This window comes from Dactylosporangium sp. NPDC000555 (assembly GCF_040300025.1).
Taxonomy (GTDB): Bacteria; Actinomycetota; Actinomycetes; order Mycobacteriales; family Micromonosporaceae; genus Dactylosporangium.
Genome location: NZ_JBEPDB010000048.1, coordinates 1 through 57,042, shown reverse-complemented (window position 1 = coordinate 57,042; position 57,042 = coordinate 1). Strand labels below are relative to the sequence as shown.

At 72.6% G+C, this 57,042-nt stretch carries 54 protein-coding genes (1 of these 54 only partly in view); 31 read left to right on the top strand and 23 right to left on the bottom strand.

Annotated features, from left to right (window positions below):
- The 7 genes from ABT297_RS26150 to ABT297_RS26120 all read left to right on the top strand — a co-directional run.
- On the top strand, nt 1-879 hold the 3' portion of the coding sequence (locus tag ABT297_RS26150) for a helix-turn-helix domain-containing protein (RefSeq protein ID WP_350554213.1). 93 nt of this gene lie to the left of the window's left edge; the window shows 879 of its 972 coding nt (coding positions 94-972); its start codon lies off the left edge, out of view; it ends in the stop codon at nt 877-879.
- Between the two features lie 10 nt (nt 880-889).
- On the top strand, nt 890-1,471 hold the full coding sequence (locus ABT297_RS26145) for a TIGR03086 family metal-binding protein (RefSeq protein WP_350554211.1): 582 nt from the start codon (nt 890-892) through the stop codon (nt 1,469-1,471).
- A 188-nt stretch (nt 1,472-1,659) separates the two neighbouring features.
- Entirely contained in the window at nt 1,660-2,532 is an 873-nt protein-coding gene (locus tag ABT297_RS26140) for an ABC transporter ATP-binding protein (protein WP_350554209.1), read from the top strand.
- Nucleotides 2,533-2,534: 2 nt separating this feature from the next.
- Nucleotides 2,535-3,272, top strand: a complete 738-nt coding sequence (locus ABT297_RS26135; protein ID WP_350554207.1) for an ABC transporter permease — start codon at nt 2,535-2,537, stop codon at nt 3,270-3,272.
- Nucleotides 3,273-3,285: 13 nt separating this feature from the next.
- Nucleotides 3,286-4,380 carry a sensor histidine kinase gene (locus ABT297_RS26130; protein WP_350554205.1) on the top strand — a complete coding sequence of 365 codons (1,095 nt, stop codon included), beginning with the start codon at nt 3,286-3,288 and terminating at the stop codon, nt 4,378-4,380.
- Between the two features lie 477 nt (nt 4,381-4,857).
- On the top strand, nt 4,858-5,466 hold the full coding sequence (locus tag ABT297_RS26125; protein WP_350554203.1) for a response regulator transcription factor: 609 nt from the start codon (nt 4,858-4,860) through the stop codon (nt 5,464-5,466).
- 652 nt (nt 5,467-6,118) lie between these two features.
- Nucleotides 6,119-6,535, top strand: a complete 417-nt coding sequence (locus tag ABT297_RS26120; RefSeq protein WP_350554224.1) for an Hsp20/alpha crystallin family protein — start codon at nt 6,119-6,121, stop codon at nt 6,533-6,535.
- 1,635 nt (nt 6,536-8,170) lie between these two features.
- Here the strand turns inward: ABT297_RS26120 and ABT297_RS26115 are convergent.
- The 3 genes from ABT297_RS26115 to ABT297_RS26105 form a co-directional block, all read right to left on the bottom strand.
- The gene (locus ABT297_RS26115) at nt 8,171-8,527 is read right to left on the bottom strand and encodes a histone-like nucleoid-structuring protein Lsr2 (RefSeq protein ID WP_350554201.1); all 357 of its coding nucleotides are present in this window, start codon (nt 8,525-8,527) and stop codon (nt 8,171-8,173) included.
- 332 nt (nt 8,528-8,859) lie between these two features.
- Nucleotides 8,860-9,288: a PGPGW domain-containing protein gene (locus ABT297_RS26110; protein ID WP_350554199.1), complete on the bottom strand. Its 429-nt coding sequence runs from the start codon at nt 9,286-9,288 to the stop codon at nt 8,860-8,862.
- Nucleotides 9,288-9,428, bottom strand: a complete 141-nt coding sequence (locus tag ABT297_RS26105) for a hypothetical protein (protein ID WP_350554197.1) — start codon at nt 9,426-9,428, stop codon at nt 9,288-9,290. Before ABT297_RS26105 ends, ABT297_RS26110 begins: the two co-directional genes overlap by 1 nt.
- 493 nt (nt 9,429-9,921) lie before the next feature.
- On the opposite strand from ABT297_RS26105, the gene ABT297_RS26100 reads away from it, so the two are divergent.
- Nucleotides 9,922-10,353: an SsgA family sporulation/cell division regulator gene (locus ABT297_RS26100; RefSeq protein WP_033356715.1), complete on the top strand. Its 432-nt coding sequence runs from the start codon at nt 9,922-9,924 to the stop codon at nt 10,351-10,353.
- A 748-nt stretch (nt 10,354-11,101) separates the two neighbouring features.
- Here ABT297_RS26100 and ABT297_RS26095 read toward each other — a convergent pair.
- Nucleotides 11,102-11,992 carry a CAP domain-containing protein gene (locus tag ABT297_RS26095; protein WP_350554195.1) on the bottom strand — a complete coding sequence of 297 codons (891 nt, stop codon included), beginning with the start codon at nt 11,990-11,992 and terminating at the stop codon, nt 11,102-11,104.
- Between the two features lie 105 nt (nt 11,993-12,097).
- Nucleotides 12,098-12,709 (bottom strand): TetR/AcrR family transcriptional regulator, encoded by a 612-nt coding sequence (locus ABT297_RS26090; RefSeq protein ID WP_350554193.1) that lies wholly within the window; start codon nt 12,707-12,709, stop codon nt 12,098-12,100.
- 52 nt (nt 12,710-12,761) lie between these two features.
- Between ABT297_RS26090 and ABT297_RS26085 the strand changes: the two genes are divergently transcribed.
- Nucleotides 12,762-13,430: a pentapeptide repeat-containing protein gene (locus ABT297_RS26085; RefSeq protein ID WP_350554191.1), complete on the top strand. Its 669-nt coding sequence runs from the start codon at nt 12,762-12,764 to the stop codon at nt 13,428-13,430.
- On the opposite strand, the gene ABT297_RS26080 is transcribed toward ABT297_RS26085, so the two are convergent.
- Together ABT297_RS26080 and ABT297_RS26075 are read right to left on the bottom strand one after the other, a co-directional pair.
- Entirely contained in the window at nt 13,375-13,833 is a 459-nt protein-coding gene (locus tag ABT297_RS26080; RefSeq protein ID WP_350554189.1) for an STAS domain-containing protein, read from the bottom strand. The two genes, ABT297_RS26085 and ABT297_RS26080, sit on opposite strands and share 56 nt — an antisense overlap.
- Nucleotides 13,834-13,902: 69 nt before the next feature.
- Nucleotides 13,903-14,469 carry an O-methyltransferase gene (locus ABT297_RS26075; protein WP_350554187.1) on the bottom strand — a complete coding sequence of 189 codons (567 nt, stop codon included), beginning with the start codon at nt 14,467-14,469 and terminating at the stop codon, nt 13,903-13,905.
- A gap of 51 nt (nt 14,470-14,520) precedes the next feature.
- Here ABT297_RS26075 and ABT297_RS26070 point away from each other — a divergent pair, with 51 nt between their 5' ends.
- Nucleotides 14,521-15,228, top strand: a complete 708-nt coding sequence (locus tag ABT297_RS26070; RefSeq protein WP_350554185.1) for a DUF4097 family beta strand repeat-containing protein — start codon at nt 14,521-14,523, stop codon at nt 15,226-15,228.
- On the opposite strand, the gene ABT297_RS26065 is transcribed toward ABT297_RS26070, so the two are convergent.
- The 6 genes from ABT297_RS26065 to ABT297_RS26040 all read right to left on the bottom strand — a co-directional run bounded on the left by ABT297_RS26065 (nt 15,225) and on the right by ABT297_RS26040 (nt 23,360).
- Nucleotides 15,225-16,439, bottom strand: a complete 1,215-nt coding sequence (locus tag ABT297_RS26065; RefSeq protein WP_350554183.1) for a serine hydrolase domain-containing protein — start codon at nt 16,437-16,439, stop codon at nt 15,225-15,227. The two genes, ABT297_RS26070 and ABT297_RS26065, sit on opposite strands and share 4 nt — an antisense overlap.
- A gap of 29 nt (nt 16,440-16,468) precedes the next feature.
- Nucleotides 16,469-17,044: an ATP-dependent Clp protease proteolytic subunit gene (locus ABT297_RS26060; RefSeq protein WP_350554181.1), complete on the bottom strand. Its 576-nt coding sequence runs from the start codon at nt 17,042-17,044 to the stop codon at nt 16,469-16,471.
- Between the two features lie 63 nt (nt 17,045-17,107).
- Nucleotides 17,108-18,994: a propionyl-CoA synthetase gene (locus ABT297_RS26055; protein WP_350554179.1), complete on the bottom strand. Its 1,887-nt coding sequence runs from the start codon at nt 18,992-18,994 to the stop codon at nt 17,108-17,110.
- 146 nt (nt 18,995-19,140) lie between these two features.
- Nucleotides 19,141-19,419, bottom strand: coding sequence for a DUF6295 family protein (locus ABT297_RS26050; RefSeq protein WP_350554177.1), 279 nt, complete (start codon nt 19,417-19,419; stop codon nt 19,141-19,143).
- A gap of 1 nt (nt 19,420) precedes the next feature.
- Nucleotides 19,421-20,155, bottom strand: coding sequence for a dienelactone hydrolase family protein (locus ABT297_RS26045; protein WP_350554175.1), 735 nt, complete (start codon nt 20,153-20,155; stop codon nt 19,421-19,423).
- A gap of 418 nt (nt 20,156-20,573) precedes the next feature.
- Nucleotides 20,574-23,360, bottom strand: coding sequence for an ATP-binding cassette domain-containing protein (locus tag ABT297_RS26040; RefSeq protein ID WP_350554173.1), 2,787 nt, complete (start codon nt 23,358-23,360; stop codon nt 20,574-20,576).
- 115 nt (nt 23,361-23,475) lie between these two features.
- On the opposite strand from ABT297_RS26040, the gene ABT297_RS26035 reads away from it, so the two are divergent.
- From ABT297_RS26035 to ABT297_RS25985, 11 genes are all read left to right on the top strand, one after another.
- The gene (locus ABT297_RS26035) at nt 23,476-24,645 is read left to right on the top strand and encodes a S8 family peptidase (protein ID WP_350554171.1); all 1,170 of its coding nucleotides are present in this window, start codon (nt 23,476-23,478) and stop codon (nt 24,643-24,645) included.
- An 80-nt stretch (nt 24,646-24,725) separates the two neighbouring features.
- Nucleotides 24,726-25,334 carry an RNA polymerase sigma factor gene (locus ABT297_RS26030; RefSeq protein WP_502885647.1) on the top strand — a complete coding sequence of 203 codons (609 nt, stop codon included), beginning with the start codon at nt 24,726-24,728 and terminating at the stop codon, nt 25,332-25,334.
- Between the two features lie 28 nt (nt 25,335-25,362).
- Entirely contained in the window at nt 25,363-25,812 is a 450-nt protein-coding gene (locus ABT297_RS26025) for a hypothetical protein (RefSeq protein ID WP_350554167.1), read from the top strand.
- 73 nt (nt 25,813-25,885) lie between these two features.
- A complete protein-coding gene (locus ABT297_RS26020; protein WP_350554165.1) occupies nt 25,886-26,293 on the top strand; it encodes a VOC family protein in 408 nt (135 codons plus the stop codon).
- Nucleotides 26,294-26,350: 57 nt separating this feature from the next.
- Nucleotides 26,351-27,583 (top strand): SDR family NAD(P)-dependent oxidoreductase, encoded by a 1,233-nt coding sequence (locus ABT297_RS26015; protein WP_350554163.1) that lies wholly within the window; start codon nt 26,351-26,353, stop codon nt 27,581-27,583.
- Nucleotides 27,577-28,689 carry a leucine-rich repeat domain-containing protein gene (locus ABT297_RS26010; protein ID WP_350554161.1) on the top strand — a complete coding sequence of 371 codons (1,113 nt, stop codon included), beginning with the start codon at nt 27,577-27,579 and terminating at the stop codon, nt 28,687-28,689. The genes ABT297_RS26015 and ABT297_RS26010 overlap by 7 nt, the downstream gene beginning before the upstream one ends.
- Before the next feature lie 90 nt (nt 28,690-28,779).
- A complete protein-coding gene (locus ABT297_RS26005) occupies nt 28,780-29,958 on the top strand; it encodes an AAA family ATPase (RefSeq protein ID WP_350554159.1) in 1,179 nt (392 codons plus the stop codon).
- A gap of 266 nt (nt 29,959-30,224) precedes the next feature.
- Nucleotides 30,225-31,757: a vWA domain-containing protein gene (locus ABT297_RS26000; RefSeq protein WP_350554157.1), complete on the top strand. Its 1,533-nt coding sequence runs from the start codon at nt 30,225-30,227 to the stop codon at nt 31,755-31,757.
- A gap of 107 nt (nt 31,758-31,864) precedes the next feature.
- Nucleotides 31,865-32,545, top strand: coding sequence for a YqeB family protein (locus ABT297_RS25995; protein WP_350554155.1), 681 nt, complete (start codon nt 31,865-31,867; stop codon nt 32,543-32,545).
- Between the two features lie 79 nt (nt 32,546-32,624).
- Nucleotides 32,625-33,770 carry a sensor histidine kinase gene (locus tag ABT297_RS25990; RefSeq protein ID WP_350554153.1) on the top strand — a complete coding sequence of 382 codons (1,146 nt, stop codon included), beginning with the start codon at nt 32,625-32,627 and terminating at the stop codon, nt 33,768-33,770.
- Nucleotides 33,771-34,022: 252 nt separating this feature from the next.
- Nucleotides 34,023-34,667: a response regulator gene (locus ABT297_RS25985; RefSeq protein ID WP_350554151.1), complete on the top strand. Its 645-nt coding sequence runs from the start codon at nt 34,023-34,025 to the stop codon at nt 34,665-34,667.
- A gap of 5 nt (nt 34,668-34,672) precedes the next feature.
- Here the strand turns inward: ABT297_RS25985 and ABT297_RS25980 are convergent, their stop codons facing one another.
- A complete protein-coding gene (locus ABT297_RS25980; protein ID WP_350554149.1) occupies nt 34,673-35,581 on the bottom strand; it encodes an SDR family oxidoreductase in 909 nt (302 codons plus the stop codon).
- 83 nt (nt 35,582-35,664) lie between these two features.
- Between ABT297_RS25980 and ABT297_RS25975 the strand changes: the two genes are divergently transcribed.
- Together ABT297_RS25975 and ABT297_RS25970 are read left to right on the top strand one after the other, a co-directional pair.
- Nucleotides 35,665-36,312, top strand: a complete 648-nt coding sequence (locus tag ABT297_RS25975; RefSeq protein WP_350554147.1) for a TetR/AcrR family transcriptional regulator — start codon at nt 35,665-35,667, stop codon at nt 36,310-36,312.
- A gap of 22 nt (nt 36,313-36,334) precedes the next feature.
- A complete protein-coding gene (locus ABT297_RS25970; RefSeq protein ID WP_350554145.1) occupies nt 36,335-37,261 on the top strand; it encodes a proteasome assembly chaperone family protein in 927 nt (308 codons plus the stop codon).
- Nucleotides 37,262-37,277: 16 nt separating this feature from the next.
- Here ABT297_RS25970 and ABT297_RS25965 read toward each other — a convergent pair whose 3' ends face one another.
- The gene (locus ABT297_RS25965) at nt 37,278-38,108 is read right to left on the bottom strand and encodes a phosphoribosylaminoimidazolesuccinocarboxamide synthase (RefSeq protein WP_350554143.1); all 831 of its coding nucleotides are present in this window, start codon (nt 38,106-38,108) and stop codon (nt 37,278-37,280) included.
- Between the two features lie 96 nt (nt 38,109-38,204).
- Here ABT297_RS25965 and ABT297_RS25960 point away from each other — a divergent pair, with 96 nt between their 5' ends.
- Nucleotides 38,205-38,807 carry a cysteine hydrolase family protein gene (locus ABT297_RS25960; RefSeq protein ID WP_350554141.1) on the top strand — a complete coding sequence of 201 codons (603 nt, stop codon included), beginning with the start codon at nt 38,205-38,207 and terminating at the stop codon, nt 38,805-38,807.
- Between the two features lie 59 nt (nt 38,808-38,866).
- Here ABT297_RS25960 and ABT297_RS25955 read toward each other — a convergent pair whose 3' ends face one another.
- Both ABT297_RS25955 and ABT297_RS25950 read right to left on the bottom strand, forming a co-directional pair.
- Nucleotides 38,867-39,607: an ABC transporter permease gene (locus tag ABT297_RS25955; RefSeq protein WP_350554139.1), complete on the bottom strand. Its 741-nt coding sequence runs from the start codon at nt 39,605-39,607 to the stop codon at nt 38,867-38,869.
- A gap of 1 nt (nt 39,608) precedes the next feature.
- Nucleotides 39,609-40,517, bottom strand: coding sequence for an ABC transporter ATP-binding protein (locus ABT297_RS25950; RefSeq protein WP_350554137.1), 909 nt, complete (start codon nt 40,515-40,517; stop codon nt 39,609-39,611).
- 132 nt (nt 40,518-40,649) lie between these two features.
- On the opposite strand from ABT297_RS25950, the gene ABT297_RS25945 reads away from it, so the two are divergent.
- Nucleotides 40,650-42,425 (top strand): sensor histidine kinase, encoded by a 1,776-nt coding sequence (locus tag ABT297_RS25945; protein ID WP_350554136.1) that lies wholly within the window; start codon nt 40,650-40,652, stop codon nt 42,423-42,425.
- Nucleotides 42,389-43,033 carry a response regulator transcription factor gene (locus ABT297_RS25940; protein ID WP_350554134.1) on the top strand — a complete coding sequence of 215 codons (645 nt, stop codon included), beginning with the start codon at nt 42,389-42,391 and terminating at the stop codon, nt 43,031-43,033. Before ABT297_RS25945 ends, ABT297_RS25940 begins: the two co-directional genes overlap by 37 nt.
- Before the next feature lie 1,433 nt (nt 43,034-44,466).
- On the opposite strand, the gene ABT297_RS25935 is transcribed toward ABT297_RS25940, so the two are convergent.
- Nucleotides 44,467-45,372, bottom strand: coding sequence for an NADP-dependent oxidoreductase (locus ABT297_RS25935; RefSeq protein WP_350554130.1), 906 nt, complete (start codon nt 45,370-45,372; stop codon nt 44,467-44,469).
- A 91-nt stretch (nt 45,373-45,463) separates the two neighbouring features.
- On the opposite strand from ABT297_RS25935, the gene ABT297_RS25930 reads away from it, so the two are divergent.
- Nucleotides 45,464-46,489: an ROK family protein gene (locus ABT297_RS25930; RefSeq protein WP_350554128.1), complete on the top strand. Its 1,026-nt coding sequence runs from the start codon at nt 45,464-45,466 to the stop codon at nt 46,487-46,489.
- A 44-nt stretch (nt 46,490-46,533) separates the two neighbouring features.
- Here ABT297_RS25930 and ABT297_RS25925 read toward each other — a convergent pair whose 3' ends face one another.
- The gene (locus ABT297_RS25925; protein ID WP_350554126.1) at nt 46,534-47,100 is read right to left on the bottom strand and encodes a hypothetical protein; all 567 of its coding nucleotides are present in this window, start codon (nt 47,098-47,100) and stop codon (nt 46,534-46,536) included.
- A 72-nt stretch (nt 47,101-47,172) separates the two neighbouring features.
- Between ABT297_RS25925 and ABT297_RS25920 the strand changes: the two genes are divergently transcribed.
- Nucleotides 47,173-48,138, top strand: coding sequence for a pirin family protein (locus tag ABT297_RS25920; protein WP_350554124.1), 966 nt, complete (start codon nt 47,173-47,175; stop codon nt 48,136-48,138).
- 18 nt (nt 48,139-48,156) lie between these two features.
- Here ABT297_RS25920 and ABT297_RS25915 read toward each other — a convergent pair whose 3' ends face one another.
- From ABT297_RS25915 to ABT297_RS25900, 4 genes are all read right to left on the bottom strand, one after another.
- Nucleotides 48,157-48,783, bottom strand: a complete 627-nt coding sequence (locus ABT297_RS25915) for a hypothetical protein (RefSeq protein WP_350554122.1) — start codon at nt 48,781-48,783, stop codon at nt 48,157-48,159.
- 1,260 nt (nt 48,784-50,043) lie between these two features.
- On the bottom strand, nt 50,044-50,592 hold the full coding sequence (locus tag ABT297_RS25910; RefSeq protein WP_350554120.1) for a sigma-70 family RNA polymerase sigma factor: 549 nt from the start codon (nt 50,590-50,592) through the stop codon (nt 50,044-50,046).
- Between the two features lie 1,304 nt (nt 50,593-51,896).
- On the bottom strand, nt 51,897-52,433 hold the full coding sequence (locus ABT297_RS25905; RefSeq protein WP_350554118.1) for a hypothetical protein: 537 nt from the start codon (nt 52,431-52,433) through the stop codon (nt 51,897-51,899).
- 10 nt (nt 52,434-52,443) lie between these two features.
- Complete coding sequence (locus ABT297_RS25900) at nt 52,444-53,460, bottom strand: potassium channel family protein (protein ID WP_350554116.1); 1,017 nt, start codon at nt 53,458-53,460, stop codon at nt 52,444-52,446.
- A gap of 98 nt (nt 53,461-53,558) precedes the next feature.
- Between ABT297_RS25900 and ABT297_RS25895 the strand changes: the two genes are divergently transcribed.
- The 3 genes from ABT297_RS25895 to ABT297_RS25885 all read left to right on the top strand — a co-directional run bounded on the left by ABT297_RS25895 (nt 53,559) and on the right by ABT297_RS25885 (nt 56,862).
- Complete coding sequence (locus ABT297_RS25895; RefSeq protein ID WP_350554114.1) at nt 53,559-54,707, top strand: polysaccharide pyruvyl transferase family protein; 1,149 nt, start codon at nt 53,559-53,561, stop codon at nt 54,705-54,707.
- A 79-nt stretch (nt 54,708-54,786) separates the two neighbouring features.
- Nucleotides 54,787-56,199 (top strand): FAD-dependent oxidoreductase, encoded by a 1,413-nt coding sequence (locus ABT297_RS25890; protein ID WP_350554112.1) that lies wholly within the window; start codon nt 54,787-54,789, stop codon nt 56,197-56,199.
- A gap of 45 nt (nt 56,200-56,244) precedes the next feature.
- Nucleotides 56,245-56,862, top strand: coding sequence for an FMN-binding negative transcriptional regulator (locus tag ABT297_RS25885; protein WP_350554110.1), 618 nt, complete (start codon nt 56,245-56,247; stop codon nt 56,860-56,862).
- The last annotated feature ends 180 nt before the right edge of the window (nt 56,863-57,042 follow it).

The window sequence follows — 57,042 nt, the reverse complement described above, 5'->3', positions numbered from 1 at the left end:
CTGCCGCGGCCGGAGCTCGACGTCGCGTGGTACGAGCTGAGCATCTGCGCACCCGCCCCGGGCCCCGTGCCGGTGGTCGGCGGCGCCACCCTGCACCCCGGCGGCGGCCTCGCCGAGCTGGCCGCCGCGGACACGGTCATCGTGCCCGGCGTCGAGAGCGTCCACGCCGACCCCCCGCCCGCCGTCCTCGACGCGCTGCGGGCCGCGCACGAGCGGGGCGCACGGATCCTCTCCATCTGCTCGGGCGCGTTCGCGCTCGCCGCGGCGGGCCTCCTCGACGGCCGCCGCGCCACCACGCACTGGCGCTACGCCGGTGTGTTCCGCGACCGGTTCCCCCGCGTCGAGCTCGACCCCGACGTGCTGTACCTGGCCGACGGCGACGTGTGGACCAGTGCCGGTAGCGCCGCCGGCCTGGACCTGTGCCTGCACGTCGTGCGGAGCGACCACGGCGCGGCGATCGCCAACGCCGTGGCCCGCCGCCTCGTCGTTCAGCCGCACCGCGACGGCGGCCAGGCCCAGTTCATCGAGGCGCCGATGCCCGCCGACGCGTCGGACGACCGTATCGCCGCGAGCCTGACGTGGGCGCTGGCGCACCTGTCCGAGCCGCTGACCCTGCCGGCCCTGGCGCGGCAGGCCCACATGTCGCCGCGCACATACCTGCGCCACTTCACGCGCGCCACCGGCACCAGCCCGATCCGCTGGCTGCTGCGCCAGCGCGTGCAGGCCAGCCTGGCCCTGCTGGAGACGACCGACACCCCCATCGAGCAGATCGCCGCCACGGTCGGCTTCGAGACCCCGGTGACGTACCGTCACCACTTCGCCAACACCATGCGCACCTCGCCGTCGGCGTACCGGCAGGCCTTCCGCTCCCGGGCCTAGCCTGGTGTCCATGGCCTTTCCCGACTTCCGCGCGGCGGACGCGATCGCCGTCCGCACCAGCGTCAAGCTGCTCGACGGCCCGCTCGACCTCGCCCTGCCCACCCCGTGCGCCGGTTGGAACCTCGCCGACCTGCTGGCCCACATGACCGTGCAGCACCTGGGCTTCGCCGCCGCGGCCCGCGGCGAGGCGTGGCCCTTGGACCGCTGGCGGCCGGGCCGGCTCGGCGCCGACCCGGTCGCGGAGTACGCCGCCGCGGCCGAGGACGTCATCGCCGCGTTCGCCGCCGTGGACGCCCTCGACCTTCCCATGTCCCTGCCCGAGATCGCCCCGGGCCCGCTCGCCGCGTGGCGCGGCATCGGCGCCCACGCCATCGACTACGTGGCGCATGGCTGGGACGTGGCCCGGTCCGTGGGCCGCACGTTCACGCTGTCCGAGGACGTGCTGACGGCGGTCCTGCCGATCGCCGAGGGCGTCCCCGACGGCCCGAGTCGCGACCGCCCGGGCTCCGCGTTCGCCCACGCCCTGCCGGTCACCGGGGACGCATCGACGCTGGACCGCATCCTCCTGCTCCTGGGCCGCAGTCCCGCGTGACGGCACGCCATCGCGCTCGGGCGCCGATGGCGGCGCTGGGCTGCCCGTAGGCCACCCCGGGCGCTTTCCAGTGGGAGGGGCGTGCTCTTCGAAGCGGCGCAGTGCGGCCATCCGCAGGACATTTGTCACCGCGGTGTCGAGACGGACGCATCTGCACCCACCGTCAGGACCTTCGTAACGTTGCGTGCATGAACGCCGTCGATCTCCAAAAACTGTCGTACGCCTATGGCAGCGTCCACGCTGTGGAAGACATCACGCTCCGCGTCACCGCCGGGGAGGTCGTCGCGGTCCTCGGGCCCAACGGCGCCGGCAAGTCGACGATGCTGCTGATGCTGCTCGGGCTGCTGCCGCCGCGCACCGGCACCGTGCGGCTGTTCGGCGGCAGCCCGCAGAAGGCCGCGGCAGCCGGCCGGGTGGGAGCGATGCCGCAGGCCGGCGGGCTCCTGCCGCGGTCGACGGTCGGTGATCTGCTGACGTTTCTCCATCGGGTGTATGCGCACCCGATGCCCGTCGCGGAGGCGCTGGACCTCGCCGACCTGACCACGGTGGCGGGGCGGACGGTGGAGCGGCTCTCCGGCGGCCAGGCCCAGCGGCTGCGCTTCGCGATGGCCGTCATCGGCCGGCCCGATCTGCTGGTGCTCGACGAGCCCACGGCCGCGCTCGACGTCGAGTCCCGGCGCGCGTTCTGGGCGGCGATGCGCGCCTATGCGGGACAGGGTCGCACGGTGCTGTTCTCCACACACTACCTGGAGGAGGCCGACGCCAACGCCGATCGCATCGTGGTGCTCGACCGGGGCCGGGTGCTCGCCGACGGCACGGCCGCCGAGGTCAAGCGGCGGGTCGAGGTCCGCACCGTGAGTGTCACAAACCTGGAACAGGATTATTCAGTACTTCCCGGTGTCGTCGCGTTCGCCGTCAAGAACGGCCGGGCGGTTCTGACGAGCACCGACTCCGACGCCACCGTCCTGGCGCTCGCCGCGGCGGGCCTGCTGCGCGACCTCGAGGTCACCGGCGCCGGGCTCGAGGAGGCCTATCTCGCACTGACCCGGCTGGAGGCCTGACCGTGCTGCCCTACATCCGCCTGGAGCTGCGCCGGCTCGCGCGCATGCCCGGACTGCTGATCTTCGCGGTGATCATGCCGCTGCTGAGCTACCTGCTGTTCACCAACCTCAACACGATCACCGGCCAGGACAAGAGCACCGCCGCTACATACACGATGGTGTCCATGGCCGGCTACGGTGCGATCGGCGCGCTGCTCAACTACGCGTCGGGCCTCGTCGTCGACCGCTCCATCGGCTGGCTGCGCCAGCTGCGGCTGACCCCGCTGCCGCCGGTCAAGGTGGTGCTGGGCAAGGGCCTGGCCGCGATGGCGGCCGCGCTGCTGCCGGTGTTCGCGCTGTGCGGGGCGGCGGTGCTGGTCAACGGCGTGCAGCTGCGGGCCGGGCAGTGGCTGGCGATCCTGCCGCTGCTGTGGCTGGGCTCGCTGCCCTTCGCGCTGCTCGGTCTGGCGATGGGCTACCTCGCCACGAGCCAGACGGTGCAGCCGCTCAATCTCCTGGTGTACCTCGGGCTGTCCATCGTCGGCGGCCTCTGGCTGCCGCTGGACGTGCTGCCCGGCTGGGTCGCCACGGTCGGGCGGCTGTTGCCGACCCACGCCTACGCCGACATGTCGTGGCGGGTCGCGTTCGGCGGCGCCCCGACCGTCGGCGACGTGGTGACGCTGGCAGTGTGGCTGGCGGTGTTCGCCGCCCTGGCGGTGCTCGGGTTCCGCCGGTCCGTGCGCAGCGTCGCGGCGCTGTGAAAGGGTGGACGCCGTGAAGCGCACGCGGTGGCGCCCGTCGATCGGGGGGATGCTCTGGGTCGCGGTCTGGACCTTCCTGCTGGTCGAGCCGCTGAGCAATGCCCCATCCAGGCTCGCCGTCGCCGCCCTGGTCGCATTCGAGCTCCTCTACGTCTACACCACCGCGCTCGGCTTCGACGGCGGGGGCACGCCCCGGGGGCGCGCCGCGCTGTTCGCGGCGGTCGCGGCGCTGGGCCTGGCGCTGCCGATCGTCTACGGGGAACACTGGCTCATCCTGCTGCTGTTCGTCTCGTGCTGCGGCGCGGCCATATACGCGGGGGCCGAGCGTCCGGTCACCGCCGTGCTCGTGTTCCTCGGGGTGCTCGCCGCGCAGATCGGCATCGGCCTGGCGATCGGCGCGCAGTGGTGGCCGATCGGCGGCACCGTCATCGGCACGATCCTGTCCTCGCTGCTCGTCGGCGCGGTGCGGCAGATGGGCCGGGTCGTCAGCGAGCTGAAACGCACCCGGGAGGCGCTCGCCGAGGCCGCGGTCGCCGAGGAGCGGCTGCGATTCTCGCGCGACCTGCACGACCTGCTCGGCCACACGCTGTCGGTCATCGTCGTCAAGGCCGAGGTCGTACGCCGCCTCGCCGAGCGCGACCCGGCCACGGCCGCCGCGCAGGCCGCCGACATCGAGCAGGTGGGTCGGCGCGCGCTCGTGGAGATCCGCGAGGCGGTCACCGGATACCGCGAGACCGGCCTGACCGCCGAGCTCACCCGGGCCAAGGGCGCCCTGTCCGCGGCCGGCATCGCGGCCGACGTGCTGCGCACCGCCGACCCGCTGCCGGACTCCACCGATCGCCTGCTGGCATGGGTGGTGCGCGAAGCCACCACCAACGTGGTCCGCCACAGCGGCGCCCGGCACTGCGAGATCGCTGTCACCATCGACGCCGGCGCCGCGAGCCTGCAGGTCACTGACGACGGCGACTTCGCCGCCACCGCAGCGCCCCCGCCGCCGGGCAACGGCCTGCGCGGCCTGACCGAACGGCTCGGCGCCGTGGGCGGCACCCTGGAAACCGGCCCCTGCCCCGGCGGCGGCTTCGCCCTCACCGCGAGGCTCCCCTTATGACCGCCGGCCGGACTCCCCGCACCCGACCAAACACGCCCACACCGCACGCGGCAGCTCGGAAACCGGCCCCCGCCCCGTGCCGCCGTCGCCCTCTCCCTCACCGCAAGGCTCCCCCTATGACCGCCGGCCGGACTCCCCCGCACCCGACCAAACACGCCCACACCGCACGCGGCAGCTCGGAAACCGGCCCCCGCACACGTGCCGCCGCCCTCACCGCAAGGCTCCCCTCATGACCCCGCACCGCACGCCCCCACCGCCACGCGACCGGACGGTGCCCGCAACCGCGTCCGCGGCTCCCTTCCCCGGCCCGCCGATCGCCGCCGTGGCGCCGGGCACCTTCGACCGAGCGCGGCGGACCATCCCGACGATCGCCGCTTTGCCGCCCGCCTTCGTTCGAGCCCGGGACTCGGCGCGGCGATCGGTCCTGCCTACCCACGTGCTGGGGACGGCGGGCGCGGACGGGACGGGGGTCGCGGCGTGACGATCCGGGTGCTGCTGGCCGAGGACCAGGGCATGATGCGCGGCGCGCTGGCGCTGCTGCTCGACCTCGAGCCCGACCTCGAGGTGGTGGCACAGGTGGCCACCGGCGACGCCGTCGTGCCGACCGCACTCCGGGTGCGGCCCGACGTGGCGCTGCTGGACATCGAGATGCCCGGCGGCGACGGGATCACCGCGACGGCCGAGCTGCGGCGGCGGCTCCCCGGATGCCGGGTGCTGATCCTGACGACGTTCGGGCGGCCCGGCTACCTGCGGCGCGCGATGGAGGCGGGGGCGAGCGGCTTCCTGGTCAAGGACGGCCCGGTGGAGTCCCTGGCCGCGGCCGTGCGGCGGGTGCTCGCCGGCGAGCGGGTCGTCGACCCGGCCCTGGCCGCCGCCGCCCTCGCCGCGGGCCCCGACCCGCTCACCGAGCGCGAGCGCGACGTGCTCCGCGAGGCCGCCGACGGCTCGACGGTCGCCGACATCGCCGCGCGCCTGCACCTGTCGGAGAGCACCGTGCGCAATTACCTGTCGGCCGCGATCACCAAGACCGGCACCCGCAACCGCATCGAGGCTGTCGGCGTGGCCCAGTCCAACGGCTGGCTCTAAACAACGGCGTCCGCGGCAGTCCGGCCGATCCACCGGCACAACGCACAGAAAGGGAGGCCTCAGAGCCCCGGCCGCACCAGGCAGCCGGGCCGCACCGCAACGTTCGCGCGAAAATCGGCCGCCTCAAGGCCACGAGGCTCAGACGCGCCGCGCCGCGCCGCACGACCGGTCATGCCACCACGACGCACGAACGCCTGACTCAGAACCGGGGGCCGCAGACGCGCCGCGCGACGGTCACGCCACCAGACGCACGGAACGGCTGGCTCGGAGCAGGGGGCCGCAGACGCGCCGCGCCGCGCCGCGCCGCGCCGCACGACGGTCACGCCACAACGACGCACGGAACGGCTGGCTCAGAAAAATATGGGTCGCAGCCGGGCCGCACGCGCTTTGCGGGCGATCGAGCCGCCACAGCGCATGGAGGCCGCGCCTCACCAACCGCAGCGCCCGGCCGCGTCACCCCACACCGCCGGTCGGGTCGGCATCAGGCGCGAGACCGCACCGCGCGACCTTGGGTTGAGATGGCGCAACGGGGCCACGCCGCCAAAGTTGAGTCTAGGTGACTCAGGTCACGTTCGCGAACGGAAGACGGTGGGCATCCCGTCCGTTGTAGGACTTGAGTGACACGGACTCAACCCTGGAGGGACTCGCCATCATGTTGCTGCGTACCGCCCCGTTCCGGACCTTTGACGCGTTCGACCAGTTCTTCGGCGGACCGGCCGTCCGCGTCGCCGCCCCGTTGGACGCCTACCGCGACGGTGACACGTTCTACGTTGAGATCGACCTGCCCGGCGTGGACCCGGCCACGATCGACGCCACCGTCGACCGCAACGTGCTCACCGTGCGCGCCGAGCGCACCCGCGCCCAGCGCGAAGGCGTCCGCCGCGTGATCACCGAACGCGCCACCGGCACCGTCACCCGCCGCCTGGTCCTCGGCGACACCCTGGACACCGATCGCCTCAAGGCCAGCTACGACGCCGGCGTGCTCACCCTGAGCATCCCGGTCGCCGAGAAGGCCCGCCCGCGCAAGATCGAGATCAGCACCTCGCAGCGCGAGCTGGCGAACGCCTGATCCAAGCCGGCGGGCCGACTGTCTCCCGCGCCAACGTCACCCCAGACCGGCCGCGCTCCGGGCAAGCCGCCCGGACCGGCCGGACGGGCGAATCGCCCGAGCATGGCCCCACCGAACACTTCCGGGCGCCGAGCCAGCCACCCAGGCGGCAACCCGGAACGGCAACCCGGAACGGCAGCGCGGAACGCAACCCGGCACGGCACGGCACAGCAGCCCGGCCCGGCACGGCACGGCACAGCAGCCCGGCACGGCACGGCACGGCAGCCCGGCACGGCACGGCACGGCAGCCCGGCACGGCACGGCACGGCGGCCCGGCACGGCACGGCACGGCGGCCCGGCACGGCACGGCACGGCGGCCCGGCACGGCACGGCACGGCGGCCCGGCAGCCATGCCTGGGCTGCCGTCCGGCAATGCCGCCAGGCAGGCGGCCGTCCCGCGATGCCGCCCGAGCCGCGGGCCCAGCGATACCACCCGAGCAGGTCAGCCGGGCTCGCCGCGCAGAACGGCACGCAAAACCCCGGTGCATAGAGCAGGACGGAACAGATCAGCGCACGGAACAGGGCGTGCCAAACGGGTAGACCGCTCAGGCTGCCGAACAAGACGCCCGCGAGCACAACCGTGGCGGGGCATGCCACATGGTTCCGCCAACCAATGCTCGCCAACCAGGGCCGGCAGACCAGATCGGTGCATACCGACCAGAGTGTGCCGAACGGGCTTCCGCCGACGAGGCGCCCCGACCAGCGGGACCAAGCCGACCAGCGCCAGCCGCTCGGCGGGATCAGCCGCACCGGCTCCGCCCGACTCGACCACCTGCACCATGGCGAACGACCTGCACTACGGCGAACGAACCGACCAGACCGAACGGGCCGGCCAGAGCGGCGGAGCCGGCGTTCCGAGCGCCTGACGAGGTTCGATCCGCGTCCGCGAAGGGGCCGCGACCCGAGCACGGGTCGCGGCTCATCGCGTTTACGTACGCATTCCTAATCGATCGCCGTCGCCACCGTCGGTTATTCTCACCGCGCCCGCGGTGAGCATCCGGCGTTATTGGCCCCCTGGCGAAATGCCTCGCAACACGGACCGGGAGTCCGGAGCTGGCGCGATGCTAACGACGCCGCGCGGTCAGCAAAGGCGATCAAAGCCACCCCGGCCGCCGGGCAAAGCGCACCCGCGCGGTCCCGCCGCCAATGGGGGCGGGTGGGGCGGACGGGCGAAGTACACCGGATCGATCGGCAATGCACACCCGCCGCCGGCGGCAAACCAAGCGGACCCGCGTGGCCGAAGGCAAGCATGCAATGCTGGCGGTGACGCGCAAATCCGGGCCGCATAACGGCAGCAAATCGGACGTATGGCCTCAGGAATGGGGCCGAACATGCACATGAAAAAACGGGCGGGCCGGGTGCTTGAATCACGCACCCGGCCCGCCCACGTACCGTTCACGCCGCCCCGGTGGCGGACCGGGAGGCACCGCGAGTGCGGGCCCGCGAGCCGCCCGGCCGACACCGGGAAAAGCCCGCCGTCTCGACGGGTTGTCGTGCCGGCGAGGCCGCCACGACGGCCGTTCCGAGCCGCCGGAGCGACCCGGAAGGCACCGTCACGGCCTCACGAAGCCCGCGCGGACGGCCGCGAAGCACCGGTCAGCGACCGGCCTCCGCGTGATACCGGTCGACGATGTCCTGCTTGATGCGCCCTCGATCGGACACGTCGATGCCCTTGGCCTGCGCCCATTCGCGGATGGCGCGGTTCTGGTCGCGATCGCCGCGGGTCACGCTGCGGCCGCGGGCCTCGCGTCCCCGCGAGGTCGCGACCACACCGCCCCGGCCGACCTTCGTCGCGGCAGCGACGAAGGGGGACACCGCGTCGCGCAGCTTCGCTGCGTTGGCCGCGGACAGGTCGATCTCGTACTGCACGCCGTCGAGCGCGAACACGATGCTCTCGGCGGCGGGCTTGCCGTCGATGTCATCGATCAGCTCGTGGATGACGCGTTTTGCCATGAGTGGCCTTTCCTCGGTGGTACCCAGATGTACAGAACCGATGTGTACGGAACCGATCCGGACCTCGGCACTGAGCGCACCGGCCGTATCATTCGGACACAAACAAGTTACTTGACGACATACTACGCGGGACTCAGAGAGATTACCTCCACCGTAGCCCTTTCGCGCGCCCGCCACCTAAATCAGCGTGTCACGAAACGCATACAACACGAAACGCACACGATCGGTATAGGCAACGTGGCGATATTGGGGCAACGATCACGCCGGAGAGAGCCACCCCGGCAGGATGGGGGGAACTCACCCTCTCGATCCAGAAGATCGCGGATGTGGAGTCAGGCGAGCATCCGCAGCGACAGCAGCAACGCCCCACCGACCACCAGGAGCAGGCCGCCGACGGATACGATCCGCACCAGCCACGAACCCTCCCGTACGAGTCGGGTCCAGCGCAGCAACTGCTCGCGCGTGAAGTGCAGCAACCGACGCGCCCAGCGGAATTCCATCGCCAGCAGGGCCAGGCCGCTCAGGATGATCAGCCAGCCGGGGCCGGGCAACGGCAGCAGCACCACACCCACGGCGATGATCAGCGTGCCCAGCGCGGCGACCGCGATCTTCGCGACCAGCCGGCCCAGCGGGGTCGCATGGGCGCGCGCACGCAGCCGCAGCATCACGGCCCCCGCGCGGGCGGCCCGCTCCCGCCAGCGGCTCGTCGCCGCAGTTCGCACCCCGGGCTCGGTCTCGGGCTCGCTCTCCCGCTCGGGCACTACGCCGGGGAGACGAACGCCGTCACCGCTACGGCGACGGCCGGCACCATCGCGAGGACCATTACGAGGGCCACCGCGACGAGAACCGTCGGTACCACGAAAAGGAGCAGCGCCACCAGCCTCGGAGGCCGCCGGACCATCTCCCGCAAGGTCGGCGGAACGCCCCGAATACGCCCCAGAAACGGACGAATGACCCAAATCATGTTCAGATGGGGCAAGATCGGGCGAACCAGTTGGGTCTACGACCGGAACCGCGCCATCATCGGATGCGGCAGCGACACGCCGGAAGTCACCCTCGCGAGCGGCCGGGCGCCCGGAATCAGGCGTAACGCCCGACCCGTTCGCCTCACTACCGCGCAATTCTCGTTCCGCTCACTCGATAACCCGTCACTCCCATGGACCACTGGACGTTACCGGAATGAATTGGCGTACGGCCCGAACGTCACGTCAAGGACCCCGACCGCGCCCAGAAAACTGGACATCAGACGCAAGATGTTCGGTTGACGGCAAATCGGGCCCAGAAACACTACAGAGTGAGATCGTAGAATCACTACGCGTAACACTGGGAATCGCCTCAACATAGGAGAGGCGGGGCACGGCATGCTCCGCAAGCGGTGCCGGGGGGAGTACGACATGAGCGCTATCCGACCATCGACCGTCGAGGTCGAGACATCCCTACGACTCGTCGCGCCCGACGCGACCGCGCTGCCGGTGCGAGCCAGCCTGCGCTACGACCCGAACGACCCGTACGCGGTGCACGTCCTCTTCCACGCCGAGTCGGCGGGGGGCGAGCCGGTGAGCTGGTCGTTCGCTCGTGAGCTGCTGTTCACCGGGCTGGACGAGCCGGCGGGCATCGGCGACGTGCGGGTCTGGCCGTGGAACGGGCCGCGCGGCGATTTCGTCGCCCTGGCGCTGTCATCGCCGGACGGCAATGCACTGTTCGAGGTGCCGCGCAGCGTGCTGGTGCGATTCCTGCGCCGCACGTACAGCGTCGTCCCACGCGGGCACGAGACGGACCACCTCGACGTTGACAATGCGGTGAACCGGCTACTCGCCGGCCGCTGAGCCCCGTCGCGCGATCTCGCCGGTACCACCGCGGCACCACCCGCCCCGCCGGCGAGCGAGCGCGAAGCGGCACCGCCACCGGGAGCCGGCACGCGGAGACAAGTTCCCGCGACGAGCACGCGCACCACGGGCGGTACACCCCGCGGCACCGGCAAGGTGCGCATCACCAGGACAGGCGACACCGGGCGCCACGCCGGCCCACCCTCCCCCAGCATCCGCCAGCCGCGGGGAGTGAAGGCCGGACGTGGTGCCCGGCGCCGTATCCGGGCTTCCTGTGATTTGCGGCATGCCTGGATCGCGGGACACTCGCCCCGGAGGCGCGCTACTGTTCATGGAGTCGGTGTGCTGTGTGTCCCCGGGCCTCACCACACTGCCTTCACGGAATACCGTTCGGCTGGAGCCGTGTCGCGCCTATCGCCGCGAGGCGACCTGGCACACCGACCCCAAATCCTTCCAGCCGGCTCGGCATCGCGCACCGCCAGGTCGAGCGAGTGCGGCACGATGGCCAGGGCCGGCACCCACTCGATGAACGCGAGCATGCGCCGGTGCGGCGTTGCCGGCGACTCGCACGCGCGGCGGGCTGTGCCGCCGCCGCGCGGACCCTGGATCGGCGCCAGAACAGGACGCCGGCCACCGCGAGCAGCACCAGCGCCACGCCGCCGCCGGTCGGCAGCAGCGGGCTCATCCCGCCCTCGCCGCCATGCCGCCGACGCTGCCATCGGGCTGGATGCCGATCAATGTCAGGCGGCTACATCTGGGTGCCGAAGTCCTGGGTCCAGATCGGGCTCTTGCCCTGGTAGGCCAGGCCCACGCCCAGGTCCTTGAGCTTGCAGTTGAGGATGTTGGCGCGGTGTCCGGGGCTGTTCATCCACGCGTTCATGACGTCCTCGGGCGTGCGCTGCCCCTTGGCGATGTTCTCGGCCGCGTTCGACCAGCGGTATCCCTCGTTCGTGATCCGGGTCGCGAACGAGACCCCCTCCGGGGTGTCGTGCGAGAAGTAGTTGCGCGTCGCCATGTCGGCCGAGTGCTTGTACGCCGCGGCGCGCAGCTTCGCGTTGTCGGCGAGGGGCTGGCAGCCGGCCTTCGCCCGCTCGACGTTCACGATCGCGAGGACCTGCGCCTCGTACGCCGAGTTGCCGGCCGGGGCGGTGGCCGTGGTGCTCTTGGGCTTCGCCGGCGGTGTGGTCTGCTTCGTCGGCGAAGGGCTGGTGGCGCGGGTCGTCGGCGTCGGCGACGGCGACGGGGCCGGCGAGGCGGTCGCGTGCTCGGCGGGGTCGCTGGATCCGCCGGCCGACGGCCCGACGCTGGCGCCGCCGAACTGGTCGCCGGGCTCGGCCGAGGCGGCATCGGCCACGTGGGACTTCGGCGCGTGGCTGGATGTACGCGACATCACCAGGGAGCCGGCGAAGGCGACCGCGCCGACCACGATCAGGGCGATCGTGCCGATCACGGCGGCCACGAGCATGCGCGAGCCGGTCCGGTGCCGCGGCACGTGCTCCTCGACGCCGCCGTCGAAGGCGCCGCCCGGGAAGCCATCGTTCTGGAAGCCGCCACCCCGGGAGGCGTTGTGCTCGAAGCCGCCGGCGTGCCCGGCGTATGGGTCGTAACGGTCCGGGTCGCCTTCACCGAACGCTGACACCAGGGCCTCCATGATCACGCAGCGACGTAGCCGCCACAGACACTAGAAGGCCGCGGACACGAAAGACGACCGTGGACGTCGATTTAACGGCGGTCTAAGCCAAACTTATGCCGCGGCCGATGCCGGCAGCAGCGCGCTCACGACCCGGCGAAACACGGCCGTGGCGGCGGGCACGTCCAGGTGCAGGTCATCGCGCCACATCGACCAGCCGGCGAAGGTCGCGGCGGCCATGAGCGCGTCGAGCACCTCGCCGCGGACCGGGCCGGCGGTGGCCAGTTCGAGGGCGAAGAGCGTCTCGATCTCGTCGCGGGCGACCTGGAGGTACCAGGCCCGGCTCTTGCGCAGTTGCGCGGAGAACGGCTCGCGGATGCGGGCGGCGCGGGCGGCCGGGGCGATGAGCTCCAGCATGCGGGCGCGCTGGGCGCAGTACCGCTCGATGCGCTCCGGCAGTGGCAGCTCCGGCGGGATCGGGCGGAACTCCGCGCGCTGCCGCTGCATCAGCCGTTCGCCGGCCGCCGCGAACAGGCCCTCCATGTCCTTGAAGTTGGTCCACAGCGCGCGCAGGGACACCCCGGCGCGCTCGGCGATCCGCTCGGCTGTGGGGCGCAGGTCGCCCTCCTCCAGCAGCGCGAGGTGGGCATCCGTGATGGCCTGCCGGGTCCGCTCCGCCCGCATGGTCCGTCCGTCCACCCGCTGCCGAACCCCAGCATTATTCATGACCCGTCAGCCTACGTGCCGGACCGTCGGCGAAACCTCTACGGTGAGGTACGTGGCATTGCGCACCGTGCACGACATCGATATCGAGCTGCCGATCTTCGATCCGGGCGAGCTCGAGCCGGTCAGCGCGCCCTGGGGCGGCAACCTCAACGAGGCCCATGTGCAGACCGGCCGCGCCATCCGCACGACCCTCATCGACGCCCGCCTGCGCCGGTCCCACCTGGAAAACCTCGACCTCAACGGGGTCGTGTGGGAGGACGTGGCGATCAGCGGGTGCCGGTTCGAGAAGGTCGACTTCACCGCCGCGCGGCTGACCGGCCTCACCCTCGAACGGGTGCATTTCGTCAACTGCAAGCTGACGTGGGCCAATCTCGCCGAGACGCGCCTGTCGGACGTGCTGTTCGAGGGTTGCCGGCTCGACGGCGCCTCCCTCGACGACGTCAGCACCGCCGGCCCGACCGGCTTCGTTGGCTGCGTGCTGGTCAACACCAACCTGCGCGACTGTGTGCTGCCCTATGCGGCGATGCAGGGCTGCCGGCTGCGGCAGATGTCGTTCGAGAGCTGCGACCTGCGCGGCGCCGACCTGCGCGGCAACCAGCTGTCCGAGGTCAGCGGGATGAGCAGCCTGCGCGGCGTGACGATCGAGCCGGCCCAGCTGCCCGGGCTCACCGACGCGGTGATGCGGGACCTCGGGGTGGTCGTGCGCGGCCTGAAGGGTTGACCCGCCAGCGCGGGCGACGGTGCGGGAAGGCGCGCGCCGGCGGGTCGTCGACGCAGGCGGCCAGCGGCTGCGCGGCCGTGCCCAGCAGGTCGCGCGGGTCGGCGTCCAGGGCACCCTCGACCGAGGCGAACGCGGCGATCCCGCTCATGCCGGCGGCGACGTGCAGCCACGAACGGATCGCCGGCGAGGGGGCGGCCAGGCGCAGCTCGCCGCCGCGGTCACGGGCCATGCCGGCGACGTTGACCAGCAGCGCCGCTCCGGTCGTATCGCACACCGTCACCTGCGACACATCGAGTACGAGCCGGGGCTCGTCGGCGACGAGGAGCCCGGCGAGCACCGGCTCGATCGTCGCCGTCGTCCCGTCCACCAGCAGCCCGTGCAGGGCCAGCACGACCGCACTCATCGTTGCTGACGGTACCCACCCCGCCCGCCGCGCGTCAGCGGCCGGGCGGCCGACCCCCTGCGGGGCCGTTCAGCCTGTCGGGGGTCGACGGACGCCGATGATCACGCCGGTGCCGTGCTCAAGCTCCACGCAGACCAGCCCGGGGTCGTCGAGCAGGGTCCTGCGGACCAGGTCCTGCCGGACCTTGAAGGCGTCGGGCCAGTCGTCGACCGCCCGCATGTCGTCCACGACGAGCGTCCCGCGCGGGTTGAGCCGCGCCAGGGTGTGCTCGATCCCCTCGGACTTTCCGGCCATCGCGTCGGCGAAGATGAGGTCGAAGCCGCCCTCCGCCGCGGCCAGGAACTCCAGGGCGTCGCCCACCCGCAGCTCGACGAACGCGGGCCACTCCCCCTGCGCGGCGATCGCGGAGATGGCCGGGTCGAGCTCGACCGAGACGACGCTGACGTCGGTGCGTGGCAGCAGGCCGCTGGCCAGCCAGGCGGTGCCGGCACCGGCGCCTGTGCCGATCTCCAGAACCCTCGCGCCGGGCGGCAGGGCGGCCGCGAGCGTGGCGAGGAGCCGCCCGACTGGCGGCTCGCAGGACTGCCCGAACCCGTTGGCCTCGGCCCGGGCGTAGGCGGAATCGATGAGGTTCACGGCGGCGACCCTACCGAAGATCGTCGTGCTCCGCGTGCGAAGCTGGCCCCCGTGAAGTCACTGCCTCTGCTGGTCCTCACCCCCGCTGCCCTCGCCCTGCTGACCCTCGGCGCCTGCGCGGGCCCCAATCCCGCGCCGACGACGCCCGGCAAGGACGCGCCGGAGCAGACCGCCAACAGCTCGTTCGAGGTGAAGGACGACGTGAGCGTCGTCGAGGTGGGCAGCGAGGGCGGCGCGATCACGATCAAGGCCGGCACCGGGCCCACGATCAAGGTGACGGAGATCCAGCGGTACAAGACCGACAAGCCGGGGCGCAAGCAGACGCTCGACGGCGGCGAGCTCATCCTCACCTCGACCGGCTGCCCGAAGAACGACTGCTCGATCTCGTACGAGATCGAGATGCCCTCGACGCTCAGCGTGCGACTGGACAGCTCCGGCGGGCGGATCGCCATGACCGGCCTCACCGGCCTCATCGACGTGCAGTCCGACGGCGGCGCGCTGTCCGGCGAGGCCCTGGCCCCGCCGGAGCTCACCGCGCGCACCGGCGGCGGACCGGTCGACCTGAAGATCACCCAGGCGCCGGACCGCATCGAGCTCGACAGCGGCGGCGGCAACGTCAACCTGCGGCTGACCTCGGACGGGTACGCGCTGGACGCCCAGCTCGACGGCGGCAAGCAGAGCGGCACGGTCAAGAGCGACGCCGGCTCGGTGCACAAGCTGAAGGTGGCCACCGGGGGCGGCAACCTGTCCTTCGTCTAGTCGGTAAGAGCGCTGTAGATCAGTTGGCGCAGCTGGGAGCGCAGCGGGTACGTGCTGGACGGCACGAGCTGGGTGTAGAAGCCGACGGTGAGCCGTTCGACGGGGTCCACCCAGAAGGCCGTGCTCGCCGCGCCGCCCCAGTAGAACGTGCCCGGGGAGCTCCACACCCGGGCCGGCACCGGGTCGCGGACCACGGCGAAGCCCAGGCCGAAGCCGATGCCCTCGAACGTGGTCTCGGCGAAGCCGCCGGTCTGCAGCGTGTCCAGGTCGGCGCCACCGGGCAGGTGGTTGCGGGTCATGAAGCCGACCGTGCGCGGGCCGAGCAGGCCCGCGCCCCGGTTGAGCAGCATGTTCATGAACCGCTGGTAGTCGGCGGCGGTCGAGATCAGGCCGCCGCCGCCCGACGGGGCCTCCGGCTCCTCGTACGCGAGCCTGCCCATCGGGTCGAAGCGCACCCGGCGGCCGTCCGGGGTCGGGACGTACAGCGCGGCCATCCTCGGCTCGCCCGGCCGCACCGACCAGGTGGTGTCGCCCATGCCGAGCGGCTCGAGGATCCGCGTGCGCACGAACTCGGGCAGCGACACCCCGGAGATCACCTCGATGAGCCGGCCGAGCACGTCGGTGCTCACCCCGTAGCCCCAGGCGGTGCCGGGCTGGAACAGCAGCGGCAGGGCGGCGTAGTCGCGGCACGTCTCGGCCAGGTCGGCGCCGGGCTTGCCGGCCGTGTCGTAGCCGGCCTTGCGGTACAGGGCGTCGACGACGGAGGTGTTCAGGAAGCCGTACGTCAGGCCGGAGGTGTGGGTGAGCAGGTGCCACACCCGGATCGGCTCGGTCGCCGGGACGGTGAACGGCTGGCTCACCGAACCCTTCTGATATACGCGCATGTCGCGGAACTCGGGCAGCCACCCGGCGATCGGGTCGGTGAGCTCGAAGCGGCCTTCCTCCCACAGCATCATCGCCGCGACCGAGGTGATCGGCTTGGTCATCGAGTACAGCCGCCAGAGGGTGTCCGGCTCGACCGGCAGCCCGGCCTCGGTGTCGCGATGGCCGTAGACGCTGCTGTGCACCACCCGGCCGTCGCGCGCGACGGTGAGCTGCCAGCCGGCCAGGCGGCCGTCGTCGACGTACCGCGCGAAGTGGGCGTCCAGGCGGGCCAGCCGCCGCGCGTCGAATCCGGCCTGCTCTGGCGCCACTTCGGGTTGGATGCTCACACCGGGGACTGTAGATCTCCCCGCGCGGCCTAGGAAAGGGCGAGCTGCTCGGCGGCCGCGACGACCCGGTCCACGAACCCGTAGTCGAGCGCCTCGGACGCGGTGAACCAGCGGTCCCGGTCGGAGTCCTCCTCGATCTGCTCGGCGGTCTGCCCGGTGTGCTCGGCGATGAGCCGCTGGATCGTCTTCTTCGTGAACAGCATCTGCTCCGCCTGGATGGCGATGTCCGCGGCCGTACCGCCGATGCCGCCCGACGGCTGGTGCATCATCACCCGCGAGTGGGGCAGGGCGTAGCGCTTGCCGGGCGTGCCGGCGCTGAGCAGGAACTGCCCCATCGAGGCGGCCATGCCCATGACGACCGTCGACACGTCGTTGCGGATGAACCTCATCGTGTCGTAGATCGCCAGCCCGGCGTGCACGGCCCCACCGGGTGAGTTGATCCAGAAGCTGATGTCCTTGTCGGGGTCTTCCGCGGCGAGCAGGATGAGCTGCCCGCAGATGCGGTTGGCGCTCTCGTCGTTGACCTCGGTGCCGAGGACGATGATGCGCTTGGCGAGCAGCCGGTCGAACACGGCGCTGTCGAACGGGATGTCAAGGTCGGCCATGTCTTGACGGTAGGGCCGGACGCCCCGCTCGGGACCCCCCGTTCGCCGTGAGCGTGTTCGCTCTCAGCTTGGCCGCAGCACCTGGCGCAGGGCGTCCAGCACCGCCGGGTCCTCGATCGTCGACGGGACCGGCTCCTCGCGCCCGTCGGCGATGCCGCGCATGGTACGGCGCAGGATCTTGCCGGAGCGGGTCTTCGGCAGCGCGGCGACGACCTGGACGCTGCGCAGGCTCGCCACCGCCCCGATGCGCTCGCGCACGAGCTGGACCAGCTCGGCCGTCACCGCGTCGGGTGCGGCTTCGTGGTGCTCAAAGCCGGACTTGAGCACCACGAAGCCGCGCGGCACCTGGCCCTTGAGCTCGTCCTCGACGCCGATGACCACGCACTCGGCGACCGCCGGGTGGGCGGCCAGCACCTCCTCCATCGCGCCCGTGGAAAGCCGGTGGCCCGCGACGTTGATGACGTCGTCGGTGCGGCCCATGACGAAGAGGTACCCGTCCTCGTCGAACCGGCCGCCGTCGCCGGTCAGGTAGTTGCCAGGGAAGGCGCTGAGGTACGACCCGACGAACCGCTCGTCGTCGCCCCAAAGCGTCGGCAGGCAGCCCGGCGGCAGCGGCAGCCGGATGACGATCGACCCGTCGGTGCCGGCCGGCGCGTCCGAGCCGTCCGGCAGGACCACGCGCACGTCGAAGCCGGGCACGGGTACCGACGGCGAACCCGGCTTGGTCGGCATCGCCTCCAGGCCGCGCGGGCTCGCCGCGATCGGCCACCCGGTCTCGGTCTGCCACCAGTTGTCGACGACCGGCACGCCGAGGCGCTCGCCGGCCCACTCGTACGTCTGCGGGTCGAGGCGCTCGCCGGCCATGAACAGCGCGCGCAGCGACTTCGTGCGGGCGCGGTCGATGCGCGCGCCGTCCGGGTCCTCCTTGCGGATCGCCCGGATCGCGGTCGGCGCGGCGAACAGCACGTTGACCCCGTGATCCTGCACCACCCGCCAGAACGCGCCGGCGTCCGGGGTGCCGACCGGCTTGCCCTCATAGAGCACGGTCGTCGCGCCGGCCAGCAGCGGCGCGTACACGATGTAGGAGTGCCCGACGACCCAGCCGACGTCGGACGCGGCCCAGAACACGTCGCCGGCGCCGCAGCCGAAGATGTTCGCCATCGACCAGGTCAGCGCCACGGCGTGGCCGCCGTTGTCACGCACGATCCCCTTCGGGCGCCCGGTGGTGCCGGAGGTGTAGAGGACGTACAGCGGGTCGGTCGCCGCCACCGGCACGCACTCGGCCGCCTTGGCGCCCGCCACCGCGTCCGCCCAGGTCACGTCGCGGTCGCGCAGTTCGCCCGGGGCCTGCTCGCGCTGCAGGATCACGCAGCGCCCGGGCCGGTGCTCCGCCTCGTCGAGGGCGGCGTCCAGCAGCGGCTTGTACCGCACGATCCGGCTCCCCTCGATCCCGCACGAGGTGGCCACGACGACCTTCGGGCGCGCGTCGTCGATGCGGGCGGCGAGCTCCTTCGGCCCGAAGCCTCCGAACACCACCGAGTGCACCGCGCCGAGCCGCGCGCACGCGAGCATCGCGATGACGGCCTCGGGAACCATCGCCATGTAGATGACGACCCGGTCGCCCCGGCCCACGCCCAGCCGGCGCAGGGCGCCCGCGAAGACGGCGACCTCGTCACGCAGTTCCCGGAAGGTGTACCGCCGGACGGTCTGCGTCACCGGGCTGTCGTACACCAGCGCGGTCGCGTCCCCGCGCCCGGCGTGCGCGTGCCGGTCGAGGGCGTTGTGGCAGGTGTTGAGCTCGGCGTCGGGGAACCACCGGAAGAACGGCGGCCGGTCGGCGTCCAGGATCCGCATCGGCATGCGCGTCCAGTCCACGCCCGCGGCGGCGTCACGCCAGAACCACTCGGGGTCGGTGAGGCTGCGCTGGTACGTGTCGTGGTAGGCGCCCATCCTACGATCCTGCTCGGCCCCGCCCGCGTTTGGGTAGGGCTCGTGGTCCCTCGCCTCCGTGCGGGCCGTTTGCTCCGCGTGGGCTCACGTCGCCGCTCGCCGGACGGACCGGCACCGCAGCCGCGGCCACGGTGCCGGCGCCGGCGTCAGACCGGGGTGTTCGCGCTGGCCAGGCCGGCCGGGGCGTGGGCGATGGCGCGCTGGATCGCCGCCACGAGCGCCAGCGCCGCCTCCTCCGTCAGCTCGACCGCGACCCGCGCCGAGGGTCCCGCGGCCGGGTTCGCGAAGTCGATGTTCACGGTGTGGCCGAACGGCGCTCGCTGCGGGTGGTCGACGTACACCGCGGCCCGCGTCAGGTCGAACCAGCCCGCCGCGCCCTTGCCGGCGCCCTCGATGTCGACGGTCTCCGTCTCGTACGTGCACATGTCAGGCCTCCAGGTGCTGACCGAAGAACGCGAAGACGCGCTGCCAGCCGTCGACGGCGGCCTGCGGGCGGTACGACGGGCGGTCGACCGCGAAGAACGCGTGGCCGGCGCCCTCGTAGCTGTGGTGCTCGAAGCTCTTGCCGTGCTGGGCCATCAGCTCGGCGAGGCGGGCGACCTCCGCCGGTGCGGGAAACTGGTCGTCGGCGCCGAACAGGCCCAGCACCGGGCAGCGCACGTCCTGCAGGCGGTCCTTGATCGGCTGCGTCTTCAGCCCCGCGCCGGCCGGGGGCGCCTCGAGCGCGAACGCGCCGTAGCAGTCGACGGCGGCATCCAGGTCGACCGCCGTGGAGACCAGCAGCGCCTGGCGCCCGCCCGAGCAGTACCCGATCGCGCCGACCTTGCCGTTGGCGTTGTCCAGCGCGCGCAGCGCCGCGGCCGCGGTCGCCACGTCGCGGATGATCTGCTCGTCGGGGATGCCGCCCTGGCCGCGCACGAAGGCCGACGCGTCGTCGGGTGCGGCGTTGGGCGCCTCGCGCCAGAACAGGTTGGGGCAGATCGCCGAGTATCCGTGCGCGGCGAACTTGCGCACGATCTCCTTGGTTGCCTCGTCGAACCCGGGCAGGTGGTGGATCACCACGACGCCGGGAACCGTCCCGGCGTCGAGCGGCCGGGCCTGGTACGCCTGGATCTGCTCCTCACCGATGAACACCGTCTCGGCACGGATCGCGTCTGACATCGTCTTCTCTCCGTCGTTCTCGCCCGCCTGTGCGGCAGTTTTACTTAGCCAAGCGAACAATATCCCCAGCCGCGCCACGGTTCACGCGACGCCCATCACACCCGGCCACCGTGATTCGCGCGATTTGTCCGGCCAGGTGAACGACGCGGCTCACGGCTTCGCACGCACCGCGGCGCGGTCAGCGTCCCGCCCTCGCCGCCGCCCTCGCCGCCGGCCTCGCCGCGGCCGGTGAGCCGAGGCACGCCCTGTCCCACGGTGCGCGCTGCGGCGCTGGCCGGCGCCGGTTTCCGCACATTTCGCCCAGCCACCACTCAGCGCGAGCCGCGGGCAGCCCGCACGGCGACCACCCGGCGGGGCCGCCGTGCGGGTGAGATGCTCCGCGCCGAGCCCGCGGGAGGCGGGCGCCGGCGCGAAGGTGTCAGTGACGGCCGGGCTCGGAGCGGCGCAGGGCCAGCCGAGCCAGGCCGATGAGCAGGACGATCTGGACGAGCAGGATGAACACCGAGCGCCACCAGGCGCCCGTCGTGTGCTCCCACAGCGAGTCCTTGATCTGCCAGACCATGGCCTGCAGGTCGACCGTCGACGCGCCGGCGGCCAGGCCCCAGCGGGTCGGGAAGAGCCAGGAGATCTGCTCCAGGACCTTCTGGCCGTCGAGCTCGAACAGGCCGCCGGAGAGCACGAGCTGAGCCATCACCACGACGACGAGCACCGGGGTGGTCTGCTCGGTGGTCTTCACCAGGGCGCCGACCAGCAGGCCGAACGCCATCGACGCGAGCGCGACCAGGGCGACCGGGATGATGATCTCGAGGAGCCAGTGCTCGGGGAGGATCAGCGGGTCCAGCGGCCGCTTCTTGCCCAGCAGCGCCAGCCAGGTGAACAGCGCCGTCTGCACGATGATGATCACGGAGAAGACGAAGACCTTGGAGGCGAGATACGCCCCGGCGGACAGGCCGACGGCGCGCTCGCGCTTGTAGATCGTCGACTCGTTGACGATCTCGCGGATGGCGGCGGCCGTGCCCAGGAACGCCGCGCCGACGGCGAGCACGACGAGCAGCCGCTGGGCCTCCAGGCTGAACCCTGTCGGGCCCGGCCCCGGCGCCAGCCCGTTGTCCCCCGGCACGGTGCGGGTGAGCAGCGCGAGGGCGAGCGGCAGCCCGACCATGAAGACGCTGAAACCGCGGTCGGCGGCGGTCACCCAGAGCATGCGCAGGCAGAGGGTGAGGAACTGCCGGATCGGCGCCGCGGGGTGCAGCGCCCGGCTGCGCAGCGACGCCCCGCCGAGCCTGACCCGGGCCCGGCCGATCGCCGCGCCGGACCGCCCGCCAGCCTCCGCACCGCCCACGTCGGCACCGCCCGAGGTGTGGCCACCCGGCTTCGCGCCGCCGGCATCGGCACCGGGAAGGTCCGCGGTCGCCGGGCCGGGGCGGCGCGGAGGCTGCTGCGCGACCGTCCGCGACTCACCCGGCGCGAGGCGGGACGCAGGCTGCTGCGCGACCGTCCGCGACTCACCCGGCGCAGGGCGGGCCGGAGGCTGCTGCGCAACCGTCCGCGACTCACCCGGCGCGTGGCGGGACGCAGGCTGCTGCGCAACCGTCCGCGACTCTGCCGGCGCGTCCGGCCCGGCGGGCATCGCCCGCACGGCGGTCGGCTCACCGGCGACGGCGGACGCGGCGTGCGCGGAAGGCGCGGCGGTGCGCTGGGCCGGGACGGAGCCCCTCACCTGCTCGACCGCCTCCGGCTTCGGCGGCGGCGCCTCCGCGATCTGATCGGTGACGTAGCGCTCGTAGAGATCGGAGGAGCGATATCTGCGCACCCAGTGCTCGGCATTGCCGGTGACCTCGCGGAACACCTCCGCATAGTCCTCGGCGCCGAAGAAGTCCAGCAGCTCGCCGGGCGGCCCGAAATATCCCATCCGGCCGCCGACCGTGAGCACCAGGACGCGGTCGGCCAGGTCGAGGTGCATGACGTTGTGCGTGACGACGGCGACCGTGCGGCCCCGGTCGGCCAGCTGGCGCAGCTCCTCCATGACCTCCTTGTCCAGCGCCGGGTCGAGGCCGGAGGTGGGCTCGTCCAGGAAGAGCAGGGAGGGCTCGGTGAGCAGCTCCAGCGCGACGGAGACGCGCTTGCGCTGGCCGCCGGAGAGGCTGTCGATGCGCTGCTTCGCCCGCTCGGTGAGGTTGAGGGTCTTGAGCACCTCGGCGACCCGGGCGCTGCGATCCTCGCGCGGCACGTCGTCGGCGAAGCGCAGGGCGGCGGCGAAGCGCAGCGCACGGCGCACGGTGAGCTGGCGGTGCAGCACGTCGTCCTGCGGGACCATGCCGATGCGATAACGCAGCTCCGCGTAGTCGGCGTAGAGGTCACGGCCGTCGTAGCGCACCGTGCCCTGGGTGGCGGGGCGCAGCCCGGCGACCGCCTTGACCAGGGTGGACTTGCCGCAGCCGGAGGGGCCGATGACGGCGAGCACGCTGCCCTCGGCCAGCGCGAAACTGACGTCGTCGAGCAGGACCGCGTCCTTGATCCGCACCGTGAGGTCGTCGGCGATGAGCGAGGATGGGCCCCTGTCCACGAACTCGTGCAGCCGGGCGCCGTCGAAGATGAACTCGTGCCGGCCGATCGAGATCAGGTCGCCGGCGCTCACGTCCTGCCGGGTGACCTGCTGGCCGTTGTGGAACGTGCCGTTGCGGCTGCCCAGGTCGACGACCTCGAAGCCGGTCGGAGTGCGGCGCAGCTCGGCGTGGTTGCGCGAGCTGCGCAGGTCGCTCAGGACGATGTCGTTGCCGGCGCCACGCCCGATGCGGATGCGGCCGGCCTCGAACTCGTGCGGCGTCCCCTCGCGCGGCTGGGGCGGCGAGGGCTGGACCGGCACCTGCTCGGTGATCGTGACCACCTTGAATCGCACCGGCGGCCCGTCGGCCGAGCCGAGGTGCACCTCACCGCCGTCGGTGGCGGCGACATACGCGGCCTTCTCCCCCGCCACGAAGGTGCCGTTGCTGCTCTCGAGATCGTGCAGGAACCAGCCGTCGTCGTTCCAGATCACCTCCGCGTGCCGGCGGGAGATCAGGTCGCCCTCGACCACGAGGTCGTTGGCGGCGTCGCGGCCGATGGTCACGGTGTCGTCCGGCCGGACCACGGCCGACTTGTCCCCGCTGCTCACCTCGAGCACGGTGAGCTCTCGGGTCACCGTCCGCTGATCGATACTCGCCACGGCGCTCATCATGCCGTGGGGGTACGACAAGAAACAGCGGGGGTGGATGTATCAGGAACTCGATGGCTCTCCTCTTGTGTGTCGAGACCGACGACGAGACGGTGAGGAGGAGCCAATGGCGGCGGACGCCGGTTCGGACGAGTGGCGCTCCCGGCGGGCCCGGCGGCTGGGTGGCCTGTCCTGGGTGCGCCGCGAGGACCGGGCGGACGGAACGCCGGTGCGCTTCGTCGCCGATGAGCTGCTGGTGCTCGACGACCACTTCGCCACCGCGCGGCAGGCGTTCGCCGAGCAGGGCTTCTCCGGTCGGGACATCGTGGAGGAGGGGGATGTCCCGAACGGATTCCGGCGGGTGCGGCTGGCCGGCCTGGACGTCGCGCGGGCCGCTCGGCGCGTGCGGGTACAGGCCGAGGCGGCCGGCGACATACGGGTGGCCGCCGGGCCCAACCACGTCTTCGTGTCGACGGCGTTGGAGCACGCCGGGCCATACGGGCCGCCGCGCCCGGCGCCGCCCGGGGTGCTCACCGCGCCGGACGGCACCGACGGGGTACGCGTGCTGGTGCTGGACGCCGGCGTGTGGTTGAACAGCCCGTTGCCGAAGGACCGGTACGTCACGGAGGACTACGAGTCCGACGCGGACATCGGCGACGACGGGATTATGGACGGCGACGCGGGGCATGCGAACTTCGTCGCCGGGGTCATGCTGGGCCGGTCGCGGCGGGTACAGCCGAGGTTGATGCGGATCGTCGACACGTTCGGGGTCTGCCGGGAGAGCGACCTCGTCGCGGCGTTCCGGCAGGCGGGCGACGATCCGATCATCAACCTCTCGCTGGGGGGATACTCGCTCGACGACCGGCCTCCGGTCCTGCTAACGGCGGCCCTAGCGGGCCTGCTGACCAGCGGCGACCGGGTGGTCGTGGCGGCGGCCGGCAACGACGGCCAGCGCGACCGGCCCTTCTGGCCGGCCGCGTACGCCGGGACGAGCGCGCCGTGGCGGCGGCGCGTGGTCGCGGTCGCCGCCCACGACGGCCGGCGCATCTGTGAGTGGAGCAACACCGGGACGTGGGTCACGCTCGCGGCCCCGGGCGCGGACGTGGTCAGCACGTTCGTGCACCACGAGAGCTTTCCGGACGGCTGGGCGAGATGGAGCGGGACGTCGTTCGCCGCGCCGTTCGTCGCCGCGGCGATCGCCGACGCGCTGCTGGCGGCCGGATCCGCCCGGCTCGCCGCGGAGGCCGTCACCGCCGGGGCGGGCCTGCGGTTCGGCCGCTGTGCCGGGGTGGCGTGACGGCCATGCGTCGCACCGGGGGGAGGCGGGTGACGGGATGCGGGACGCTGGTCGCCGCGCCCCGTCGCCCGGGGGTCACGATGCTACCCTTCGGAGCCATGGCCGACCCCGAAAGTACAGGTGAGCACGCAAACGCCGCACTTCTGCGGGCGGCCGCGGCCGGCGACCAACGTGCGTGGTCGTCCATTGTGGATCGATATGCCAACCTCGTCTGGTCGGTGGCGCGCAGCTACCAGCTCGGCCGGTCCGACGCCGCCGACGTGAGCCAGGCGACCTGGCTTCGCCTGGTCGAACACGTCGACGACGTTCGCGAGGCCGACAAGCTCGGCTCCTGGCTCGCCACCACCGCCCGGCGCGAGGCGATCGCCCTGCTGCGCAAGGGCGGCCGCGACGTCCCCGCGGGCTCGGCCGGTGACTTCGTCGGCCACCTCGGGGTCCAGATCGGCCTCGACCAGGTCGAGGACGAGCCCGATGCGGGCGTGCTGCGCGACGAGCGCGACGCCGCGCTCTGGCAGGAGTTCCGCGCGTTGTCCGGCCAGTGCCAGCAGCTGTTGCGGGTGCTCATCGCCGATCCGCCGCCGAGCTACGCCGAGGTTTCGGCCGCGCTCAACGTGCCGATCGGCAGTATCGGTCCGACTCGCAAGCGCTGCCTGGGCACGCTGCGCCGACGATTGGCGGCTTCGACATGAGCCACTGCTGCTGGGCAGGGCCTACCCGATGATCGGGGAGGAAGAGGTGCTGAGCTCATTGCGTGAGATCGCCGGCCGGCACGACCCGGTGCCACCCGCCGTCCTGGCCGCCGCGCGGGCGAGCCTCGCGTGGCGCGACCCCGACGCGGCCCTCGCCGAGCTGGTCCGCGACTCCCTCGATCGGCTGATCGCCGTCCGCGGCGGCACGCCGCGGGTGCTGACGTTTCTCGGCGGCGCACTGACCATCGACGTGCAGGTGACCTCGCGCGCGGGCGCCGTCGACGTGGTCGGCGAGCTCGCGCCGGTCGTCGCGGCGCGGGTGGTGGTCGAGTCGCCGGGCGGGTCGCACGAGACGTCGGCCGACGCCGAGGGGCGCTTCCGGTTCGAGGGCATCGCGACGGGCCCGGTGCGGCTGCGCTGCGAACCCGAGGTCGACGGGGCATTCGTGCCGGTCCGCACAGAATGGGTGCAACTGTAGGAATCGCCGTAAAGCTCCTGGCCGGAGGCGGTACCGTGCGGGAAAGGTGCCGCGACGTCGCGAGGAGCCGGCCATGCCCATCGACCACGTGCAGATCGTGTCCATCCCCGTGACCGACCAGGACCGCGCCCGCGACTTCTACGTCAACGCGCTGGAATGGGAGCTGGTCAGCGACGTCGATGAGGGCGACCGCCGCTGGGTCGAGGTCGCGCCGAAGCACGGGCAGACCTCCTTCACGCTCGTCACCTGGTTCGAGTCCATGCCGGCCGGGTCGCTGCGCGGCGTCGTCCTCGACACCGACGACATCGAGCGGACGTACGAGGAACTGGCCGAGCGCGGCATCATCTTCGACTCGCCGATCGAGGAGGGGCCGTTCTCGCGGGTCACGAGCTTCTCCGACCCGGACGGCAACACCTTCGTGCTCCACCAGCTCTACCAGCCACGGGTGCGCCCGGTGAGCTTCGCGCCGGCGGGGTCGTAGCGCAGAGGTCGATTCCGGCCGGTCCGCCCCCTTCCACCGGCTGGTTACCATACTGCGGTGCCGCTGGACCCCGCCGACGTCGAGGCGTGCCTTCGCGTGCTCGCCGCCATCGGCGACGCCGACCCCGCCGACGAGCGGGTGCGGGCGGTGTGGGCGGCCGCCGACCAGGCGTACAACTCCCGGAAGAAACGGCAGCGGGGCGCTCGGCGCGCGGCGGCCCGCGAGCATGACCGCCGGCTGCTGATCGCGCCTTCCCCCGATGATCCCGATCTGGTACGGCCGAGGCGCTGCTACGTCTGCAAGTCCCTGTATCGCACGGTGCCCCAGGACTACCCGCGGATGTGCGCGGAGTGCGCGGCCGGCAACGGCGCCCGGCGTACCGCCCGCTGCGACCTCACCGGGCGCCGCGCGCTGGTCACCGGCGGCCGGATCAAGATCGGCTTCGAGACGGCGCTGAAGCTGCTGCGCGACGGCGCCGAGGTCGTCGTCACCACGCGGTTCCCGCGCGACGCGGAGCGTCGCTTCGGGCTCGTACCCGACGCCGGGCAGTGGCTGCCGCGCCTGCACATCCACGGCGTGGACTTCCTCGACCTGCCCGCCGTCGTCGGCCTCGTCGACGCCGTCACGAAGCGCTGGGACCACCTCGACATCCTGGTCAACAACGCCGCCCAGACGATCCAGCGGCCGCCGTGGTACTACCGCGAGCTCGCTGCCGCCGAGGGCCGCCCCGCGCTGCCGTCGTCCGCGGCCGAGCTGTTCTTCCCGGCCGGCGCCCTCGACGAGACCGGCGAGCCGCTCGACCTGCGCCCCGTCAACAGCTGGATGCTCAAGCTGCACGAGGTGACCCCGCGCGAGTGGATGGAGGTGCAGGTCATCAACGCCTTCGTGCCGTTCCTGCTGATCGCGCGCCTGCGGCCGCTGCTGCGCGCCTCGCCGTTTCCCGACCGGTACGTGGTGAACGTCTCGGCGATGGAGGGCAGCTTCAGCCGCGAGCACAAGACCGCCAACCATCCGCACACCAACATGGCCAAGGCCGGGCTGAACATGATCACCCGGACCATCGCGGGCGAGTACGCGGCCGAGGGCATCCACGTGACCAGCGTCGACACCGGCTGGGTCACCAACGAGTGGCCGCAGCCGGTGCGGGAGGCGTCGCACCGCAGGGGTTTCCGGGTGCCGCTGGACGTCGTCGACGGCGCCGCGCGTGTCTACGACCCGATCGTGCGCGGTGTGCACGGCGACCGGGTACACGGCGTGTTCCTCAAGGATTACCGGGTGGTGCCGTGGTAGAGATCGCGTGTCCGATACTGGCGGCTCCTGCGGTACCGCAGGCGGATCTAACGCTCCTCGAGCCGCTCCTGTCGCGGCTGGCCGACCCCGCCGACGTCGCCGGCACCGAGCGGTTTCCGCTGGGCACGCTGCAGCCTGACGGGCGGCTGGACCTGTGCAAACAGGGGCTCGGCGCCGACGGCGTGACCCGGGTGCTGGACCGTGTGGTGGGCTCGCCACACGCGGTACACCTGCTGCTTGGGACCAACGGCCTCGGCGCGCCCGGCGCGGCGGCCCTGGCGGCGGCCCTCGCCCCCGGCCACGGCGTCCAGACGCTGTACCTCGGCTGCAACGCCATCGACGCCGGCGGCGCGGAACCGCTGTTCGAGCGCCTCGCCGACGACTCGTCGGTGACCGCGCTGTGGCTCAAGCGCAACCCCCTCGGCGACGCGGGGATCGCGTCGCTGGCGGCCATGCTGCGCGGCAACTCGTCGATCTCGACCCTCGACCTCGTCAACACCGGGCTGACCGAGGCCGGCCTGGCGCGGCTGGTCGACGCGCTCGCGGCCCGGTCGCGGCCGGTGACCCGCGTCTTCCTCGGCGGCAACGGCCTCGGACCGTCCGCCGCGCCCCTGCTCGGCCGGCTGCTGTCGGAGTGCGGGGTGACGGGCCTCTTCCTCGCCGCGAACCGCCTCGGCGACGACGGCGTCGCCCGGCTGCTGCCGGAGCTTTCATCCGGCGGTACCACGCTGGGCCTGGGCGGCAACGGCCTGACCGACGCCGGGCCGGTCGCCGCGCGCCTGCCGCTGCTGGACGGCCTGGACCTCAGCCGGCCGCAGTCGCTGCGCGTGCTCGGCGCCGTCGACAACACGATCGGCGACCCCGGCGCGGCGGTGCTCGCCGAGGCGCTGCCCGGCAGCCCGCTGCGCCGCCTCGACCTGCGGCATACCGGCGTGCGCGGCCGCGGCGCCAAGCTCCTGCTCGCCGCCGTCCAGAGCGGCCGCACCGCGCTGCGCCGGCTCACGCTCGGCCCCGGCGTACCGCGCCGCGTCAAGCGTGCGATCGCCGAGTTGCTGCCCGGCCATGAGCCCCCGCTGGCGAGCGAGATCGTGAGCGTGTACCGGTGAGCGCCCTCGTCGCCCGCGCCGAGCTCGGCGTGCGGTGCCGCGTCCTATTGCCGCGATTTTGTGTCGTACCCCCTCGCTAATCTCTGCCACATGACGGAGGCATCGACCTTGCTGGCGGCGGCGGACGAGCTGTTGGCGGCGACGCGCGCGACCCGGGTGGAGCGGCGGGACAACGTCCAACTGGAGGCACTGGCGCTTGCGGTGTCGGCCAACCTGCCGGTGCTGCTGTGGGGCGAGCCCGGCATCGGCAAGTCGGCCGCGCTGCAGCAGCTCGCCGACCGGCTCGAGGTGCCGATGGAGACCGTCATCGCGAGCATCCACGAGCCGTCGGACTTCGCCGGCCTGCCGGTCGTCGGCGACGACCCGGCGACCCAGGGCGTGCCGATGGCCCCGCCGGACTGGGCGGTCCGGCTCACCCGCCGCGGCGTCGGCCTGGTCTTCTTCGACGAGCTGTCCTCAGCGCCGCCGGCCGTGCAGGCCGCGCTGCTGCGCGTGGTGCTCGAGCGGCGGGTCGGCAGCCTGGAGCTCCCGCCCGGGGTCCGGGTGGTCGCCGCGGCCAACCCGCCCGCCAGCGCCGCCGACGGCTGGCACCTGAGCCCGCCGCTGGCCAACCGGTTCGTGCACCTGCACTGGACGCACGACCCCGCGGTTGTCGCCCGCGGCCTGGCCGGCACCTGGCCTACCGCCGACATCCCGCGCATCGACCCGCGCCGGGCCGGCTCCGCGCTGGCCCGCGCCCGCGGCACGCTGTCGGGCTTCCTCACCGCCCGCCCCGGCCTCAGCCACCACCTGCCGGCCGACGCCGAGGCCCGCGGCGGCGCCTGGCCGTCCCCGCGCACCTGGGAGATGGCCCTGCGCCTGATCACCTTCGCCCTGGCCAGCGACGCCTCGCGGGAGGCCCTGTCGACCGCGCTCATCGGCGCCATCGGCGACGGCGCCGGTCTCGAGCTCATCAACTACCTCGACGAGCTCGACCTGCCCGACCCCAACCGGGTCCTGGCCAACCCGGACGCGTTCACCCTGCCCGACCGCGGCGACCGCCAGCTGGCGTTCCTCACCGCGGTCGTCTCCGCGGTCCAGTCCGACACCAGCCGCCCCCGCTGGGAGGCCGCGTGGACGGTGCTGGCCAAGGCCGTCGACGCCGGCGTGCCGGACGTGGCCGCCCGCGCCGCCACCGACCTGGCCACGATGCGCGAACGGTCCTGGCCGGTCCCGCCGACGATCGACGCGTTCGTCGACATCCTCCGCCTGTCGGGCGCACTGCGATGACCGCTGCCGCGCCCGCGTCTGGCGACTCCCCGCTCCCGGCCGCGGCCCCGCCCACCGCCGCATCCTCGTCCGGCTCCTCGCCCACCGCCACCGCCGCGTCCCCGTCCGGGCCCTTACCTTTGCCCACGCCCGCGACCGTCGCCCCCACCTCGCCCGCCGTCGCCTCTTCATCCAGCTCCTCGCCCACGACCACGCCCGGCCCCGCCTCGTCCGGCTCCCCGCCCACCGCCACCGCCGCGCCTCCGCCCGGGCCCTTACCTTTGCCCATGCCCGCGACCGCGACCGTCGTCCCGACCTCGCCCGCCGTCGCCTCGCCCAGCGCCCCGCCCACCGCCACCACCGCGCCTCCGCCCGCCGCCGCCTCCTCGTCCGGGCCCATGCCCATACCCGCGCCCGTCGCCGCCCCTTCATTCAGCTCCTCGCCCACGGCCACGCTCGGCGCCGCCTCGTCCGGGTCGTGGCCCACGGGCGCGTCCGTGGCTGGCTCCTCGGCCGGCGGCTCCGTGGCCGGTTTGCCGGCCGCCGTGGCGATGCCGAGCAGCGCGGCGGAGGAGCAGGTCGTGCTCGACGTGGAGCCGCCGGAGCTTGAGCAGCGGCCCGCGGCGGGGAGCGTGCTCGACCGGACCAGGCTGCTCGCGGCGCGGTACCGGGCCGCGACGCACCGGCCCTACCTGGCGTCGGCGCTCTACGCGTTGTCCGTCGTGCCGGCCTGGCACCTCGTGACGATGGGCGTCGACCGGCACTGGCGCCTTTACGTCAACCCGGACTTCGTCGCGGCCTACTCAGTCGAAGAACTCGCCGGGGTGTGGATCCATGAGGTGGCACACCTCCTGCGCGACCACCACGGGCGGGCGGACCGGCTGGTGACCGCCGATCGCGAGGACCATCACCGGGTCAACCTCGCCCAGGACTGCGAGATCAACGACGACCTGCTCGACGACGGGCTGGCGCTGCCGGTCGACCGGGTGGAGCCCAAGACGTTCGGGCTGGCGACGGGGCGGCTCTTCGAGGAATACCTGGCGGGCATTCCGCGCTCGCCCATGCCGCGCGTGCAGTGCGGCTCGGGCGCGCACAACGGCCCGGTGGCGGGCGAGATCGGCGCCGACGGGGCGCCTGCCGTGCGCGTGGTCGAGGCGGACGCGATCCGGCGACAGACCGCGGACGCGATCCGCGCGCACGTGCGCACGCGCGGCAACGTCCCGGCGGGCTGGCGGCGGTGGGCGGACGAGATCGCCGAGCCGGTGATCGACTGGCGGCGGCTGCTGACCGGGGCGCTGCGGGAGGCGGTGGTGTGGGCCAGCGGGGCGGTCGACTACACGTATGCGCGCCCGGGTCGCCGCAGCGGCGCCCTCCCCGGCGTGGTGCTGCCCAGCCTGCGCCGCCCGCTCCCGCGCGTGGCGATCGTGATCGACACGTCGGGCTCGATGAGCGCCGGAGACCTGGGCGCCGCGCTCGGCGAGGTGACCGGCGTGCTGCGCGCCGTCGGCATCCGCGGCAACCGTGTGACGGTGCTGGCGTGCGACGCTGACGTACATGCCGTGACCCGCGTGACAAAGGCCGACCAGGTCCGGCTCGGCGGTGGCGGCGGCACCGACATGCGGGTCGGCATCGAACGGGCCCGCGCGGCCCCGGACCCGCCGAACATCATCGTCGTCCTCACCGACGGCGCGACCCCCTGGCCCGCCGAACCGACCGGCTGCCGCCTGATCGCCGGCCTGATCGGCGAGCGCCCGCCGCCGCCACCGTCGTGGATCCAGGCCATCCACATCACCGACCACCCAACCCGCGCCCAGACATGACACGGGTCGAGCGCGGTGCGGTGCCGCGGGTCGAGGTGGGCTTGGGGCGTGCACGGGCGACTTTTGGCGACTGTGCCGTGGGCGGGGCGGTGCCTACCGTGAGGGGCATGGCGAATCACGTGCTGGGGCTGTCGCGCGGCGACCGGGTGGTCGTCGGGGTCGGGTTTCCCGTGGTGGGGGGCGTGGTCGGGTATCTGCTGCCCGTCGTCGCGCGGTGGCTGCTCGGGCTGCCATGGGTGCCGTTCGCGGGGCCGTTGCGGCTCGTGGGGCACCTCGACGGCGGGTGGGGGCTGCTCGCCGCCGTGGCGGGTGGTGCGCTGCTCGGGGCCGTGGTCGGGTTCAGCGCGGTGCACGAGTCGCTCAAGGTGACGGTGGGCGACGAGGGGCTGACGGTGGTGAGCGGGGACTCCCGGCGTACCGTGGCGAAACCCGACGTCGATGCCGTCTTCGTGGACGGGCGCCAGCTGGTCGTGCTCGACCGGGACTCGCGGCAGGTGGTGCGGGACCGGCTCGAGAACGCGGCGAATCCGAAGGTGGAGCGGGCGTTCCGGGCGCACGGGTATCCGTGGGTGGACGGCGACCCGTATGCGGGGCTGTTCCGCCGCTGGGTGCCCGACCTGCCCGACCTGCCGGCGGCGGTCAACGCCGTGCTGGCCGCGCGGGCGAAGGCGCTGGAGAGCCGCAGCGCGGCCGACGCGGCGGAGCTGCGCGACGAGGTGCAGAAGCTCGGGTACACCGTGCGTGAGATCGGCAGCGTGCAGCACTGGCGACCGCTGGTGAAGCCGTGAGTGGTACGCAGCGATGCGGCGCCCGGTCCGGGTCGGTCATCGCGGAGCGCGGCTGCCGGAGCGAAGCGGAGGACGCGGCGTGAGCCGGGCGCGCAACGTCACGGTCGACGTCGCCTGCACGGTCATCGCCCTGCTGGTGGCGCTGACCGCGGCGACCTCCGGGCTGGACAACGGGGTGCTGTCCGACGGACGGCTGGTGGTGTCCGGGCTGGTCACCGTGCCGGCGGTGGCGCTGCTGTGGTGGCGGCGGGCGCATCCGGTCGGGGTGGCGCTGCTGCTGCTCGCACCGGCGGCGATCACCGACATGGCCGGCGGGGCGGCGGCGATCGCCGTGTTCACCGTCGCGGTGCACCGGCCACTGCGCACCGCGCTGTGGGTGGGGGCCGCGCACTTCGTGGCGCCGATCCCGCTCAGCATCCTCTACCGGGACCCCGACCTGCAGATCATCGGCGCGAACACGGCCGGGCTGGCGATCATCGCGATCGTGGTGGCGTGGGGCACCGCGGTACGCACCCGGCGCGAGCTGATCGCCACACTGCGCGAGCGCGCGACGCGGGCCGAGGCGGAGGCGGAGCAACGGGCCGAGATGCTGCGCGGGCTGGAGCGGGAGCGGATCGCGCGGGAGATGCACGACGTGCTCGCGCATCGGATCTCGCTGATCAGCCTGCACGCGGGGGCGCTGGAGATCCGCGCGGACCTGACCCGGGTGCAGGTCGCCGAGGCCGGTGGGACGATCCGGGCCAGCGCGCACCAGGCGATGGAGGAACTGCGGGAGATCCTGGGCGTACTGCGCACGAGCTCCAGCGACGACCTGCGCCCCCGCCAGGATCTCGGCGACCTCGACGAACTGGTCGGCGAGGCGCGACGGGCCGGCATGGCGGTCGCGCTGGACAATCGCGTGGACGACCCGGCCTCGCTGCCGCCGGCGGTGAACCGCACCGCGTTCCGGCTGGTGCAGGAGGGGCTGACGAACGCACGCAAGCACGCTCCCGGCGAGGAGGTGTCCGTGCTGCTGGACCGAAACGGGGAGGACGAGCTGCGGGTCCGGCTGCGCAACCGGCTGCCGGCCGCGCCGGTAACGCCCGCGCTGCCCGGCGCGCGGTCGGGGCTCGTGGGCCTGGCCGAGCGGGTCGCCCTGGCCGGCGGCAGGCTCGAACACGGCCCGCGCCGGGCGGCCACCGGGCCAGAGTTCAAGCTGGAGGCACGGCTGCCGTGGAAGAAATAAGAGTGACCGTCAATTGGGCGCTTGGCATCGCGAGAAGCCGAGTTCGGGCGACGCGGGCCGCGCCTGCGATCTGCGTCGACCGATTATCATGTTCGCCGTGATCACGGAGTAAAAATGCACAAGGAGCAGCACGTTCGCTCCGTGATCATGGAGGACACGGTCGCTCTAAGCCGAGCCGAAGTTCGCACTGGAGGCACGGCCGCCGTGGAAGAAATGAGCCGAGCCGGAGATCGCACTGGAGGCGTGGCTGCCGTGGGAGAAGTGATCCGGGTCGTCGTGGTCGACGACGACGCGCTGGTGCGGGCGGGGCTGGTGATGGTGCTGGGCGGCGACCCCGGCGTCGAGGTGGTCGGCGAGGCCGCGGACGGCGCTCAGGCGGTGCGTACCGTCCGGGCCGTGCGCCCCGACGTGGTACTGATGGACATCCGCATGCCGCGCATGGACGGCCTGGCCGCGCTGGAGGCGCTGCAGCCCGACGGGGCCCGGGTGATCGTGCTGACCACGTTCGACACCGACGAGCACGTGCTGCGGGCGCTGCGCCTGGGCGCGCACGGATTCCTGCTCAAGGACACCCCGCCCCTGGCGATCCTCGACGCGGTACGCCGGGTCGCCGCCGGCGAACAGACGCTCTCGCCGTCGGTGGTGCAGCAGCTCATCGCGCACGTCGCGGCCGACGACCGCGGCGCGGAGGCGCGGCGCGGCCTGGCGGTGCTCACCCCGAGGGAGCGCGACGTGGCCGAGGCGGTCGCCGAGGGGCACTCCAACGCGGAGATCAGCGCCGCGGTGCACATGAGCGTGGCGACGGTGAAGACGTACGTGTCGCGGATCCTAGCCAAACTGGGCTGCACCAACCGGGTCCAGGTGGCGATCCTGGTCCACGAGTCACGCCTGAGCTAAACGCGTCAGTGGGGCCGGCGACGTTGCGCATCGAGACCGTGACGCACCCGGGCCGCGGCGGCGGTGTTCGCGCCGAAGCCGCGGCCCAGCGAGCGCACCTGCTCCTCCATGACCGGCACGCTGCGCCGGGCCTGCGACTCGATGAGCTTCTCCGACAGGCGGCTGCCGAGGAAGGTGCGCAGCCAGTACACGAACATCACGCTGCGCGGCACGAACACCTTGCGGCGTCGGCGCTCCAGGGCGTCGGCGAACGCGGCCGCGCAGCGCTCGACCGAGGTGGTGGAGCCCAGCGGGGCCGGGAGCCGGCGCAGCGTGTCCTTGAAGGCCGGCAGGTCGTCCTGGGCGTCGCGGACCAGGTCGGTGTCGACCCACGAGGGGTGCGCGGTGCCGACCGCGACGCCGTGGTGAGCGACCTCGAGGCGCAGGGCGTTGCCGAAGTGCTCGACGCCGGCCTTCGACGCGCAGTACGGCGCCATCCCGGGCAGCGCGGCGAACGAGGCCGCCGAGGAGACGATGAGCAGGTACCCGCGCGCGGCGATGAGGTGCGGCAGGCACGCCGTGGCCGTGCGCATGACGCCGATCAGGTTCACCTCGACGGTACGCACAAGGGCCTCGACGTCGCCGGTGGCCACCGTGCCGCGGCTGGCCACGCCCGCGTTGGCCACGACGGCGTCGATGCGCCCGTGGACGGCGAGCACCCCCTCGACAGCGGCCGTCATACTGGCCTGGTCTGTCACGTCCGCGGCGAACCAGACCGCGTCGAACTCTGCGGCCAGCGCCTCGAGCCGCTCCGGTTCGAGGCCGACCAGCGCGAGCCGGGCGCCGCGGGCGGCGGCCTCGCGAGCGGTGTGTTCGCCGATGCCGCGCGCGGCACCGGTGACGAGCACCACCTGGCCGGACAAGCTGCGCCTCACGCGGGTCCCCCAATCGGCGGTACCGTTCAGTACCAGGCAAACTAACACCCATAGACATTGTCGCGAAAGGGCGAGGCAGCCGCATGACGAGCACCAGAACCGCCGAGGAGCTGCGGCAGGACCTCACGGGCGGGCTGGCTGAGGCGATCGCCGGGAAGGGCTACGCGGCCACGACGATCGCGGACATCGTCATGCACGCCCGGGTCTCGAAGCGCACGTTCTACGAGCACTTCGCGGACAAGGAGGCCTGTCTGATGGCCCTGTACGAGCAGGGCTGCGAGCGGTTGCTGGCCGTCGTGCGCAGCGCCGCGGGTGAGGGCGGCCGGCCGTGGAAGGAAATGATCAACAACTGGGTGACCGCGTATCTCACCGCGCTGGAGAGCATGCCCGCGGTGACCCGCACCCTGCTGGTGGAGATCCAGGCGGCCGGCCCGAAGGCGTTCCGGCTGCGCCAGCAGATGCTGCGGCGCTTCGCCGACGCGCTGGTCGAAATGGTGGACGAGGCCCGCGCGGCCGACCCGGCCATCCCGCGGCTGTCCCCGCTGCTGGCGATCGCGCTGGTGGGCGGCGTCCACGAGATGATGCTGCAGGTGTCCGACCCGTACACCGGCGCCGGCCCGTCGTTCACGTCGCTGACGTCGGCCGTGGACGAACTCGTGTATGCGATCCTCACGAATCCCTGGGCCGTGTCGGATGGAATGATCGGGCCCAAGGACGGGTTGCACGACTAAACCGAGGAAGGGACTCGTTGCGGTGCTGAACCCCAGCGAACTTTACGAGCTCACTGACGACCTGCCGGCCGTCGATCGGCCGGTGCTCGTGCACGCGCTGACGGGCTTCGTCGACGCCGGCAACGCCAGCCGCCTCGCCCGGGAGCACCTGCTCACCGTGGGCTCGCCGCGCACGATCGCCACGTTCGACCTCGACCAGCTCTACGACTACCGCAGCCGGCGCCCGGCGATGCTGTTCGTCGAGGACCACTGGGAGCACTACGAGCAGCCGCAGTTGCTGCTGCGGCTGCTGCGCGACGCGACGGGCAGCGAGTTCCTGCTGCTCGACGGACCCGAGCCCGACCTGCAGTGGGAGCGGTTCACCGCGGCGGTGCTCGAGCTCATCGAGCGCTTCGACGTGCGCGCCACCGTCGGGCTCAACGCGATCCCGATGGCCGTGCCGCACACCCGCCCGACCGGCGTGACCGCGCACGGCACCAGCCGCGACCTGATCGCGGGCTTCGAGCCGTGGCTGCAGCGGGTCCAGGTCCCCGGCAGCGTCGGCAGCCTGCTCGAGTTCCGCATCGGCCAGCAGGACCGCGACGCGTTCGGCTTCGCGGTACACGTGCCGCACTATGTCGCGCAGGCGGAGTTCCCGGCGGCGGCCGAGAAGCTGCTGGCCTGCCTGGCCGACGCGACCGGCCTGCGGGTGCCGATGGACGACCTGCACGCCGCGGCCAACTCGGTGCGCACGGAGATCGACGTGCAGATCGCCCAGGCCGACGAGGCTGCCTCGCTGGTGCGGGCGCTGGAGGAGCAGTACGACGCCTACACCCGTGGCCGCACCGGCAACAACAACCTGCTGGCCGAGTCGCCGGCGCCGCTGCCGACCGCGGACGAGATCGGCGCCGAGCTGGAGCGCTTCCTCGCCGAGCACACCCGCGGGGACGAGCCTCCCCTGGGGGGATGAGCCGGATGGGCCCGGTCTACCAGGCGGTGCCGGTGAGCCGCTCGTAGACCTCCACGTAGCGGGCCCGGGTCAGGGCGACCACGTCGTCCGGGACCTCGGGCCCGGGCGCGGTCTTGTCCCAGCCGCCGCGCAGCGACCAGTCGCGCACGAGCTGCTTGTCGAAGGAGAACTGGGTGCGGCCGGGCTCCCACTGGTCCAGCGGCCAGAAGCGCGACGAGTCCGGGGTGAGCACCTCGTCGCCGAGCACCAGCGTGCCGTCGGGGGCGTGGCCGAACTCGAGCTTCGTGTCGGCGACCACGATCCCGCGCTCGGCGGCGAGGGCCGCGCCGCGGGAATACACCCGCAGGGTGAGGTCGCGCAGCTCGTCCGCGAGGTCCTTGCCGATCCGCTCGCGCACCTCGTCGAGCGTGATGAACTCGTCGTGCTCGCCGGCCGGCGCCTTGGTCGTCGGGGTGAAGACCGGCTCGGGCAGGCGCGAGCCCTCCACGAGCCCGGCGGGCAGCGGCACCCCCGCCACCTCGCCGTGGGAGTTGTACTCCGAAAGTCCTTGACCGGCGAGGTACCCGCGCACGATGCACTCGACCGGCAGTATCGCGAGCCGGCGGCACCGGATGGCCCGGCCGGCGAACTCCGCGGGCACGTCCGTCGCCGAGATCACGTGGTTGGGCACGATGTCGGCGAGCTGCTCGAACCACCACAGCGACAGCCGGGTGAGCACGGCGCCCTTGTCCGGGATCGGCGTCGGCAGCACCACGTCGTAGACGGAGATGCGGTCCGAGGCGACCAGGATCAGGTCGTCGCCGTCGGCATAGATGTCACGGACCTTGCCGGAGTGCAGGAGTTCCACGCCGGTCAGCCTATCGGCTCCACCTCGGCGAACGGACCGGGCCGCCGCTCGCGCGGCGTAGGGTGAGGCTCATCACGATCCCCGTGGGAGGGCCGCATGACCATCGATCCCGCTACGACCGCCATCGTCCTCATCGAGTACCAGAACGACTTCGTCTCGGAGGGCGGTGCGTTCCACGGCGCCGTCCAGGCCGTCATGGACAAGACCGACATGATCGCCAACACCCACCGGGTCGTCGCCGCCGCCCGCGAGGCCGGAGTGACCATCGTCCACGCCCCCATCACCTTCGCGCCGGGCTACAACGAGATCACCTCCCACCCGTACGGCATCCTCAAGGGCGTCGTGGACGGCAACGCGTTCGTCAAGGGCGGGTGGGGCGCGCAGATCGTCGACGAGCTCGCCCCGCAGCCCGGTGACATCGTCGTGGAGGGCAAGCGCGGCCTGGACACGTTCGCCAGCACCAACCTCGACTTCATCCTGCGCAGCAAGGGCATCACCACGATCGCCCTGGGCGGCTTCCTGACCAACTGCTGCGTCGAGTCGACCATGCGCACCGGCTACGAGCACGGCTACCGGGTGATCACGCTGCAGGACTGCGTCGCGGCGGCGTCGCAGGAGGAGCACGACAACGCCCTGAAGTACGACTACCCGATGTTCTCCACCCCGATGTCGGCCGCGGACTTCACGGCCCAGCTCTGACGCGAACCGCCGCCCGGGCCGCGGTCTCGCGGTCCGGGCGGCAGGCCGGCGGCGCCGCATCACGCCGGGCGGTAGTAACGAACCGCCAGGCCGCCGGCGACCAGGAAGCTCGCGGCCAGCACCGCCAGGTGCAGCGGGCGCGGCACGTCGCCGGCCCAGGCGGCCTGGATCGCCTGGCGGAAGGCGCCAAGCGGGGTGAAGTCGCCGATGCGGCGCAGGACCGAGGGCAGGTACTCCACCGGGATGTACAGCCCGGCGAAGAACGCCGACGGGAACCACAGCCCCAGGGCGCACCCGGTCGCGGCCTTCGCGGTGCCCGCCAGCGACGCCACCAGCAGCCCGATCGGGAACAGGCCGAGCAGGCCCAGCAGGAACGTCGGCACCACGAGGAGCAGATTCGGCAGGCGCATGTCCAGCGCCGCCAAGCCGACGGCCAGGGTCAGCACCATCGAGACCAGCACGACGCCGGCGTTCATGACGAGCTGGGCGCCGAGCAGGACGGCGGGCCTCACCGGGGTGGTCGCGAAGCGGCGCAGGATGCCCTTCTCGCGGTAGGTGGCCAGCACCACCGGCAGCATGAAGAACGCCACCATCGCCATCGACACCATGATGGACATCGACGGGATCAGCGTGTCGATGCCACGGTGGCCGCCGAGGACCGGGTCGGGCTTGCGGGTGCCGGCGGGCAGGCCGAAGACGACCAGCAGCACCACCGGCAGCAGCACGGTGAACATCGGCGGGGAGATCTCGCGGAGCATCAGCCGGGTCTCGATCAGGGTGAGGCGGGTCAGGGCGCGCATATCAGGACTCCTTGCCGGTGGGGCTGCCGGTGAGGGCGACGAAGGCGGACTCGAGGTCGGCCTGGACGATGTTCAGGGAGAGCGGCACCACCGAGCGGGCGGCGAGCGCCGAGGACACCTCGTGGGCGAGATTGCCGCTGCCGGTGACGGTGACGAGCCCATCGTCGACGCCGACCGAGCCCACCCCCGGTACCGTGGCGAGATCCTCGGCGGCGATCGGCGCCGAGGGCCGGAAGGTCACGGTCACGCCGGACGACACCCTCCGGATCAGCGCCTCCGGCGTGTCCACCGCGACCGTGCGACCCCGGTCGACGACCGCGATCCGGTCGCACAGCCGCTCGGCCTCGTCCATGAAGTGCGTGACGAGCAGGACGGTCACGCCCCGGTCGCGGATGTTCCAGATGAGCTCCCAGGTGTCCCGGCGGGCCTGCGGGTCCAGCCCGGTGGTCAGCTCGTCGAGCACCGCGACCTCCGGCGATCCGACCAGCGACAGCGCGATCGACAGGCGCTGCTTCTGGCCGCCGGAAAGCCTCCTGTACTGCTGCTTCGCGTGCTCCGCCAGCCCCAGCTGGTCCAGCAGCCGTGCCGGCGAACCGGGGTTGTCGTAGAAGGACGCGAAGAGCTCCAGGGCCTCGCCGACCCGGATGCGGTCCGGCAGCTGCGACTCCTGCAGCTGCACGCCGAGGCGCTGGCGCACCGCGGGGTCGCGCGGGTCCAGGCCGAGCACCCGCACAGTGCCCCCGTCGGCCTCGCGCAGGCCCTCGACGCACTCGACCGTGGTGGTCTTGCCGGCGCCGTTGCGCCCGATGATGCCGAAGATCTCGCCGCGCCGCACCGAGAAGGACACGTCCTGCACGGCCACGCGGTCGCCGTACCGCTTGTGCAACTGCTGAACGTCGATGACTGTCATGCCGAGAACTCTCCCGATTTCCGCGGCACGGCAGAATGACGCTGGGCACCGAGCGGGGGTGGGGATAACTACACCCCGCTCCGGTAGCCAGGGTCGATGTCCGCTGGGCGCGCGGGAAGGATGCTGGTGGCCATGACCTACATGAGGGCGCTGGCCCGCAGCGCGCAGTTGCTCGGACTGGCGGTGCTCGTCCTCGTCCAGTTCGTCGGCTCGGTGCTGCCGCTCGCGGCCGGCGTCATCACCGGCCTGCGGCTCGCCCGGGTGAGCACCAACCGCCGGCGGGCACAGTTCGGCGCCTGGCTCGGCCGCGAGATCCCCGAGCCCTACCAGGCGCCCCCGCCGCCGCCCGAGCCGGACGAGGAGGGGCTGTACCGGCACGACCGGACCCTGTACCGCAGCCCGTGGTTCCCGAACTACATGCACCGGCTGGAGTGGATGGTCAACGACCCGGCGACGTGCCGCGACCTGACCTGGCAGCTGTGGTTCCCGCTCGTCGTGCTGCTCGTCGTGCCCATCGGGCTGCCGGTCGCGCCGTGGGCCGTGCGCGGCGTCGCCGCGTGGAGCGCCTGCCTGCTGCGCCCGGCGACGCGGGTGAAGCGGCCTCGGCGCACCGACCGCATCCTGCTCGCCTGGGCCCGCTGCGGCCTGCTCTTCCTCAGCGCGGTGCTGCAGGTGGCGCAGCTCGCGGTCACCCTCGTCTGCTTCACGCTCGGCTTCGGCCTGGGCATCATCTTCCTGATCCCGGTCGGGTTCACGCACTTCCGCTGGCTGGCCAATCTCCGCCGGCAGTACGCCGGGTGGGCCGGCGAGCCCGTCGAGCGCCCGTACACCCCTCGGCTGCGCCCCGAGCTGCGCGCGGACGGGCTCTACCGGGTCCACAAGTCGCTGTACAAGACCGAGGGCATGGCGGAGTTCAACGCGCGCTGGCAGTGGGTCTGGCACGACCCGGCCACCTGGCGGGACCTCGCGTGGCTGGGCGCCGACGCGGTCGTCACCGGGGTGCTGGCCGGCATACCGACGCTGGCCGGCGTGTACGGCGCCTTCGGCCTGGCGCTGCCATGGGTGTGGACGCAGGCGTTCGACGCCGAGTGGAACACCTGGTACGGCGCCGTCGCCGGCAACCGCACCGCCGGGCTCGTCGCCGGCGTGCTGCTGACGGCCGGGGCGCTCGCGGTGGCGCCGGCGGTGCTGCGGCTGGTGTCGCGCTGGACCCCGCTGCTGCTGCGGCCGACGGCCAAGGAGCAGCTGCGGCGGCGCGTGGAGCGGCTCACCCAGTCCCGCGCCGACGCCGTGGACGCCCAGGCCGCCGAGGTCCGCCGCATCGAGCGCGACCTGCACGACGGCGCCCAGGCGCGGCTCATCTCGGTCGGCCTGACCCTCGGCGCGATCGAGCGGCTCATGGACACCGACCCGGCCGCCGCCCGGCGCCTCGTGGCGCAGGCGCGGGAGACGTCGCAGGCGGCGCTGACCGAGCTGCGCGACCTCGTCCGCGGCATCCACCCGCCGGTGCTGTCGGAGCGCGGCCTGCCCGACGCGGTACGCGCCCTCGCCCTGGACACCGCGGCCGAGGTCACCGTCGCCGGCCGCCTCACGGGCCGGCTCCCCGCGCCGGTGGAGTCGGCGGCGTACTTCGCGGTCAGCGAGCTGCTGGCCAACGCCGTCCGGCACGGCCACGCCGAGCACGTCACGGTCGACATCCGCCACCGCGAGGGCCGGCTGCGCGTCACCGTCACCGACGACGGCGAGGGCGGCGCCGACCCGTCGCGGGGCACGGGGCTGCGCGGGATCGAGCGGCGGTTGGGTACCTTCGACGGAACGCTCGCCGTCAACAGCCCCGGCGGCGGGCCGACCGTCGCCACGCTGGAGGTGCCTTGCGCGTTGTCCTCGCCGAAGACCTCTACCTCCTGAGGGACGGCATGGTCCTGCTGCTGCAGAGCCACGGCTTCGAGATCGTGGCGGCCGTCGACACCGGCCCGGCCCTGCTCGAGGCCCTGCTCTCGCACCGCCCCGACGTGGCCGTCGTCGACGTGCGGCTGCCGCCGAGCTTCACCGACGAGGGCCTGCAGGCCGCCCTGGCCGCCCGCCGCGAGGTCCCGGGCCTGCCGGTGCTCGTGCTCTCGCAGCACGTCGAGCAGCTGTACGCCCGGGAGCTGCTCGCCGACGGCACGGGCGCGGTCGGGTACCTGCTCAAGGACCGGGTGTTCAACGCGGACCAGTTCATCGACGCCGTACGCCGCGTGGCCTCCGGCGGTACGGTCATGGACCCGTCGGTGATCGCCAAGCTGGTCTCCCGCCCGACCCCGCAGTCGGGCACCCTGACGCCGCGCGAGCGCGAGGTCCTGACGCTGATGGCGGAGGGCCGCTCGAACGCCGCGATCGCGAAGCAGCTGTTCCTGAGCGAGAGCGCGGTGGGCAAACACATCGCGAGCATCTTTGGCAAACTGAACCTGCCGATCTCGGACGACGACAACCGTCGAGTCCTGGCCGTGCTGGCTCACCTACAGCGCAGCTTTTAGCTTGGCGGCGCCTTCGGCGCGGCGCGGCAGGGGGTTCCCACCCCGCACCCGCTGTCAGCTGCCTGGCGGCGCCTTCGGCGCGGCGCGGCAGGGGGTTCCCACCCCGCACCCCCCATGCCTCACTGCGCATCGGCACTGGCGGCGCTTCGCTGGCCAGGGCACCTGCTCCCTCGGCGGCATCGCTGCGCTCTGTGGCTTTGCTGGACGGGACACGGGGCCGGGATCCGTGCTTGGTCGCGTGGCGTTCGTCCGGCTCGGCCTCGCCGCCGCGGGGTACCCGCCGTGGGCACCCGCCGTGGGGCACCGCTGCGGAGAGACGCCCGCGGGACCACACCCGCCGCCGGGCCGCACCGCCGTAGGCACCACACCATCGCGGGGACCACACCGCCACCACCGCCGCGCCGGGGCCACACCGCCGCAGCGGCTACGCCATCGCGGGGGAAACACCCACCACCGGACCACACAGTCGCCGCGCGGGCATACCGCTGCTGGACCACGCAGCAACCGCTCGGGCACACCGCCGCTACGGGACCACAGCGCCGCAGCCGGGCCACGCCGCCGGGGGTCATCCATCGCGGCGGCCACACCGGAGCCGAGCCACACCACGCCGCGCAGGTACAGCGCCACTGCGGGGGTCACACCACTGCAGGAGCCATGCCATCGCGGGGGCCGCACCCGCCGTCGGACCGCACCGCGCCCGCGCGGGCACAGCCCCGCTGCGGGGGCCACAACGCCGCCGGCCACGCCGCCACCGGGGTAATCCATCGCGGCGCCCACACCGGCTCCGAGCCAAACCACGCCGCGCGGGCACAGCGCCACTGCGGGGCCACACCGCTGCAGGAGCCATGCCATCGCGCGGGTGTGGGGCACACGCGCCCGCGCGGGCACAGCGCCACTGCGGGGCCACAGCGCCGCCGGGCTACGCCGCCGCAGGGGTCATCCATCGCGGCGCCCACACCGGCGCCGGGCCACACCACAGCCGCGCGGGCACGGCGCCGCTGCAGCGGGCATCCATCGCGGGGCCACACCGCCGCCGGGCCACACCGCGCCCCTGCGGGCACGGCGCCGCTGCGGGAGCTGTGCCATCGCGCCGGCTACACCACCGCAGAGCCGCACCGGCGACGCGCGGGCATACCGTCCGTAGCGGCTACGCCTTCGCGGGGGCCACACCGCCGTGGGGCATGACAGCTGATATGCAAGGGCCCGTGGCCAGGCAGGCCCGGTTGGACGGACATGTCGGCTCCAGACAGGCGGACCGCGCCTTACCGAGCTGGTGGTTCGTGCCTATGGATCAGTTCGAGCAGGGCGGGTACCCAGTACGTGCCGTAGCGGCAGTCTCTGCCGGATCGGGATGAAGCCAGCAGGCAAGTTCAGGCAGCCCACTTGTCGGCACGCCGCCGCGAAGATCCGGACGCCCGGCGACATCCGCGGTTCTAGTCCGGTATGGATAGGACGATCTTGCCGCGGCCGTGGCCGGTCTCGATCTCGCGGTGGGCCTCGGCGGCCTCGGAGAGCGGGTACACGCGGCGGACGTGCCATGTCGTTTCGCCGGCCGCGTACAGGGCGATGAGCTCGGACAGGGCCTCGGCGCTGCGGCGGCCCTGGATGCTGCCGAGGCCGAGCTCCTCGATTCGGTCGTGCGCCACCAGGGTGATGATCCGCTTGCGGTCCGCGACGAGTTCCAGGGACGTCTCGAGGGCCTCGCCCCCGGCGCCGTCGATCGCGGCCGTCACGCCTTGCGGTGCCAGGGCGCGGACGCGGGCGGCCAGGCCCTTGCCGTACACCACGGGAATCGCGCCGAGAGAGCGCACATAGTCCTGGTTGGATTCGCTCGCGGTACCGATGACGGAGGCTCCGAGGAGGCGGGCGAACTGGACGCCGGCCGTGCCGGTCGAGCCCGCGGCCGCGTTGATGAGCACGGTGTCGCCGGGGCCGACGCCGATCGCGGACAGGGCGAGGCGGGCGGTCTGCCAGCCGGCCGTGAAGCCGCCGGCCACCTCCCACGACACGCCCGGCGGCTTCAGCGCGACCTGGTCGGCGGCGACGACGATGTACTCCGCGTAGGCGTTGAACACGCTGAAGCCCAGCACCTCGCTGCCGACGGGGATCTCCGGTGTGCCCTGGTCGACGACGCCCGCGAACTCGTTGCCGGGGATCTGGGGCAGGGTCACGGGCGCGTACGGCGGGACCCAGCCCCGGCGCAGACTCGCGTCGAACGGCTGGACGCCGGCCGCCATGACCCGCACCCGCACCTGGCCCGGGCCGGCCTGGGGTTTGGGCAGGTCGAGGGTGCGAAGGACGTCCGGCGGGCCCGGCTCTGCAAACGCTGCGGCTCTCATGGGTACCCACTGTGCGAGCTCAAGCCCGGTTGAGGTCAACAGAAAATGCGGTAGCGTGCATGCCGCGCGGATGTTCTCAGGGAGTCGGACGATGGTGAACGCGAAGGACTGGGTCGTTGTCGGGCTTGACAACGGCGGCACCGCGAACAATGCCACGGTGCTCGATCACGAGGGCTCGTTCCTGGTTGACGGGCTGGTGGAGGTGCCGAGCCGGGTGCTCGACGGCCCCGAGGCCGCCGTGGACTCGCTCGCCGGGGCGTTCGAGAACATCCTGGTCGTGACCAAGGTGGACCGCTCCCGCGTCGTCGCCGTCGGCCTCGACACGCCCGGCCCAGCCAGCGCCAACGGCGTCATCTCCTCCAAGGGCGCGACCAACTTCTCGCAGCCCGCCTGGTGGGGCTTCGACTTCCGCGGCGCGCTGGAGGAGCGGCTCGGCCTCCCGGTCGTGTACAACAACGACGGCAACGCGGCCGCGCTCTACGCCCACCATGTGTACTTCGGCGCCAACGCCCACATCAAGTCCTCGGTCTCCGCGATCGTCGGCACCGGCCTGGGCGGTGGCGTCATCGAGCAGGGCAAGGTCGTCAAGGGCGCGGCCGGCATGGCGGGTGAGCTCGGCCACGTACACATTCCGATGCACGGCCTGCTCGAGGAGGGCCAGCCCCTGCCCAGCTGCGGGTGTGGCTTCCTCGGCGACGTCGAGAGCGTCTCGTCCCTGACCGGCATCGTGCGCAACCTGCTGCCGTATTGGCTCACCCGGTACCCGGACCACCCGCTCCACCAGGCCGACTCCGTCAAGGCCGCCGCGAAGCAGGTCCGCTCGTACGGCGAACAGGGCGACGAGCTGGCCCTGAAAATCTTCGAACAGCAGGCCATGAGCCTCGGCCGCCTCTTCACCATCGCGGCCAACTTCACCGACCCCGACTGCTACTTCGTCGGCGGCGGCGTGGTCGAGGCGGCGCCGCATTTCCGCGACTGGTTCCTGTCCCGCGTACGCGAGCACTCCCTGCTCCGCGAGGAGCAGGCCGCGGTGGCGCACTTCGCCCTGGTCCCGGAGCGCGACATGGCCGGCGCGAGGGGCGCCGCGATCGCCGCCGCAGGCACGGTAGTGGTCTAGACCGTCACGCCCTGGGCCGCTTCCACGCTGCCGCCGTTGGTGCGTCAGACCGTCTCGACCGGCGCCGGGGCCCGGGCCACGTTCTCGGCCAGGAGGTTCAGCCGGCCCTTGTCGTCGCGCTGCCATCGCCGGCCGCGCGCGTCGGTGAAGCGCAGCTCGACGTGCATGTCCGCGGAGGGCGCGAGCCGGATCGTACCGTCGTCGTTGATCCGGTCCCGGTCGACGGGGCCGTTGGTCTCCTCCTGGTCGAACCCGGCGTACACCTCCGGCTGCTCGGCGGGCGGCACGATGCGCACCCGCCGGATCGCGGTCCAGGCGGCCGGCGGATCGCGGAAGACTATCTCCAGGTCGTACACGGGCGTCTGCGACGCATTGCGCACCGCGGCGCCCACCACACCGCGCGTGATGATCCGCTCGAAGGTCTCCCGTTCGCTCACCGCCCAGGCACACACCCGCTCCGCGTCGGCCCGGTCGCCGGCGAGCCGGTGCGCCGCGACCAGGTCCGTCACGGCTTCGGCGCCCCGCCGGGCCGCCTGCAGCGCCCGCCACGCCACGTACGCCCCCGCCCCGGCGACCAGCACGGCGAGCAGCGCGGCGACAAGTCCCACCACATCGGACAAATTACCCCGGTGTACCGTCTACGCGACGCAAGATCCGCATAGAGTGCTGGGAGAATCGACGGGGTGAGCAACCTGGAAGGCCGGCCGGCCGAGGTGGACCTGCCCGTCGAGACCGAGACCGAGCCGTGCGCCGAGCTGCTCGAAGGGCGTGACGTACCCCTCGGGCGGTACACCGTCGTCCGGCGCAGCCTGCCCAACAAGGCCCGGCGCACCGTCGGGGCGTGGTGCTTCCTCGACCACTTCGGGCCCGAGGACGTGACCGGGCGGCCCGGCATGCGCGTACCGCCGCATCCGCACATCGGGCTGCAGACCGTGAGCTGGTTGCTCGGCGGCGAGGTACGCCACCGCGACAGCCTCGGCTCCGACCAGGTCATCTACCCTGGCCAGCTCAACATCATGACGTCCGGGCGCGGCATCGCCCACTCGGAGAACTCGCCGACCGACAAGCCGCCGGTGCTGCACGGCCTGCAGCTGTGGGTCGCGCTGCCACAGGAGAGCCGCCACCGCGTCCCGGCATTTCAGCACCTCGCCGATCTACCCGAGATTTCGGATGGATCGGCGAGAATCCGGATCGCTGTCGGTGAGCTCGAGGGCGTCGCGTCCCCCGCCGAGGTCCACAGCGAGCTCCTCGGCGCCGACATCGAGCTGAGTGAGCACGCCCGCACCGACATCCGCGTGCGGGCCGACTTCGAGCACGCCGTCGTCGTCACCGAAGGCACCGCGCGCGTCGAGGGGGTCGACGTGGCTCCCGGTTCGCTGCTGTACCTCGGCGCCCACCGCGACACCCTCCGCCTCGAGACCGGGGAGCGCTCGCGCCTGTTCCTGCTCGGCGGCGTCCCGTTCGAGGAGGAGCTCGTCATGTGGTGGAACTTCGTCGGCCGCTCCCACGAGGAGATCGTCGAGGCGCGCGAGGAGTGGATGCGGGGCTCGGACCGCTTCGGCACGGTACCGGGCGGCGAGGAGCCGCTGCCCGCCCCGCCACTACCGACCACCCGGCTGCTGCCGCGCCCCCGCTACAGAGAGCACTGAACGACTCCTGGATCCGCTTCAGCCCTCACCGGGCGCCGCTCCCGCCTCGGCGCTCACCGGGCGCTCCGCTCCTTCGACGTCCGCCGGTTCGCCGGTCGCCTGGTACCACCGCACTCCCCCGGCCACGGCCAGCCCCATCCCCGCGGCGAGCGCAACGACGACGGCCCATCTCCCCCAGGACGGCCCGGCGAGCGTCCCGTACCGGAACACGGCCGAGTTCCCGAACCCGACCATCACCGCAAGACAGGCCCCCGCGATACCCACGACGATGTCGACCCGCTTGCGCAGCAACAGGATTCCGGCCGCGACCACCCCGACCCCGGTCACCAGCGGCCACAGTCGCGCCAGCAGCTGCACCCCGACCCCGTCGGCCGGCGAGGCGGCGAGCCACGCGGACGCCACGATCCACCCGGCCACGATCCCGCCACCGACGACCGCAACCGCCGCCAGCGCGCCGCGCCACCGCCACAGCAGCCCGACGCCCACGCCGGCGAGCAGCGCGCCCGCCCACCACCAGCCCGTTTGGGGTGTTTCGGCCTCCGCGACGGTACCGCGCACAATCCCCGCCTCCCGCTGGTCCACGAGCAGCGGAACGCTCCAGACCCGCGCCGGAAGATCGCGCGCCCGCTCGTCATGCCACCGCACCCGGGGCTCAGACGCGACCCGATGCCACTCGGGCGCCGCCGAGGTATCCCCGCCGGTGCCGCCCCCACGCAACGCCCGGCTGGCAAACCAGGTAGGCGCCTTACGATTCTCGTCCACCCCATCGGCAGTGACGCGAAGAAACTGCTCCCCTTGCAGCCCGAGCACGACAACTTCCCGCCCAGAATGATTCGCTAGCTCAAGCCGCGCGCCCCCGTCGACGGCCCGAACAGAAACCCCAGCAACGGAAACCGACTCGACCCGCACGACGTATCCAACCGCAACGGGCGCATCGGCCCCATGCGCCGCGGCGGGAGTCCCGTACACGAGAACCGCCCCGACCCCGACACCAACGGCGACCACCCACCGCCAGAGACCCCGCAACCACAAGTCACGAATCACGAGCCCTCCCACCCGACAATCTGGCCATCGAGATCCCACCGCCAACGCGCACCCGCCCCGATGCCTATAAACGGCAACGACCGGCAAGGCCACCCGGGCCTCCGCCCAACCCCCGACGACGCCTGGCCGCCCCAAAGCCACCGCACCGCCCAGACGACAATCCCTGCGGCGCCACCGCCACCGGTCCCTCGCCCCCAAGGCCGCCCCACCACGATCAACGAGCAGCACGACGCACCCGAGGATCTGCCGCCGCATGACCACGTCCAGCGCGGTCGTGGACTCATCCATGACCAAGGACGCACGAACACCAGCGCCCACGGCACAACCAACCAACGACAAGCGCGAGCACCGAGCGGCACGACATGAGCAGCAATCAGCGCGATACGAGCACCGAGCAGCGCGACACCGCCGACGGCTAACACGGCACACCCAACCAACGGCGCCACACAAACACCAACCCCCCCGGCGCAACCAACCAACGACCGGCGCGAGCACCGAGCAGCACGACATGAGCCCCGAGTCGCGTGACACAAGCACCGAGCAGCGCGACACCACCGACGACTAACACGACACACCCAACCAACGACGCCACACAAACACCAGCGCTCACGGCGCAACCGACCAACGACCAGCGCAACCAACGAGCCGCGCCACTGACGGACGCCGCGCCACTGACGGACGCCGCGTGACTGACGGACGCCGCGTGACTGACGGACGCCGCGTGACTGGACAGCGCGCGGCGTGACCGGCGGATGGCGCGATGGGGCGGGGGCGGCAAGAGGCGCGCAGTGCGGCGACGCGGCGGCGAAAGCCGCGGACCTGACGGCGGTCGCGGTGGGGGGTCGCTCGGGCGGTACCGGCTCATCCGGCCCGGGCGGCCGCAATCGCGGCGACGAGGTCGGCTCGGGCCCGCGCGACGCGGGAGCGGATCGTGCCGACCGGGACGTCCTCGATCTCAGCGGCCTCCGCGTACGAGACGCCGAGCACCTGCGTCAGGACGAACGCCACGCGGCGCTCGGCGGGAAGGGCACCGACCAGGGCGTTCGTGGCGTGCAGGCCAGCGTGGTCGCCTTCGGCCAGCGTCGTCGGCTCGGCCACGACCCGGGCCTCCAACCTGCGCGCACGGACCGCCGCACGCACCTGGTCAGCGCACGCCCGGCGCGCTATGGCCAACACCCAGGTCCTCGCCGAGGAGCGGCCCGCGAACTCGGGCATGGCTCGGAACGCGCGCAGGTAGGTGTCCTGCGTCACGTCATCGGCATGCGCCACCCCGACCAGCGCGGCGACGAACCGCCACACCTCTGTCTGCGTCGCCCGCACGAAGGCGGCCGCAGCCCGCTCGTCGCCGGTCCGCGCGGCCAGCAGTGCCGCGGTTGCCGCATCCGCCTCGCCGTCGGCCTCACCAGTCACGGCAGCGAGCCTAGCGCCCCAGGCTGACAATCCTCCTTCCGCCTCACCTGGTCGTAGCGCGCGAGGCCACCGCAGAACCGGTTGAAATCCGAACCGGAACCCCGTCCGGCCCGGCGACGTCACGACGATCAGGCCGGCGGCCCTCGCCCAAGGGGCGAACTGCAGGAACGCGGCCGGCCGGACACCCTCCGCACTGCCGCCAAGCAAGACGCCGCACCCTCAGGCACGACGGCGAGGCCGGGGACTCCGCAGCGAGAGCCGGCCCGGCCAAGAGTCCAGCTGGACGCGGGAGGACGCCCCCACGCCGACCGAGACGCAGGACCCGCCGACCGAGGCACACGAGCAGAGGCAGTAGCCGAGGAAGCAGAAGAGGAGGAACGAAGAGAAGCAGGAACAGGAGCAGACAACGGGACAGCGCCAGAATCGGGAGCATCGCCCGACGCGGCAACAGCGGTCGGCGCACAGGCACAGGTCGACGCAGGAGCATAGGCCGGCGTGCAAACAGAGTGCGGCACGGGAGCACGGGCGGACACAGAAGATGCACAGGCGAGCACAGCAGCGTGAGCCGGCGCCGGAGCACGGGCCGACAAAGAAGATGCACAGGCGGGCGGCCTAGCACCGGCGGGCACGAGAGCAGCAGCAGAAACAGCAGGAACCGACAGAGACACCGGGGCGGCATCGGCCGTGGAAACCGGAGCGGCAGCGGAAGCAACGGCGAAAGGGGCCGAAGGATCAGCGAGAGCAGCAGCAGCCGGAGGTGACTGAAGCTCGGCGGGAGCAGGAGCAGCGGCCAGAACAGAAACACCGGGCAAAGACATTGGAGCGGCACCGGCACCGGCAGCGGAAGCGGGAGTGGGAGTGGGAGTGGGAGTGGAAGGGGCCGAACGATCAGCGAGAGCAGGGGCAACGGACGGAGGTGACTGAAGATCGGCAGGAGCAGAGGCAGCGGCGGGAACAGGAGCGACGCACCGAGGCGCCGGAACAAAAGCAGGAGCAGTGGGCGGTGACGTCCGAGCGCCGGTGGGAGTGCGGGGGCGGGCCGTACGAGCATCCTGCTCGGCCCAGTGGGCGGTGACTTCCGCGGTGCGCGCCTCGCGGTCCAGGCGGGCCAGTCGCTCCGCGTGGCGCTGCTCCAGGCCGCGGCGACGCGCCTCGGCGAACTCCGACCTGATCGCGGCACGGCGGGCGTGGCGGCGACGATGCTCGTCCAGCATCGAGTCCAGCCGGTTGCGCCACTCCGCCGGATCGATCGCTGTCAGCACCTCGGTCATGCTAACAACTTAGAACAGGGGTACGACAAAAAATCAGGACCGGCGGCGGACCAGGACCGCGGCGGTCACTGCGGCCGCCACGGCCAGGCCGCCCAGGGTGAACCAGAGCGGGGTCAGGCTGCCGCCGGCCGGCGACGCCGGCGGGGCGGCCGCGGCGGAGGGAACGCTGGCCGGGATCAGGCAGGCGACCTCGGTGGGCTGCGGCGTGGCGGCGGCCGATGCCACCTGGATCAGGGCCTGGCAGTGGCCGTTGACCGGGGCGGCAAGGTCGATCGCGACGCGCCAGGCGCCCGGGTCCAGGGTGCCACTGTACGTCTGAGTGCCCCGCCCGTCGCCCGTCTGCCGCAGCACGGACGGGGCGAGCGAGGCGGCACCGTCGGCGGAGGCGGTCATGGTGACCGCGGTGGGTTCGGTGATGGGGTGGCCGTCCTGCCATTGGGCGGTGATCCAGACCGAGCCGTGGCCGTCGGAGTGGATGGTCACCGATGCCCCGCCGTGCGCCTCCGCCGGCGTCCCCACCAGCAACAACAGCACGACGGTCGCGATGAGTGCCCCGATGCGCGCCGCCATCCGTGGAACCCTACGGCATGGCGGGGATCGACTCCGGACGGTCGTCGCGGACGTAGACGATCATGTCGCCGGTCTGGATCTCGGTGCCCCCCGGCTCGGCGAGGGAGAGCACCTTGCCGCGGCGGAACAGCGCGATGACCAGCTCGCTGAGCTCGCGCGGTGAGGAGCCCACCTCGTCGCGGCGGGCCGAGCGCATCGCCAGCGCCATGCCCTGACCCGGCGTGAGCAGGTCCTCGACGACCTCGATGAGCGGCGGCGCGGTGGTGGACAGGCCGAGCAGCCGGCCGGCCGTCGCGGAGGAGACGATGACGTGGTGCGCGCCGGACTGGCGCAGCAGGGGAGCGTTCTCGGCCTCGCGCGCCGCGGCGATGATCGACACCTTGCCCGAGGTCAGCTGGCGGACAGTGAGCGTGACCAGCACCGATGCGTCGTCGCTGTCGGTGGCGATGATGACGGCCTTGGCGTCCTGCACGCGCGCCTCCATCAGCACACCCGAGCGGGTCGCGGAGCCCTCGATGGCGACCAGGCCTTCGGACGTCGCCTGGCGCAGCGCGGCGCGGTCGCTCTCCACGACCACGACGTGTGACTTGTCGAACCCGTTCTCCAGCAGGGTGCCGACGGCCGCACGGCCCTTGGTGCCGTAGCCGCAGACGATGACGTGGTTCTTCACGCGCTTCCTCCACCGCTGCAATCTGAGGTTGGTGCGGTACTGGTCGGTCAGGACTTCCAGGGTGGTGCCGACGAGAATGATCAGGAACAGCACACGCGCCGGGGTGATGACCACGATGTTGACGAGCCGGGCCGTCTCCGACACCGGGGTGATGTCGCCGTACCCGGTCGTCGACAGCGTCACGACCGCGTAGTAGAAGCAGTCGAGCAGCGACAGCCCGTCGTCGTTGACATCGCGATACCCGCTGCGGTCGACGAAGATGATGAATACGATCGCGAAGACCAGCGCGACGGCGAGGCCGAGGCGGGCGCTGATGGCACGTAACGGTCCTCGCCGTACGGCCGGAAGGTGGATCACGAAATCCACCATAAGCGTCGGGTGTGACAACTTCGCCCGTGGGTATTGGCTTGCGGCGAACCGGGTCTCGGGGCACCGGCGAAGGGGGGAGGCGTGTTATGTCGGATCATGGCCCGAGAGTGGGCATCCTCGGCTCCTACGGTGGCTACAACCTCGGCGACGAGGCGATCCTGGCCAGCCTGCTGTCGGACCTGCGGGCCAGGCGCCCCGACGCCGACCTGCTGGTCTTCTCCCGCGACCCCCAGCACACCGCACGGGAGCACCCCGGCGTCACCGTGGCGCCGTGGGAGGGCGTTGGCCGCGACCGTACCGCGGCGGCTCTTTCCCGCCTTGACCTGCTCGTCCTCGGCGGCGGCGGGATCCTCTACGACACCGAGGCGCGCCGCTATCTGCGGGTCGTTCGTGCCGCGCAGGAGCAGCGCGTGCCGGTCTTCACATATGCGGTGGGCGCCGGACCGCTCACCGAGGAGCTCGACTGCACGATGGCGCGTGACGTTCTCGGCGCGGCAACGGAGGTGACCGTCCGCGACGACGAGTCGAAGGTGGCACTGGAGGAGGCGGGCGTGACCGCGCCCGTCTTTGTGACCGCCGACCCCGCCCTGTTGCTGCAGCCGGAAGAGTTCGACGCAGGCGCATTGCGCGACTCGCTGCCGCCGGGGCGGCGGGTGGTCGGGATGAGCGTACGCGAACCGGGCCGCGCCGCGCAGCACCTGGCCGCCGACGAGTACCATCAGCTGCTCGCCCACGTCGGGGACTTCATCGTGCACCGGCTCGACGCGTCGCTGGTCTTCGTGCCGATGGAGCGCTCCGACATCCGTCATTCACACGCCGTGCTCTCGCGCATGACCGCGGCCGAGCACTGCCGGGTGCTCAACGGTGAGTACCGCCCGGGCCAGGTGCTGGACCTGATGCGCCACCTGGACCTGGCCGTCGGCATGCGACTGCACTTCCTGATTTTCGCGGCCCTTTCAGGTGTACCGCTGCTGGCACTGCCGTACGCCGGGAAGGTCTTCGACTTCGCGCAGCGCATCGGCGCGCCGGTTCCGATGGGGGTCGTGCGGGAGGCGGCCGGGCCGCTGATCGCGCAGGTCGACCGCCTGTGGGACGAGCGGCCGCAGCGCCAGGAGGAGATGGCAGCGCGGGTCGCGGGGCTGCGCCAGCGCGCGACCGAGACGGGGCGACGCCTGGGCGCGCAGCTGGACCGTATCGCGCCGGTCGCCGACCGGGAGCCGGTGGTGAGCGCGTGACCGGCCCTGAGCGCACCGGATGGGCCGGCCGTCCGGAGACTCGAACCCCGGTGCGGGCCGCGCCGCGCCGGGACCGGGCGTGACCGCGCTGGAGCGGCCGAGCGGGCTCGCACCGGTGTGGTTGCCGCCACGAACGGCCATCCACGGCGGGCACACCGAGGTCCTCGTGGTCGGCGGCGGCCCGGCCGGGTTCGGCGCCGCGATGGGTGCGGCCGCGGCGGGGGCCGAGGTCGTCCTCGTCGAGCGGTACGGCTTCCTCGGCGGCAACGCCACAGCCGCGCTCGTCATGCCGCTGATGAGCTTCCACAACGAGATCAAACAGGCCGTGGGCGGCAACGAGAACCGCCTGTTACCGACCGATCACGGCGAAGGCGAGCCCGTCGTCGCGGGTGTACTATGGACCCTGCTCGATCGCCTGGTCCGCGCAGGGGGCGCCACCCCGCCGGATCCGAGCACCGGCTACACCGTGCCTTTTGATCCCGAGCTCTTCAAGCTCGTCACGTACGACATGCTGCACGGCTGCGGCGTTCGACTCCTGCTGCATGCCTTCGCCTCGGATCTCATGCCGCTGCCCGAGGGCAGTTCGCGCTGCGTGTTCGAGACGAAATCCGGCCCGGTCGTGCTGGACGCCGACGTCGTCGTCGATTGCACCGGCGACGGCGATCTCGCCGCGGCGGCCGGCGCGCCCTATGAGATCGGCCGTCCCGAGGACGGCCTGACCCAGCCGATGACGCTGATGTTCCGCGTCGGCAACTTCGATCGGCAGGGCTTCCTCGACTACGCACACCAGCACCCCGACCAGTGGAGAGGAGTACACGGACTGTGGGACCTGATCCGCCAGGCGCGCGACGCGGGCGAGCTCGAACTGCCGCGCGAGGACATCCTGTTCTTCGCGACGCCGCACCCGGACGAGGTGTCGGTCAACTCCACGCGCTTCGGCGGCCTCGGCATCAGCGTGTGGGACCTGACCCGGGCCGAGCTGACCACGCACCGCCAGCTCGCGCAGATCGCGCGGTTCCTGCACAACCGGGTGCCGGGCTTCGCCGAGTCGTATGTCATCCAGAGCGGCGTGCAGGTCGGTGTCCGCGAGACGCGCCGGGTGCTCGGCGACTACCAGCTGACCGGCGAGGACGTGCTGAGCGCGCGCTCGTTCGACGATGTCATCGCGCGGGGCGCCTACCCGGTGGACATCCACAACCCCAACGGCCCCGGCACGATCCTGCGCCGCGTGCCGCAGGGACGCTCCTACGACATCCCGCTGCGCACGCTGCTCCCCCGCAACACCGACGGCCTCCTGGTGGCCGGCCGCTGCATCTCCGGCGATCATGTGGCGCACAGTTCGTACCGGATCATGCCGATCTCCATGGCCACCGGTCAGGCGGCGGGCGTCTGCGCGGCGCTGGCGTCACGCATCGGCAAGGCACCACGCGAGGTCCCGGCCGAACAAGTCCAGCGCGTACTACGGGCCCAAGGCGCAAGCCTCCCGACGTAGATTGGCCGTTTCAATGTGCGGCGCAGGTTCCGCATCCTGGTGTACATGCTGGTACACCCGTGGGATGCTCCGATCGACGAGTCCGAATGGCGGCAATGGCTGGCCGCCCACGACTTCGGCCAGCTCATCGCCCCAGGCCGCGACCGCGACCTGCCCGTCGTGGTTCCGACCCACTTCTCCTTCGACGGCGACGCCCGCGTGTGGCTCCACCTGGCGCGACCCAACCCGGTGTGGCCGGCCCTGGAGGAGCACCCGAGGGCCCTGCTCACGGTGATCGGCGACTACGTCTTCGTCCCGTCGGACTGGAACGCGAAGCCCGGCATCGACCCCCGCGAGGGCGTGCCGACCTCGTACTACGCCTCGGTCCAGCTCTCGTGCGACGTCCGCGTCGTCGACGACCCGGCGGAGAAGGCGGCGATCCTGCGCCGCCAGCTGTCCCAGTTCCAGCCCACGACAGACCGCGTTCCGGTGCTCGCCGACGACCGCCAGCTGCCCGGCATCCGCGGCATCGAGCTGACGATCACGTCGGTGGCGGGCAAGTTCAAGTACGCCGGCAACCGCACCCCCGAGCACCGCCACGAACTCGCCGCGCGCTTGGCCGCCCGCAACGGCCCGATGGACGCCGAGGCCCGGACCCACCTGCTGCGCCGCGTGCCGACCTGACCCGCCCGCACGCTGCCTGCCCCGGCCCGCACGCTGCCCGACCCGCCGGCCCAGGCTGCGCCACGGTCCGCCTGATAGGCCGCGCCGACGCCCACCGCGCCGTGCACAAACGCAGGCCGCATACGAGCGCCGCGCTCACCCGCACCGCACCGCGCGCACCGCATGCAGTTCGGACGCCGC

Coding starts and splice junctions, on each gene's coding strand:
- ABT297_RS26145 (WP_350554211.1), top strand. CDS start 890: ATGGCCTTTCCCGACTTCCGCGCGGCGGACGCGATCGCCGTCCGCACC.
- ABT297_RS26140 (WP_350554209.1), top strand. CDS start 1,660: ATGAACGCCGTCGATCTCCAAAAACTGTCGTACGCCTATGGCAGCGTC.
- ABT297_RS26120 (WP_350554224.1), top strand. CDS start 6,119: ATGTTGCTGCGTACCGCCCCGTTCCGGACCTTTGACGCGTTCGACCAG.
- ABT297_RS26115 (WP_350554201.1), bottom strand. CDS start 8,527: ATGGCAAAACGCGTCATCCACGAGCTGATCGATGACATCGACGGCAAG.
- ABT297_RS26105 (WP_350554197.1), bottom strand. CDS start 9,428: ATGGTCCGGCGGCCTCCGAGGCTGGTGGCGCTGCTCCTTTTCGTGGTA.
- ABT297_RS26100 (WP_033356715.1), top strand. CDS start 9,922: ATGAGCGCTATCCGACCATCGACCGTCGAGGTCGAGACATCCCTACGA.
- ABT297_RS26090 (WP_350554193.1), bottom strand. CDS start 12,709: ATGAATAATGCTGGGGTTCGGCAGCGGGTGGACGGACGGACCATGCGG.
- ABT297_RS26080 (WP_350554189.1), bottom strand. CDS start 13,833: ATGAGTGCGGTCGTGCTGGCCCTGCACGGGCTGCTGGTGGACGGGACG.
- ABT297_RS26060 (WP_350554181.1), bottom strand. CDS start 17,044: ATGGCCGACCTTGACATCCCGTTCGACAGCGCCGTGTTCGACCGGCTG.
- ABT297_RS26055 (WP_350554179.1), bottom strand. CDS start 18,994: ATGGGCGCCTACCACGACACGTACCAGCGCAGCCTCACCGACCCCGAG.
- ABT297_RS26050 (WP_350554177.1), bottom strand. CDS start 19,419: ATGTGCACGTACGAGACGGAGACCGTCGACATCGAGGGCGCCGGCAAG.
- ABT297_RS26045 (WP_350554175.1), bottom strand. CDS start 20,155: ATGTCAGACGCGATCCGTGCCGAGACGGTGTTCATCGGTGAGGAGCAG.
- ABT297_RS26035 (WP_350554171.1), top strand. CDS start 23,476: ATGGCGGCGGACGCCGGTTCGGACGAGTGGCGCTCCCGGCGGGCCCGG.
- ABT297_RS26030 (WP_502885647.1), top strand. CDS start 24,726: ATGCTACCCTTCGGAGCCATGGCCGACCCCGAAAGTACAGGTGAGCAC.
- ABT297_RS26025 (WP_350554167.1), top strand. CDS start 25,363: ATGATCGGGGAGGAAGAGGTGCTGAGCTCATTGCGTGAGATCGCCGGC.
- ABT297_RS26020 (WP_350554165.1), top strand. CDS start 25,886: ATGCCCATCGACCACGTGCAGATCGTGTCCATCCCCGTGACCGACCAG.
- ABT297_RS26005 (WP_350554159.1), top strand. CDS start 28,780: ATGACGGAGGCATCGACCTTGCTGGCGGCGGCGGACGAGCTGTTGGCG.
- ABT297_RS26000 (WP_350554157.1), top strand. CDS start 30,225: ATGCCCGCGACCGCGACCGTCGTCCCGACCTCGCCCGCCGTCGCCTCG.
- ABT297_RS25995 (WP_350554155.1), top strand. CDS start 31,865: ATGGCGAATCACGTGCTGGGGCTGTCGCGCGGCGACCGGGTGGTCGTC.
- ABT297_RS25975 (WP_350554147.1), top strand. CDS start 35,665: ATGACGAGCACCAGAACCGCCGAGGAGCTGCGGCAGGACCTCACGGGC.
- ABT297_RS25960 (WP_350554141.1), top strand. CDS start 38,205: ATGACCATCGATCCCGCTACGACCGCCATCGTCCTCATCGAGTACCAG.
- ABT297_RS25955 (WP_350554139.1), bottom strand. CDS start 39,607: ATGCGCGCCCTGACCCGCCTCACCCTGATCGAGACCCGGCTGATGCTC.
- ABT297_RS25950 (WP_350554137.1), bottom strand. CDS start 40,517: ATGACAGTCATCGACGTTCAGCAGTTGCACAAGCGGTACGGCGACCGC.
- ABT297_RS25945 (WP_350554136.1), top strand. CDS start 40,650: ATGACCTACATGAGGGCGCTGGCCCGCAGCGCGCAGTTGCTCGGACTG.
- ABT297_RS25935 (WP_350554130.1), bottom strand. CDS start 45,372: ATGAGAGCCGCAGCGTTTGCAGAGCCGGGCCCGCCGGACGTCCTTCGC.
- ABT297_RS25930 (WP_350554128.1), top strand. CDS start 45,464: ATGGTGAACGCGAAGGACTGGGTCGTTGTCGGGCTTGACAACGGCGGC.
- ABT297_RS25905 (WP_350554118.1), bottom strand. CDS start 52,433: ATGGCGGCGCGCATCGGGGCACTCATCGCGACCGTCGTGCTGTTGTTG.
- ABT297_RS25895 (WP_350554114.1), top strand. CDS start 53,559: ATGTCGGATCATGGCCCGAGAGTGGGCATCCTCGGCTCCTACGGTGGC.
- ABT297_RS25885 (WP_350554110.1), top strand. CDS start 56,245: ATGCTGGTACACCCGTGGGATGCTCCGATCGACGAGTCCGAATGGCGG.